The sequence below is a fragment of the Streptomyces sp. NPDC079167 genome (assembly GCF_040686735.1).
Lineage (GTDB): Bacteria > Actinomycetota > Actinomycetes > Streptomycetales > Streptomycetaceae > Streptomyces.
This window is the reverse complement of the sequence record NZ_JBFBLO010000027.1, coordinates 1-55,781: the sequence shown is the minus strand read 5'-3', so window position 1 is coordinate 55,781 and position 55,781 is coordinate 1. Positions and strand designations below refer to the sequence as shown.

The window sequence follows — 55,781 nt, the reverse complement described above, 5'->3', positions numbered from 1 at the left end:
GCGACCGACGACGACTCGGGCGTGGACAAGGCCGAGTACAGCCTCGACGGCGGTCCGTACCTCGCGTACTCCTCCCCCGTCATCGTCGACCGCGTCGGCCACCACACGTTCGCCCACCGGGCGACGGACAAGGCCGGCAACACCTCGGAGGCGAAGCAGAGCTCGTTCACCGTCGCGCAGAGCGGCGGCGTCCCGGCACCCAACTGCCCCGAGTACGACGAACGGCGCACCGTCATCGTCGGCACGGTGGACACGGGTGTGCCCAACCGGCTCACCGGGAACCGCTGCACGATCAACGAGCTGATCGAGGACGAGAAGGACTGGTCCTCGCACGCGCTCTTCCTCAAGCACGTCGACAAGGTCCTGGACAAGCTGCTCGCCGACGGGGTCGTCGACGCCCGTGAGCACAAGAAGATCTACCGGGCGGCCAAGCAGTCCGGCATCGGCAAGCCGGGCCAGGACGAGGGCTACCGCAAGCTCTTCGACGGCACCGCGGAGTCTCTCGCCAAGTGGCAGCAGGTCGGCGGCGGACAGTTCGCGCTGAACGAGGAGGAGGGCTCGATCACGAGCTCCACCACCGTGGACGGCATGGGAATGCTCTGGTTCCCGTCCCGGCAGTACGGGGACTTCTCGCTGAAGCTCCAGTGGCGGGACGACGCCCCGGAGGGCGGCAACGCCAACGGCGGGGTCTTCGTCCGCTTCCCGAACGTCCACGACCACCCGGAGGAGTCCCGTCCGGAGTGGGTCGCCATCAAGTACGGCCATGAGATCCAGGTCAACGACCGGCCGGACGGCGACATGTACAAGACCGGTTCGGTATACGGCTTCGACCGGGTCGGCCTCGGCGGCGCCGGGGTCACCCCCAAGGGCACCTGGAACGACTACGAGATCCGGGTGGTGGACCAGCACTACTCGGTCTACCGCAACGGTGTCCTGATCAACGAGTTCGACAACAACGGCGGCCAGCTCTTCGAGCCGCCGCGGGGTGACGACCCGGGCACCGACGGCCGGCGGTACGCCTCCGGTTACATCGGGCTCCAGGTCCACAGCACCACGGACGTGATCTCGTACCGCGACATCCGTATCCAGGAGTTGTAGGGGCGGGCCACGCTCAGACGGCGGCCGTGGCCGCATGCTCCGGCATGCGGCCACGGCCTCCTGGGTGCCGGTGACGCCACACCCAGAAGACCGTGCAGGAGACCAGCGACCAGGCGGCCAGCACCAGGAACGGGAAGGCCATCTGGTGGCCCTGGTAGTAGACCGCCGTGTGCTGGGCATTGACCGAGGCGCCCGGCGGCAGCCAGCGTCCGATCTCGCCGAGCACCGAGGGCAGCAGCGGCCAGGACACCGCTCCCCCGGACGAGGGATTGCCCAGCAGCACCATCAGCCCCCAGGTGGGAAGCATCGCCCAGCGTCCCATCATGGTGTTGAACATGGTGAAGACCATGCCCGACGTGAACATCGTGAACGCCAGGATCAGCCAGGACTCGACGAACGGCAGGTCCAGCGCCCCGATCAGCCAGTCCACCACCGCGGCGATCGCGAAGCCCCCGAGCAGGGAGTAGGCGATGGTGAAGCCGATCCGCTCCAGGGGGTTGAGCGCCCGGGCGTGCACACTGAGCTGGATGGCTCCGACGAAGCCGATGATGACAGCGGCCAGCGAGATGTAGAAGAGCGCCAGCCCGCGCGGGTCGCCCTTCTGGAGCGGCTTGACGTCCGTGATCGTTACCGGGACCCCGGTGGCCTTCGCGACCTTCGCCCCGGTCTCGGCGAGCAGTTGGGCGACCGTGGCCCCGGCGGCCCCGGCGATGTCCATGGCCACCCCGCGCTCGCCCGGGCGCAGGGTCACGAAGACCTTCTGCTCCTCCATGGCCTCCCGGGCCGCGGCCCGGGAGGCGTACGGGCGCAGCTGGAGGGAAGCGTCGAGGGCCTTCTCCATCCCCGCGATGAACTTCTTCCCGCCCTTGTCCTGTACGTCGCCGACCACAGCGGAGGGGATATGACGTGGCGTCGGGTCGGCCATCGTGTAGGTGTACGAGCCGGCGAAGAGCCCGGCCGCCGCGGCGAGGATGAAGAGCAGCACGAAGGCGGGGACGTACGGGGACTGCTTGTACGATGCCCACTTCTCGGCCCGGGTCGGGGGTCTGCCGTGGGCACCGTGAGCCGGGGGCCCGGCCTCCTCGTCGGCGCTCACGCGTCGCCGCCGTCGTGCCGGGCGCGGCTGGGCTGCACCCGCTTCGGCTCCCCGGGCATCTTCGGGTACTCCGGCGGGTAGGGGAGGTCGCCGAGCTTGTGCTCGTGCTCGTCCCTCCGTGCCAGCTCCAGCACGTCGTCGAGGCGGAAGGCGTGGTCGTCCATGTCGGCGTGCAGGTCGCCCACCTCCGCGTACCGCGCGGGCATGGTGCGCAGATCGAAGTCGCGGGGCTCGGCGTCGTCGATCTCCTCCCAGCGCAGGGGGGCGGAGACCGGTGCGTGCGGGAAGGGGCGTACGGAGTAGGCGGAGGCGATGGTGCGGTCGCGGGCCGTCTGGTTGTAGTCGACGAAGATCCGCTCGCCGCGCTCCTCCTTCCACCAGGCGGTCGTCACCCGGTCCGGCATCCTGCGCTCCAGTTCCCGTCCCACCGCGATGGCGGAGCGCCTGACCTGGGTGAACGTCCACTCCGGGACCAGCGGGACGAAGACGTGGATGCCGCGTCCGCCGGAGGTCTTGGGCCAGCCGCGCAGCCCGTGGTCGTCCAGGACCGAGCGCAGTTCGTGGGCGGCCCTCACCGCGTCGGCGTAGTCGGTGCCGGGCTGCGGGTCGAGGTCGATGCGCAGCTCGTCGGGGTGGTCGGTGTCCGCCCTGCGCACGGGCCAGGGGTGAAACGTGAGGGTCCCGAGGTTGACGGCCCAGAGGACCGCGCCCAGCTCGGTGGGGCACATCTCGTCGGCGTGCCGGCCGCTGGGGAATTCGATGCGGGCGGTGGGGGTCCAGTCGGGCAGGTTCTTCGGTGCCCGCTTCTGGTAGAAGAATTCGCCCTCGACCCCGTCGACGAAGCGCTGGAGGGTGGTCGGCCGCTCGCGCAGGGCACGGAGGATTCCGGGACCCACGGCCTGGAAGTAGTCCGCCACGTCCTTCTTGGTGTAGCCCTTGTCCGGGAAGTACACCTTGTTCGGATTGGACAGCCGTACGGCCCGTCCGTCCACGTCCAGCTCCACCGCTGCTCCTGCTCCCATGTCGGACACCGTAGGCCGGGCCCACATATGCCGCATATCGGAGGACGTGCTCCGTGCGGTGAGTGAGAATCGGGGCCATGGACCTGCCGGTGATGCCTCCTGTGAAACCGATGCTCGCCAAGTCCGTGTCCGCGATTCCCCCCGGTATGCAGTACGAGGCGAAGTGGGACGGATTCCGGGCGATCGTGCACCGTGACGGCGACGAGGTGGTGATCGGCAGCCGGACGGGGAAGCCCCTCACCCGCTACTTCCCCGAGGTGGTCACCGCCGTGCGGGAGAATCTGCCGCCGCGCTGTGTGATCGACGGCGAGATCGTCCTGCCGTACGAGGGGCGGCTGGACTTCGACCGGCTGAGCGAGCGCATCCATCCGGCGGATTCACGGGTGCGGATGCTGGCCGAGCAGATTCCGGCGAGTTTCGTCGCCTTCGACATCCTCGCCCTCGACGACACGTCCCTGCTGGACGCGGCGCAGACCGAACGGCGCACGGTCCTGGAACAGGCCCTGGCCGGCTCCTCGGCTCCCGTCCATCTCGCCCCGTCCACCACGGACCCGGCCCTCGCCCAGGAGTGGTTCGAGCGGTACGAGGGAGCCGGGCTCGACGGGGTGGTCGCCAAGCCGCTGGGTCTGGCGTACCGGCCGGACGCCCGGGTCATGTACAAGATCAAGCACGAGCGGACCGCCGACTGCGTGGTGGCGGGCTACCGCTTCCACAAGAGCGGCCCTGTGGTCGGCTCCCTGCTGCTCGGTCTGTACGACGCCGGGGGCGCCCTCCAGCATGTGGGGGTGTGCGCGGCCTTCTCGATGAAGCGGCGCGCGGAACTCCTGGAGGAGCTCGACCCGTTGCGCATCGACCCCGCGGAGCATCCGTGGGCGGCCTGGGCCGAGGCGGCGGCCCACGAGGGGGCAAGGCTGCCGGGCGCGCCGAGCCGCTGGTCCGGCAAGAAGGACCTCTCCTGGGTGGCGCTCGCGCCGGAGCGGGTCTGTGAGGTGGCGTACGACCACATGGAGGGCGACCGCTTCCGCCACACCACCCAGTTCCGGCGGTGGCGGCCGGACCGCACCCCTTCCGGCTGCACCTACGCGCAGCTGGAGGAAGTGGTGCGGTACGACCTGTCCGAGGTGCTCGACGGCCGCTGACCCGTCATGCGGTGGGCGTGGGGCAGGGCTCGTCCGTGGGCGCGTCCGTGGGTGCGTCGGCGCCGGGTTCCGCGGAGGGCGTGGAGCAGGCCGGGTCCGTGGTGCTCGGGCCGGGGTCGGGGGAGGTGGTCGGGTCCGGTGTCGTGGTCGGGTCGGGCGTGGACGTCGGGTCCGGCGTCGTCGTCGGATCAGGGGCCGTCGTCGGATCCGTGGGCCCGCTGCCGGTCGGGTCGGGGCCCGGTTCCGTGGGCGTCGCCGAACCGCTCGGGCCCGGGGTTCCGGAGCCCGTCGGGGCGGGGGCCGGTGAGGTGGACGGAGCCGGGGTGCGGGTGGGCTGCGGGCCGACGACGATGCCGCCGCCCTTGCCGGGAGCGCCCCCGCCGACCGGGCTCCTGGGGGCGCGGGGGCCTCCGGCGCCGGGGCTCTTCGGGATCACTCCCTTGCCGTCGGCCACCGGGTGGACGCCCTTGCGGTAGAACTCCAGCCAGGACAGGACCGTACGGAGGTACGTGTCCGAGTGGTTGTAGCTGAGGACGGCCTTGTCCAGGTCCGCCCGCAGGGACAGGTCGCGGGTCCCGGCGCAGAGGTAGTGGCCGGCGGCGAGCGCAGCGTCGGCGATGTTGCCGGGGTCCTTGCGCCCGTCACCGTTGCCGTCCTTGCCCCAGTGCGCCCAGGTGGACGGGATGAACTGCATGGGCCCGACAGCCCGGTCGTAGCGGGTGTCGCCGTCGTGGGCGCCACCGTCGGTGTCGGCGATGTGCGCGAAGCCGCTGCCATTGAGGACGGGTCCGAGAATCGGGGTGAGGGTGGTACCGGCGGCGTCCACCCGCCCTCCGCTCGCGTGGCCGGACTCGACCTTGCCGATCGCCGCGAGTAACTGCCAGGGCAGGTGGCAGCCGGGGTCGCTCCGGCCGAGCGCTCTCTGCGCGTCGCGGTAGGCCGCCAGGACCGTGGCGGGGATGCCTGCCTCGGCCCATGACTGCGTCACGGCGGGGCCGGGCCTCCCGCCGGTACGCTTCGGCGGCTCCGGTGACTCCAGGGGCGGCAGCTCGGTGTGGTAGCTGTCGTCGTTCTCCACCTCGGTCCAGACCACGTCTTCCGACGCCACGTTCTTCATGTCGTCGGCTCCGCCACCGCCGGTGAGCCCCGGGGCCTGGGACGCGGTGAGCGCCGCCATCGCGGCGACCGCGGTCGCCGTACCGGTGAGTCCGCGGCGCAAGGTTCCGTCGAACCTCATGTGTCCTCCCTCTCCTGGGTCATCGCGTGAACGTGTCGATGGCGGCGATCCGCCAGGTGTCCCCGCGACGAACGGCGTCCACGGCGAACATGGCGGCCGCGTACGTCGTCTCCTCGTCCTTGCCGGTACGGGTGTTGCTCTGGTCGGCGAAGATCAGCAGCCGGGCCCGGTCCCCGTCGAGCAGTTCGACGCCGCTCCGGGTGACGGTGGTGGTGAGGACGAGTTTCTGCTTGGGCGCCTGCGCGCGTACCTCGGCGAGCATGTCCTTGTGCTGCTGGACCGCCTTTCCGGTCAGGTGCTTCCGGGCGGCCTTGTCGGACTTGGCGGGCGAGGCGTAGTCGTAGGAGAAGACCGCGCCGACGGCCTCGGTGATCTGTCCCTTGACCTCACTGGTCCTGCCGATGTCGGTGAGGGCCGTGTTCTGCCGGCTCGGCTCGTCGCGCAGCGTGCCGGCAGACGTGAACGACCAGGCGGCGAAGGCGCCGAGGAGGACCGTCGCGGCGCAGAGGACGGCGGGCAGCCTGATGCGCAGGCGCGGCAGCCGTCTGCGTGGAGGCCCGTCACCGGCGGCCTCCTCCTCCGCCCCGGCCCCGTCCTCGGGCGCTTCGGCGACCGTGTCCGCCGCTTCCGGCGACTTCACCGCCCCGGGAGCTTCGGGCGCCGGTCCTCCCGGTGCCGTGGTCCCGCGCGGTGGCGCGGTGGTGGTGGCGGCGACGGTGGCCAGCCGGCGGCGGCGGTTGACGAGGTGACGGGTCGTCGACATCTCGGGAGTCCTCTCGAAGTGTGCGTGGCGGACGGGCGGGATCAGCCGGTGGTGTTCCCGACGGGCGCCTGGCCGAGGGCGCTGAGCTTCCACCCGCCTGGGGTGCGGGTGAGCTGACCCAGCATCCGGCTCTCCTTGACCGCGGGGTCGCCCTCGGGGGCGGTGACGGTGACGCGGAGCGCCACCATCACACCGGCCTTCCCCTCCCGGTCGTCCAGCTCCGTCACCGCGCCGGACAGGACCTCGGCGGTGCTGACCGTCCTTGCCGCCTCGATCTGTTCGACGAACGCGTCCCGTCCGTCGACGAGCTGCTTGTGCAGGTCACCGGTGGTCGAGTCCTCCCAGCTGTCGAGCCCCTGGGCGAGCCGGGCGTGGTCGAGCGTGTTCATGTTCTGCACCGCCTGCTCCCCCGCCGCCAGGGCGTCGTCGCGGGCCTGCGCGTAGGCCGCCGAGTCGTCGTGCGCGGCGTCGTAGTGGGACCAGCCTCCCCAGCCCGCGGCGACGGCGGCCGCGACCGTCAGTGCGACCGCTGCCGCCCGCAGCGGATCAATCGTCGTGCGTACCCGTGCCATCGGTGCTCTCCCCTACCTGGAGGTGATGTCGACGATCCGCCAGTGCCCGTCCCGCAGTTCCGCGGTCACGGATAGCTGGGCCGCCGCTGTGGTGGCGGGCTTCCCCTCGCGCTCGTAGATCTGGTCGAGGAAGACGAGGAGGTGGGCGCTGCTCCCGGTGAGTCTGGTGACTCCGGCGCGTACGGCCTGGCTGGTGAGGGTCAGCTTCTGGTCCGCGGCCTGCTTCTCGACCTGCCCGAACAGCGCCGCGTACTGCTGGAGGGCCCGGCCGCCGAGCAGTTGCTTCGCCGACTCCTTCGTGGCGCCGGTGGCCTGCGGGCTGTACGAGAAGACCTTGCCCAGCGCGCTGCTCACGTCGCCGGCGACCCGGGCGGTGGCGGCGGAATCGGTCAGGGCGTGGTTGGAGGTGGCGGGGGTGTCGCGCAGCCGCTGCCCCTGGACGAAGAGCGTGGCGCCCACGCCCAGCAGGGCGACCGCCAGCAGCGCCGCGGCCGGGCGGGCCCACCTCCGGTGGGCCGGGGAGACGTCCGGCGCGGGATCCGCGTCCTGTACGGGGTCGGGGTCCGGGTGGATCGTCGCTGTTCCCGTGCTCTGCTTCATGAGCCGCTCCCGACCGGTAGCGCGTCAAGTGCCTTGATCTTCCAGCCGTCCCCGGTCCGGGCGAGCGTCGCCTCGTAGCGTTTGCGCTCCGTCCCGCCCTTGCCGGTGCGCGGGGTGATCTCGACGTCGACGGTCGCGATGAGCGCCGCGGTGCCGGCCCGGTCGTCGAGTGCGGTGAGGGCGGCGTCGGTGACCTTGCCGTGGGCGGTGGCGCCGGACTCGGTGAGCTCTCCGGCGTCCTTCTTCCGGGTGCGCTCCAGCCGGTCGTGCAGCGGTCCGGTCGAGGCGTCGAGCCACGCGGTGAGCCCGGACTTCACGCCGGCGGCGTTCTTGCCGTCCATGCTGGTCAGCCGGGCGAGGTGCCGCCTGCCGTCGGCCAGGGCGGCGTCGCGGCTCTTCGCGTACGCCAGCGTGTCGTCCCCCTGGGCCTGGGCGTACGACCAGGTGCCGAGCGCGCAGACCAGCACGGCGGCGAGCAGGGCGGCCCAGCCGAGCCCCGTTCTCGTACGGTCGCTCATGAGCCTCCTCCCAGGCCGAGCAGGCCGGCCATGCCGTCGGCCCGGGGCACGGTGGTCTTCCCGGTGGTACTGCCGGGCGTGTCCGGGAGGAGGCCGGAGCCCGGTGTGAACGGTTCGGGCACGGGGCCGCCCTTCGGGGCGTTGGCGCTGCCGCGGACGTTGATGCCGCTGCCGGGCGAGGACGTACAGCGGGCCCTGGTGTTGGCCGCGGGGGCCGCCGAGACGTCGGTGCCGGGGCGGTAGGTGGTGGAGCCGTATCCGGCGGTGCAGGGCAGTGGTTCGAAGAAGGTGACCGACATGCCGAACCTGGCACCGTCCTGGTCGACGGCGCTGGCGCCGGCGGCCGCGACGGCGGGGAGCTTGACCAGGAGCTCCTCCAGTCCGCGCTGCCGTGTGACGGCGACCTCGGAGGTGGTGAGGAGGTTGGCGACGACCACGCCGAAGGCGGGGTCGAGATCGCGGAGCAGGCCGCTGATCTGTTCGGTGGCGTCGGGCGCCGCGGCGATGAGCCGGCGCAGGTCGGTGTCGGATCCCTTGAGTTCGGCGGCGAGTTCCTCGGCCCCGGAGGCGAAGCCCTTGAGTGCTTCGCCCTGTTCGTTCTGGGTGCGCAGCACGGTCTCGCCGTCGGCCATCAGCTTGGTGGTGGTCGGCAGGGCCTCGTCGGCGGCCTCGACGAACTCGCTGCCGGTGTCGAGCAGGACCTGGAGGTCGTCGCCGCGCCCGCTGAACGCCGTGCCGAATTCGTCGACGACCGTCCGCAGGGCTTCCGTGTCGACGGAGGCCGTCAGGTCGTTGACGCCGACGAGGACGTCGGTGACGGGCGCGGGGATGGTGGTGTCGGCCTGGTCGATGACCGAGCCGTTCTCCAGGAAGGGGCCGTCCGCGCGGGTGGGGCGCAGATCGATGTACTGCTCGCCGACCGCGGAGAGGCTGGCGACGACGGCCTGCAGGCTGTCCGGGATGCGCGGCGCGTCGTTCTCGATGCGCAGTTCGGCCTCGACCCCGTCGTCGGTGAGCTCGATCGGGCCGACCCGGCCCACGGACACACCCCGGTAGCTGACGTTGGAGTGGGTGAAGAGACCGCCTGTCTGCGGCAGTTGCACCGTGACGGTGTAGTAGTCGCGCAGGCCCACGTAGTGGCCGAGGTCGGCGTACCGCACCCCCAGGAAGCCGAGGACGAGTACGGCGATGACGAGGAAGGCGATGTTCTTGAGCCGGATGGCGAGGGTGATCATCAGCGGGTGCCCTCCGTTCCCGGTGCGGTGACCGAGGGGAGCGGCAGGGGCAGCGCCTCTCCCGGCGCCTTCTGCGTGCCGGACGCCGTGGGCGGGGTGAGTGCGGGGATGACCTGGGTGCCGGGCTGGGCGGTCACGTCCAGGTAGACGTTGAGGTAGTCGCCCTTCACCCCGCGGAGCACCTCGTCGGTGAACGGGTAGGTGACCAGGACCTGGAGGGAGTCCGGCAGGTCGTTGCCGGAGTCGGCGAGCGCGGTGAGCGTGGGTGCGATGGCCTTGAGGTCGGCGATCATGTCGGCCTTGCTCCTGTTGATGGTGTCGACCGCGACGGTGGAGAGCGAGTCGAGCGAGCGCAGCATGGTGAGGAGCGATCCGCGCTGCTTCTCCAGGACCTTCAGACCGGGGCTGAGACCGGTGAGGACCGTGCCGACGTCCTGTTTGCGGGTGGCGAGGGTGGCGGAGAGCCGGTTGACGCCGTCGAGTGCCTGGGTGATGTCCTCCTTGTGGCCGTCCAGGTTGGTGACGAGGGTGTCGACCCGCTTCAGCATCGAGCGGATCTGCGGTTCCCGTCCGGCGAGTGCCTTGTTGAGCTCGGTGGTGATGGTCTTCAGCTGGTCGACGCCGCCCCCGTTGAGGAGCATCGACAGGGCTCCGAAGACCTCTTCGACCTCCGGGTTGCGGTTGGTGCGGGAGAGCGGGATCCGGTCACCGTCCGAGAGGTCGCCCCGGGCGGTGCCGGAGCTCGGGGGCGAGAGCTGGACGAACTTCTCGCCGAGGAGGCTGGACTGTTCCAGGTGGGCGTAGGCGTTGGCGGGCAGGTCGATCTTCCCGTTGACGCGCATGGTGACCTTGGCGGTCCAGCTGCCGGGGGTCAGTGCGATCCCGGTGACCCTGCCGACGGCTACGTCGTTGACCTTGACGGAGGACTGCGGGGCGAGACTGAGGACGTCGCCGAACTCGGCGGTGATCTCGTACGGGTGGTCCCCGAGGTCGGCTCCCCCGGGCAGCGGCACCTGCTCGATGCCCGAGAACGACGGCAGGCCGACGGTCGTGGCGACGAGCACGAAGCCGACACCTGCGGCGACCAGGGCGCCGAGGCCCGTGACCGCACGGGTGCCGGGTCTGCGCAGGGTGCGGCTCATGGAGTCGCCTCCTTCTTCTCGTCCGTTCCGGTCTTCTTCGTCCCGGACTTCTCCGGGGTGCCGTAGACGGTGCCGACGGCGGGCAGCGGGAGTGCGGGCAACGCCTCCTGGCGGGCGGTGTCCACCGGGGCCAGCCCTTCCATGCCTGCGGCCCCTGCCTCGGTGAGCGGCCCGCCCATCGACAGTTCGTTGAGGTTCGTGCGCCCGTTGAGGGTGCGGTTCGCCGGGTCGTAGGCGTTCAGTACGTTCCCCGCCGCGAGGGGCAGGGTGTCGAGGGACTCGGCGAGCGAGGCGCGCTGGTCGACCAGGGTCTGGGTGAGCGGCAGCAGAAGGTCGACGTTCTGCTTCAGGGCGCCGCGGTTCCTCTGGATGAAGCCCTTGACCTGGCCGAGCGCCTTGCCCAGTTCCTTCAGGGCCGCGCTGAGGTTCTTCTTGTCGTCGGCGAGGAAGCCGGTGACGGTGTTCAGCTGCTGCTCGGCGGCCCGCACATCGCCGTCGTTCTCCTTCAGCATCGTGGTGAAGGTCTGCAGGTAGGACAGCGTGTCGAAGAGGTTTCCGCTGCTCTTGTCGAGTGTCTTCGTCGCCTTGCCGAACTGTTCGACGGAGTCTCCGATGGCCTTTCCGTTGCCGTCCAGGTTCTTCGCCCCGGTGTCGAGGAGTCCCGCGAGCGCGCCGTCGGTGTTGGCGCCGTCCGGGCCGAGGGCCGTGGAGAGCTCGGTGATCGACTCGTACAGCTGGTCGACCTCGATGGGGGTGGCGTTGCGGGCCGCCGGGAGTACGGCGTCGTCCTCCAGCCGCGCTCCCCCGGTGTACGCCGGCGCGAGCTGTACGTACCGGTCGGCGACCAGGCTGGGGGCCACGACGACGGCGTGCGCCTCCTTGGGGACCTTGACGCCCTTGTCGATACGGAGGGTGACCCTGACCTCCTTGCCGCTCGGTTCGACGGAATCGACGGTGCCGGCCTTCACGCCGAGTATCCGCAGATCCGATCCGGCGTACACGCCCGTGGCCTGGTCGAAGTAGGCGGTGACGGTGGTCTTCCCCTGGTCGTCCATCGCCATCACTCCCGAGGTGGCGGCGACCGCCACGACCGCGAGCCCGGCGCCGATCCCGATGACGCGTGTGCGTCTCATGTCAGCGCCCTCCCTGCTTCGGTGGCATGCAGTCGCCGTCGGCGGGGGGTGTGCCGGCGGGCAGGTAGCTCTTGGGGACGACCCCGCAGACGTAGTTGTCGAACCAGCGGCCGCTGCCGAGGGTGTTGCCGACGAGGCGGTTGTAGGAGCCGGCCAGGGAGAGGACCTTGTCGAGGCTCTTGCGGTTCTTCACCAGGACCGAGGTGACCCGTCCCAGGGAGTCCAGGGTCGGTTTCAGCTGCTTGTCGTTGTCCGTGACGAGCCCGGTGAGCTGGGTCCCGAGGTTCCTGGTGCCGGTGAGCAGCAGATGGATGGAGTCGCGGCGCGCCTGGATCTCGCCGAGGAGCAGGTTCCCGTCCTCCAGGAGGGTCTCGAAGCTGCTCTTCTTGCTCGCGAGCGTCTTGGTGAGCTGTTTGCTGCCCTTGAGGAGGGTGGCGAGCTGGGCGTCCCGCTCGGACACCGTCCTCGACAACGCCGACAGCCCGTTCGCCGCGCTGCGTACGTCGGGTGGTGAGTCCTTGAACGTCTCGGAGATCGTCTCGAAGCTCTGGGCGAGCTGGGCGGTGTCGATCTCCTCGATCGTCTCGCCCAGTCCGTTGAACGCCTGGGTGACGTCGTACGGGGACGTGGTGCGGCTCGCGGTGATACGGGAGTCCGGATCCTGCCGGGCGTCGCCGAGGGGGTCGACGGCGAGGTACTTGTCGCCGAGGAGGGTCTTGATGGCGATGCCGACGGTGGAGGAGTCGCCGATCCATGCGTCCTTGACCCGGAAGTCCACCTTCACCTTGGCGCCGTCGAGCGAGACGCCGGTGACCTCGCCCACCTTGACTCCGGCGATCCGTACCTCGTCGCCCTCGTCGAGGCCGGCGGATTCGGTGAAGTCGGCGCTGTAGGTGGTGCCCCCACCGATGAAGGGCAGTGCGTCGGCGCGGTAGGCGGCGAGGCCGACGAGTGTCAGGACGAGGAGGCCGACGATGCTGACGGCGACGGGGTTGCGTTCCCGTACGGGCTTGATTCTCATCCCTGGCACCTCGGCTGGTCGATGGTGACGCCGGTGGGCGGTGCGCTGCCGTCCTCGGTCGTCACACCGTTGATGCTGGCTTCGCAGAGGTAGAGGTTGAGCCAGGACCCGTAGGAGGTGAGGCGGGTGATCGCCTCCATCTTCGCCGGGGTCTTCCGCAGGAAGCTCTCGATCTTGGGGGCGTTCTTGTCGAGCCCGCCGGTGAGCCGGCCGAGCTGGGCGATGTCCTGCTTGAGCGGCTCCCGGCCGTCCTGGACGAGGTCCGCGGTGACGGTGGTGAGCGCGCCCATCGCGGTGACCGCCTCGCCGAGCGGCTTGCGGTCGCCGGAGAAGCCCGTGACGAGCTTCTGGAGGGTCACGACGAGGTCGTCGAAGCCCGCCTCCCGGTCGTTCACGGTCTTCAGGACCGTGTTGAGGTTCTTGATCACCTCGCCTATCACCTTGTCCTTGGCCGCGACGGTGCCGGTCAGCGATCCGACGTGGGAGAGGATGCTGTCGACGGTGCCGCCCTCGCCCTGGAGTACCTGGACGATCGAGCTGGCGAGCTGGTTGACGTCCGGGGGCGACAGCCCTTCGAAGAGCGGCTGGAAGCCGTTGAAGAGCTGGGTGAGGTCCAGCGCGGGTGTGGTGCGCGAGAGCGGGATGGTCGCTCCGGATCCGAAGCTGGCGCCGACGGGTCCGGCGCCCTGGTCGAGGTCGATGTAGCGCTGGCCGACCATGTTGAGGTATTTGATGGAGGCGGTCACCGAGGCGGGCAGCTTCCGGCCCTTGCGGACGGCGAACCCGACCTCGGCCAGCCGCTTGTCGGCGACCCGGATGGATTCGACCTGCCCCACCTTGACGCCGGCGATCCGCACGCTGTCGCCGACGACGAGTCCGGTCGCGTCGGTGAACCGCGCCTTGTACGGGGTGGTGTCGCCGACGCCCGTGTTGGCGATGGACAGACCCAGGACGGTGGTGGCCAGGGCGGTCACCACGACGAAGACGATCGACTTCACGAGGGGTCCCGCGAGGGAACGGCGCTTCACTTGAGCTTCACCTCCGCACCGCGGAAGGCCGGACCGATGAGCACGCTGCTCCAGTCCGGCAGGGTCTGGGGCCGCACTTCCAGGGAGGGGGCGACGAGTTCGTTGACGAGCCGGCTCTCCTGCGGGGAGTTGGGCATGCCGAGGGCGGTGTCGGCGGCTCCGGTGTCCGGGCCGGTCGCGTCGGGGGCGCTGTCCGTGGGCGAAGCGGTCCGGGCGTCGGCGGTCGGCACCGGCCTGCCGGTGTACGGCACCGAGTAGCAGTGCGGTCCGCCGGTCGCGTCGTAGACCGGGGTGTCCTTGCCCGCCACGTACTTGCCCTTCGACTCGACGGGCTTGAGGGTGACGTGGAGGCCCGGCCGGTCGGTGCCCTTGCCGAGTGCCTTGTCCATTGCGGGCACGAAGCCGGCCATCGTACGCAGGGTGCAGGGGAAGGCGTCCGAGTACTCCGCGAGGAGTTCCAGCGTCGGCCGGCCCGAGGCGGAGAGGTGGATGAGGTTGTCCTTGTTCTTACGCAGGAAGGAGGTGACGTCCCGTGCGGAGGCGGTGGTGGAGCCGTACAGATCCGCGAGTTCCGCCTGCTGTTCGGCGATGGTGCCGCTGGTGGTGGTGAAGTCGGTGAGGGCGTCCAGGACGTCGGGGGCGGCGTCCGCGTAGAGATGGCTGACCTTGACGAGTTCCTTGATGTCCGCGTTGAGGGTGGGGAGCTGGGGGTTGAACTCCTTGAGGTGGGCGTCGAGGGTGACCAGCGTGTCGCCGAGTTTGTCGCCGCGTCCTTCGAGCGCCTGGGACACCGCGTTGAGGGTGGCGGCGAGCTTCTGCGGCTGGACGGCGGTCAGCATCGGCAGGACGTTGTCGAGTACCTCCTCCAGCTCGATGGCGTTGGAGGAGCGGTCCTGCGGGATCACGGCACCGGCCCGCAGGGTCCGCGTGGACGGGACGGTCGGAGGTACGAGGGCGACGAACCGCTCGCCGAAGAGGGTGGTGGGCAGCATCTGCGCGGTGACGTCGGCGGGTATCCGCTCCAGCCGGCCGGGCTGGATGGCCAGGGTCAGCCGCGCCCCGTCCCCGGCCGCCTCGATGTCACGCACCTCGCCGACCACGACTCCGCGCAGCTTCACCTCGGCGTTGTCGTGCATCTCGTTGCCGACGCTTCCGGTGCGTACCGTCACGGTGGCGTCGTCCGTGAAGTCCTTCTCGTAGACGGAGACCGACAGCCATACGAGCAGGGCGGGCACGAGCACGAAGGCCACGCCCGCGAGTCTGCGGCGCACCGTCTGCGCCGTTGGGGAATGCATCAGCCGGCCACCTTCACCGTTGTCGTCGCGCCCCAGATGGCGAGCGAGAGGAAGAAGTCGGTGACGCTGATCAGCACGATCGCGTTGCGCACCGAGCGGCCCACGGCCACGCCCACGCCGGCCGGGCCGCCGGTGGCGTGGAAGCCGTAGTAGCAGTGGGCGAGGATCACCAGCACGCTGAAGATCAGCACCTTGAGCACCGACAGCAGCACGTCGTCCGGGGAGAGGAAGAGATTGAAGTAGTGGTCGTAGGTGCCCGCCGACTGCCCGTTGAACAGGACGGTGATGTAGCGGGACGCGAGGTAGGAGGAGAGCAGCCCGATCGCGTACAGCGGGATGATGGCGACGACGCCGGCGATGATCCGCGTGGTGACGAGGTAGGGCATGGAGCGCACGCCCATCGCCTCGAGGGCGTCGACCTCCTCGTTGATCCGCATCGCGCCGAGCTGGGCGGTGAAGCCGGCGCCGACGGTCGCGGAGAGGGCGAGTCCGGCGACGAGCGGGGCGATCTCCCGGGTGTTGAAGTAGGCGGAGATGAAACCGGTGAAGGCGGAGGTGCCGATCTGGTCGAGGGCGGCGTACCCCTGGAGGCCGACGACCGAGCCGGTCGCGAGGGTCATCGCGATCATCACGCCGATGGTTCCGCCGATGACGCCGAGGCCGCCGCTGCCGAAGGCGACCTCGGCAAGCAGCCGCTGCACCTCCTTGAGGTAGCGGCGCAGGGTCCGGGGAATCCAGATGAGTGCCCGTACGTAGAAGGTGAGTTGCTCCCCCGAGCGGTCGAGCCAGCCGAGCATCGACATCGGTCAGCCCCCCTTCGGGGGGACGATCTGGAGGTAGATCGCCGTGAGGACCATGTTCACCGCGAACAGGAGCATGAAGGTGATGACGACGGACTGGTTGACCGCGTCACCCACTCCCTTGGGTCCGCCGCGCGGGTTCAGTCCCCGGTAGGCGGCGACGATGCCCGCGATGAAGCCGAAGATCAGCGCCTTGAGTTCACCGACGTAGAGGTCGGGCAGCTGGGCGAGGGCGGAGAAGCTGGCGAGGTAGGCGCCCGGTGTGCCGTCCTGCATGATCACGTTGAAGAAGTAGCCGCCGAGCGTCCCGACCACGGACACGAGACCGTTGAGCAGGACGGCGACGAACATGGTGGCCAGCACGCGGGGGACGACGAGGCGCTGGATCGGCGAGACGCCCATGACCTCCATGGCGTCGAGCTCCTCGCGGATCTTGCGCGAACCGAGGTCGGCACAGATGGCGGATCCCGCGGCCCCGGCGATCAGCAGGGCCACGATGAGCGGGCTGGCCTGCTGGATGACGGCGAGGACACTGGCGCCGCCGGTGAAGGACTGGGCACCGAGCTGTTCGGTGAGGGAGCCGACCTGGAGGGCGATGACCGCGCCGAAGGGGATCGAGACGAGGGCGGCGGGCAGGATGGTGACGCTGGCGACGAACCAGAACTGCTCGATGAACTCCCGTACCTGGAACGGGCGGCGGAAGATCGCCCGGCCGACGGCCAGAGCGAGGGCGAACAGCTGCCCGGTCTGGCGCAGCGGGGCGAGGAGTCGCGAGGGCTGCCGCTGCCGCGGTGTCTCCTCCCCCGCCTCTTCGCCGGCCGGCACGGGTGGGCGTACGGGCAGTGGTGCCGTCATCGGCGCCCACCGTCCAAGGTCGGCGTGTAGCTGTTCATGATCGCCGTACGGGCCGCCTCCGGCAGCTGGCCCATCATGGAGAGAACACGCTCCCGGCGGCGCAGGGCTCCCTGCCGGACGGGCAGGCCCGGCGAGGGCTCCAGCTGCGGTACGACGGTGCGGGGCCCGGCCGTGCGGTCGAAGCCGTTGCTCTGCTCCGCCGCCAGGGTGGCCGCGTCCTTCTCCTCCGACATGCCGATGGGGCCTTCGCGGCGGCCGGCGAGGAACTGCGAGACGACGGGCATGTCGCTGGTGAGCAGGACCTCGCGCGGGCCGAAGGTGACGAGGTTGCGGCAGAACAGCATCCCCATGTTGTCGGGGACGGTGGCCGCGATGTCGAGGTTGTGGGTGACGATGAGCATCGTCGCGTCGATCTGGGCGTTGAGGTCGATCAGGAGCTGCGAGAGGTACGCCGTACGGACCGGGTCGAGCCCGGAGTCCGGCTCGTCGCAGAGGATGATCTGCGGGTCCAGGACGAGGGCGCGGGCGAGACCGGCCCGCTTGCGCATGCCGCCGGATATCTCGCCCGGCAGCTTTCCCTCGGCGCCCAGTAGGCCCACGATGTCGATCCGCTCCATGACGATGCGGCGGATCTCGGACTCCTTCTTGCGGGTGTGCTCACGCAAGGGGAAGGCGATGTTGTCGAAGAGCGACATCGAGCCGAAGAGGGCGCCGTCCTGGAACATGAGGCCGAAGAGTTTCCGGGTCTCCATGATTTCCCGCTCGGGGCTGTTCACCATGTCGACGCCGTTGATGAGGACACGGCCCTTTTCCGGCTTCAGCAGTCCGATGATGGATTTCAGGAACACCGTCTTTCCGGTACCGGAGGGTCCGAGCATGACGCTCACCTCACCGGCCGGCAGCGTAAGGCTGATGTCTCGCCAGATGTTCTGTTTGCCGAAGGACTTCGTCAGGTCTTCGACGACTACTTCGATACCCATCGGTCCTCCCTCGAAGTGGTGGTGAACGACGTCATCTGTCAGCGCTCCGGCTCCGGTGAATGCAATGGCGGCTCGTCACACATGCACCAGGAGGCGCACGTTATGTCCGTCGAAACCGCGAGGACAAGCCGTTGAACAGCGGAAATCGCCGGACGTCGATCTCTGTGTGGATCACTTGTCACCGACTGACAAAGCCGCCCGGCGGCCTTGTCGGAATCTGCGCAAGCTCTCCGGTCGCACCGGGGTCCCGCGGCCCAGGGGGGCCGGAGCCACGAGACACCGGCGGCCGGAGGAACCCCGTCCCGGGTGGGAGGGTCCGGGTCCGGAGGAACCCCCGGAGGACTCCCGGTCTTGGGGGCGCGACCAGGACTCCACGTGCGTCGAACGAGCAGGTACGGATGCCTTTCCGGGCTGCTCAAGCGGGACGCTACGGGCCGGTAACCTAAGTCCGCAATAGCACTTCACGAACTTTCTCCGAGGCAATTGCATGGAGTCGTTTTCTTATGCCCCGATGAGTAATCGGCACACGAAACCTATCGAAAAGCGAGGACCGCAAGGCCGGAGCCGCAAGCTCCGGAACGCCACTACGGACACGCCTGAGCCCGCCCCGACCAGGGGTTCGTCCGGTCGGGACGGGCTCAGGGCGGCCGGAGGCCGTGGCGCATGAAGTGACAAGGTGCACGCGCACGCTCTCGCCGGCTACTTCACCGCGGAGTGCCAGCTCTCGGAGAGCTGCTTGCCTGCGTTGGGCACCGACAGACCGGGAGCGGTGAGGCCGGCCGTGTAGGTCTTGGCGTCGTTCAGGACGAGGCTGTTCGATCCGGCCGCGGCGGGCAGGCCGACCTTGAGGTCGATCGCCCAGCTGAGAAGGCCGCCGAGCCCGCAGCCACTGGCCTTCGGCGCCGAGAACCGGCTGTCGCCCTGGGCCGCCCCGGACAGGGCGATCTGGATCATCGATCCCTCGTCCGGGTTCGCCGAGCCGTCACCGTTGAACCGGGAGGCGGAGAAGCTGGGCGCACTGAGGTTTCCGGGCTGCAGGATCACCGGATTGCTGCTGCTGCCGATGTAGCAGTTGGAGCCGAGCAGCGGATTCTCCAGGCGGATCTTCACGGGCAGCTTGACGATGGGCCCTGAGGATATGCCCGCGACCAAGCTGAATTCTGTCGGCGTGCCGGCCGACTCCACCGTGGCGGTCACCTTGTTCAGGGTGGCATCGGTGATCTGCCCGCAGACGCCCGAGATGATCGGTACGTTACTGGGGCACATGATGCCGAGGAGTCCACCGGGGATGGTCGTCTTCCCGCTGATGATGGATCCGGCCGCCGGTGGGATGACCGTATAGGTCCCCTCGGCCGGATGCTGGATGACGCCGAACTGCAGGTTCGTGGACCCGGTCGTCGCCGTGGTGTTGCCCAGTTTGATCGTCCCGTTGGGCGAGGTGGACGTCACACACAGCGGGACATCGGTGTCGCCGTCCGTCGCGAGCATGGCCGGGGCGTCCACCGGACAGCGGTCGAAGGGGGCCCAGGAACCGTTCAGCTGGGCGGCGGCCGTGGCGGCGCCGGCCGGGGTGGCGCTCAGGGGCATGACCAGCGCGGCGGACGCGGCGACGGCACCGGCGGCCTTGATCCAGGTCTTCGAGGCAGATCCCATTGTTCCCTCAATTCGTCAACGGCTGGCGGAAAATGCTGTGTTCGGTGCGATGGGTGGGTATGGCTCGGCAGGTCAGCGGATCGCTTCGGGCACGCCGACCGGCTCGTACTCGTCCGTACAGACGGCGCCTTCGGAACCCGGCACGTGCTGCTGGGCCGCGCACGGGGCTCCCTGCACCTGTTTGACGTAGCCCGGCACACCGGACAACGACGCGGTGAAGAGGTTGTCCAGGTCCTCGCCTGCGCCACACCCGCTGAACGGGGGAAGGGTCACTGATCCCGTCAGAACCCCACCCGTCGCCAAGGTGTAGCCCGTCGTGACACCGTCCTTCGCCGTCATCCTGCCCTCCAGAGACAGGGTGAAGGGCTTACTGCTCCGGCAGTTGTCCCCCACGTCCAGGGGCACGCCGTTCACCTTGACGTCGCGGAGTCGGAGTATGAGGTCGAGGTCGATGGTGGTCACGCCCTTGTTCGACATGTCGGACCAGTCCACCACCAGGTGTGACCTCACGTTGTAGTCCGGGGTCCCTTCGGAATCCACGCCCGGGGGGACCTGCGTCATCTCCAGGGTCGCGGTCGTCGGCATGAAGCCGAAGGTCAGAAACGTTCCCGTGGCGGGCGGCAGTTGCGGCTTGCCCTCGTAGTCGAGCAGGGCGGTCGAATCCTGGTAGATGTGCGTGAACCCCGGCTCGGAGAGATCGACGCGGGTCGGCCCCTGCTCGATCTGCGTACAGGCCAGAGGAAACTTGGTCGCCCCGTTCAGCTTCGCCACGTTGGCATAGCCGGTCACATAGGCGTTCAGGTTGAGACCGTTGTTCACGTCGCCGACGCACGCAGGGGCGTCAGGGGCAGCGGGCTGCTTCGCCCTGGCACCGACCTCGGGCGTGGCCTCGACCCCTGGCGTATCGCTCCCGGAAGACGCGGATGCGGGTGGGGCCGGCGCGGACGCACCATCCTCGCCCTCACCACTGATGTCCAACTCCGCCAGCTCGGTCCCCTGTTCCGGGTCCGGGGCGCAGTCCAGGGACGTGCCGGACGGTTCGGCGGGCGTGCCCTGAGCGGAATACAAGGCGAGGTCCACCGAGAGTGCTCCCGCGTCGAGGCTCAGGTCTCCGGACGCCCCGGGTTTCACGTACGGGACGGTCCCCGAGGTGGTCAACGGCAGATCGCCCTCGGCAGGGATCGGCACGGGCTCCGCTGTCGTTCCGATCCACTCGGCCCGCGCATGCCGGTCCTTCTGGGACACATCGACAGCGAGCCTTATCTCCGCGCTCACACTCGCCGCCGAGGAGCCGGCCGCTACGGGGATCACCCCCTCGGGCAGCGTCGCCTCCAGGACCACGTCCTCGGGCTGTATCGCCTGCCCGGGCTGAGCCGACTCGGGGACCTTCGCAGTGACCTTCACCCTGGCCTTCACCGACTGCTTGCCCTCGGGAAGGTCGCAGGTGTAGGCCAGCTCCGTATCGATGTCCTGGACACCGGGTGCGGCCTGCGCACCCGGAACCATGCCGCCGAGCAGCACGACGGTGGCCACTGCGGCACCACGTGCCGCGCCCCTGCGTGCTCCCGTTGTACGACTGCCTCTCACTGAGGATGTCCCCTTTCGGACCGACCGGACGTGCATCGCGTGGCGGGCGGACTCGCCCCGGCCTCCTGCTCACCGAGGAGGGTCGTGGCTGGATCAGGGGGTGAACACGATGGTCGGCCTGGTGGTGCCGCCGCTCGGTGTCGTCATGGAACAGGTGAGCATCGGTCGCACGGCGGGCGGGCCCCGCCGTGCGACCCCTGCTCATCCCTGAGTGGCTCGTGACCGGATCAGCCGGATCAGGGGGTGTAGACGATGGTCGGCTTGGTCGTGCCGCCGCTCGGTGTGACTGCGTTGTAGTTGGCGGTGTAGGTCGGGTTGTTGCCCACGGCCGCGATACCGGCGCAGCCCGAGGTGACGGTGGCGACGGTCAGCTTGTAGGTGGCGTTGTTGCTGACCGCCAGCACACCGGTGGAGTTGGTGTACTTGGCGGCGACGTTGCCCGTCACGGTGAAGGTGCAGGTGAGCACCTTCAGCGTGGCCTTCACTCCGGAGATGTACCCGTTGGTGACACCAGCGCTGTAGGTGTTCGCGTTCAGCTTCCATGGGGTGGACGTATCGGCGGTCGGGGTCACCGGGCCGAACGGACTGGTGCAGCCGCTCCAGGTCAGCGGAGCGATCGTGCCGACGGTCACGTTGGTCGTACCGGAGGCCGAGGCGAGGCTGCCCTTAGCCGCGGACGACGTACACGTCATCGGGATGCCGTTGAGGGCGAGGGTGACGGTGCCGGCCGTGGCCGAGAACGTCTCCGGCGAGTTGGGGCCGACGGTCCAGGTCGGGGCTGCGACGCCGGCGGTGGCGGTGGTGGCTCCGAGGGTGACAGCCGCCGCGGCGGCACCGGCCGCGATCGCGATCTTTCTGAGGGAGTTGCGCACAGTGAGTTCCTCCGATTCGCCAGTGCGGGTGCACTGTTGCGGGGAAGGCACTCGAATTCCTGCAAAGGCGCAGGGAGTGCCGCGAAGAATCGTGTTGCGTGGGGGCCGTGCTGCGCTTTCAGCCACTCATGCTCTGTGACAGGGCGTGACGTTACTTGCGGGAAACTTGGAGCACAATCCCGCCGGTCAAGATTGCTTGGGCAAGTTTTTTTCCTCGTCAGTACGTCACTAATTCACTTGGCGCACTTGTCACTTCCTGCGCAATATCACTGCGGAGGTGCCGCGTTGACGTCGGCCCCCGGCCCGACGCCACCGCCGACCGGAACTTCCGGAGAAGATCGGCAGACACCGATCGGGTCCGGAGACATCCCCCGGGACAGCCGCCGCGGCGGACACCGCGACCCCCGTCGACGCCCTCGGTGCGTCCACGGCCGAAAACATTGTCCGGAAGTGAGCATTTACGGCCCCACCTGCACCGGAGCGCCACAACAGGGCCAGGTTGTGTGCACCCTGCACTTCGATCCTGTCCAGGCGGTGTGCGCCCCGCCCGACTTGGTCTATCTTCGGCGCCGATGTTGGTATACACCTGTCGGTCCGTGGGAGCGCTTTCCCCCACACGTTCCACCCACTCCGGGCCCGGGAAGCAAGGGGACGGTCATGCCGAGACTTATCCAGCCGCTGGACACCGGAGACCCGCTGGGGCCCCTCCCCCAGGAGTTCGCCGCGATCATGCGACCCGAACTGCCGAGCCTGATCAAAGAGATAGGCATGGAAGTGACCCGCGCCTATCCGGAATACGCGCGTCTGCTGAACGGCCCCAACGGGACCTCCATCCGCATGGGCGTCGAGCAGAGCCTTTCCTCCTTTGTCGACCTGGTCGCCGAACCCTCGTCCCCCACGGTCCTGCGCGACGACATGTGCCGGAGATTCGGCAGGTTCGAGGCGTACGAGGGCCGCACCATGGACGCGCTCCAGGGGGCCTACCGCCTGGGCGCACGGGTCGCGCTGCGGCGGGCGAAGAAGGTGGGCCGGAGTTACAACTTCTCGCCGGCGCTCATGCTCAGCTTCGCCGACGCGCTGTTCGCCTACGTGGACGAACTCGAGTCGCTCTCCCGCGAGGGCTATCTTGAAGTGCAGGCCCAGTCCGACCAGCAGGGCGAGGCGGTGCGCCGGCGGCTGCTGCATCTGATCCTCACGGGCAGACCCGTGCCCCGCAGCGCCATCGCCGAGCTGTGCGAGCAGACCGGCTGGACCCTGCCCGAGCAGGTCACCCTCGTCGCGGTGCGTGCCCCGTCCGGGCTGGACCGGATCAGCGCCGACCACGACGTCCTGATCGACCCCGGTGACCCGCAGCCGCACCTGCTGGTCCCCGGGCCGGTGGACGACGCGCGCAGGGAGATGCTCGACCGGACGATCCCCGGCGGCGGCGCGGCGATCGGGCTGACCGTGCCGACCGCGCTGGCCGCCGACTCGATCCGCTGGGCTCGCCGTGTCCTCGAACTGGTGGACGCCGGAGTCATCGACGACGCGCCCGTCATCCTCTGCGAGGACCACCTCATCACGCTGTGGCTCCTCTCCGACACCGCTCTCCTCGACCAGCTCGCCGAGCGCGAACTGGCCGCTGTCTCCGGTATCAGCCCCACCCGGCGGGAGCGGCTGATCGAGACACTGCGGATCTGGCTCGACACCCGGGGCACCGCCGCCCAGATGGGCGAGCTGCTGGACGTGCACCCGCAGACGGTCCGCTACCGGATGCGCAGCCTGGAGGCCATCTTCGGCGACCAGCTCACCGACCCCGAGAGCCGATTCTCGACCGAAGCCGTGCTGCGCGCCGCGCGGTTACGGGCTCGCAGCGGCCAGTCTCTCGGCTGAGGGGGCATCACACACTGCGTACCGAGTCAACTTACCGCCAGGTAACGCGAAATAGACGGTCAGTCCCAAACGGTTGCGACACGGAGACGTTCTCAACAAGAAACCCGGAACTGCGTCCCGTTACATAGGGAGGAGCGGTGGCCCACCGGCCACCGCGGAGCGCCACCTCCTGGCCAACCATCCGAGAGGGAACCCCACATGACCGCCTCGCACCTCCTCGTCCCCGTGCCGATCCCCGACCGGGTCGCCGCACTGATCGGGTCCTGCACTCCGCCGCACATTTTGCGGGCGGAGTTCGACGCCGACTGCGCCGCCCGCGAGGTGCGCAGGTTCCGGGGGCCGAGGCTCGGCATCGAGGACCAGGCCGACCGCGAGCAGGCACTGTCCGAGCTCGCGTGGGCCAACAAGGTGCTGTCCGCCCATCACCCCCATCTCGCGGTGCGCCACGACGGCGTCTGGTGACGCTCGCCCGCTTGCGCGACGGCGAAGGCCGCCTTACCTTACCCAGAAGTAAGTTTACTCTGGAGTAAGGATTTGGTGTGGCCGACAACAGCAGCGGCAACCTCACCGACGAACTGTCCGGGCTCGACTTCGGTGCCGTCTCCCCGGAGGAGTTCGCACGCATCGTCAAGGGCCTGTCCGCCAAGCAGCTCGGCGAGGTCATGCACGGTGACCTGCGAGCCCGGGTGCTGAGCGAGGTCTTCGGCCGGATGCGGCAGCAGTTCCGCCCGGAGGCAGCGGGCGGGCTGAAGGCCCTGATCCGCTGGAAGATCACGGGCGAGAGCGAGGAGGTCTACGAGACCTCCATAGCCGACGGCACCTGCACGGTGAGCGCGGGCCGCTCCGACGCCGAGCCCCGCACGACGCTGGTGATGGGCGACGCCGAATTCCTCAAGCTGGTCTCCGGCAACGGCAATCCCGTGACGATGTTCATGATGCGCAAGCTGAAGGTCGCCGGTGACGTCGGCCTGGCCTCGGGCCTGACCCGCTACTTCGACATCCCGAAGGCCTGAGCCCATGAGCTACTTCTCCCTCGCCCTGACCGAGGAACAGCGGGACCTGCGCGACTGGGTGCACGGCTTCGCCGCCCAGGTGGTGCGCCCCGCGGCGGCCGAATGGGACGAACGCGAAGAGACCCCGTGGCCGGTCATCCAGGAAGCGGCCAGGATCGGTCTGTACGGATTCGAGTCGCTCGCCGACATGTACGGGGACCCGAGCGGACTCTCCCTCCAGATCGCCAACGAGGAGCTCTTCTGGGGCGATGCCGGGATCGGCATGGCGCTCTTCGGCACCTCGCTCGCGGTCGCCGGGATCTTCGCCTCCGGCACGCCCGACCAGCTCGCCGAGTGGGTCCCGCAGTGCTACGGCGACGAGGACGACCCGAAGGTGGCCGCCTTCTGCGTATCCGAGCCGCAGGCCGGGTCCGACGTCTCCGCGATGACCACGAAGGCCCGTTACGACGAGGCCAAGGACGAGTGGGTGCTCTCCGGCCAGAAGGCGTGGATCACCAACGGCGGGATCGCGGAGATCCATGTGGTGGTCGCCTCGGTCGACCCCGCGCTCGGCGCCCGCGGCCAGGCCGCGTTCATCGTGCCGCCCCGCACGAAGGGCCTGGCGGCGAGCCGCACCATCAAGAAGCTCGGCCTGCGCGCGTCGCACACCGCGGACGTGTTCCTCGACGACGTACGCGTCCCCGGGCACTGTCTGCTCGGCGGCAAGGAGAAGCTGGACGCCCGGCTGGCACGTGCCCGCGAGGGCGGAACCGCCAAGGGCCAGGCGGCGATGGCGACCTTCGAGGTCAGCCGCCCCACCGTGGGCGCCCAGGCGCTGGGTATCGCACGCGCCGCGTACGAGTACGCCCTGGAGTACGCCGGTGAACGCGAGGCCTTCGGCCGGCCGGTCATCGAGAACCAGTCGATCGCCTTCGCCCTCGCCGACATCCGTACGGAGATCGAGGCCGTACGCCTGTTGATCTGGCAGGCGGCCTGGATGGCCCGCAACGACCGGACATTCGACGCGGGCCAGGGCTCCATGTCCAAGCTCCGCGCGGGCGAACTCGCGGTCTCCGCGACGGAGAAGGCGGTCCAGATCCTCGGCGGCGCCGGATACAGCAGGGAGCACCCGGTGGAGCGGATGTACCGCGACGCCAAGATCTACACGATCTTCGAGGGTACGAGCGAGATCCAGCGGCTGGTCATCGCCCGGGCGATCTCGGGGCGTCACATCCGCTGACGCGCCTCACCCCGGCCGCGAACCCTGGCCCTGCCCCCGCCCGTCGTCCCTGGCCGGGGCAGGGTTCACCTGCCCTCGGGCGCCCCGCACCCAGCCATGCCCCAAGCCGGCAGGGGGCGGCCGTCATGCCTCGTCGAGGCGCTTCCGCTGCTCGGGTGCCAGTCGCAGGTCCACAGCGGCGAGGAGCTCGTCGAGTTGCTCGACGGAGCTGACGCCCACGATGGGAAGCACCGGAGGGGTGCCGTGCAGCAGCCAGGCCAGCACCACCTGGCTGGGCGTGGCGCCCAGCTCGGACGCCACCTCGCGCAGCGCCGCCAGCCGGGGTGCGGTGCCCGGGTGGTCGTAGGCCGTCGGCAGGGGTTTGTCCTCGCGGGCGTAGGCGCCGGACAGGAGGGTGGAATAGGCCATGAGCGTCAGGTCCGGCTCGCTGCCCACGTAATCCAGCATCTCCGGCGTCACATGGACGTGGCCCGATTCGGGCAGGGCGACGTCGAACCGCGGCTGGAGGTAGGAGTACCGCTGCTGGACGCAGCTGTAGCTCGCCCAACCGTTGCCCTGGGCCACGGCGCGGGCCCGCTCGACGCGCCAGGCCGGGTGGTTGGAGGCGCCCAGCGCGCCCACATCACCTACGGAGACCAGTGCGTTCAGGGCACCCAGGGTCTCCTCCAGCGGGACGGTCCGGTCCTCGACGTGCGACCAGTACAGATCGATACGGTCCGTGCCCAGTCGGCGCAGGCTCTCCTGAGCCGCCTTGCGCACTACGGGAGCGGACAGACCCTCGGCTGTCTCCAGCCCGGTCCCGGGAACAGTGGGGCGCCCGCCGAACTTGGTGGAGATCACCACTTCCTCGCGCAGGCCCCGGGCGGCCAGCCACCGGCCGACCGTGGTCTCGCTCTCGTCCCCCGTGCTTCCCGGAAGCCAGAAGACGTAGTTGTTCGCGGTGTCGACGAAGTTCCCTCCCGCCTCTACGAAACGGTCGAGAACGGCGAAGGACGTGCGCTCGTCCACGGTGCTGCCGAAGGGCAGTGCCCCCAGGCAGAGTGCGCTGACCTCAGGTCCGCCCGGGCCTCCGATGCGGCGTCGCAGCATATCGATTCTCCTTCGGGGTCATGCGGGGCATTCGGCCTGCGGGCCCCCGCGCTGACAAACCTAGGCGCCACCGGTACGGAGATCCGGTCCGATCCCACGCCCGAGTCCCGGACCAATTCCTGGCGCCTTCCCCCCTCCTGGGTCGCCTGCCGTCGGGGCCGCCGGCGACGTGTGCGCGCGGATCAGCCGAGTCCGGACCTCCGGTTCAGTCACCCGTCACCCCGTCGGTCCGCTCCCGCAGGAGATCGGCGTGGCCGTTGTGGCGGGCGTACTCCTGGATCATCAGTACGTAGACCGCGCGAAGGCTGAGGCCGGCGGCGGGGGTGGACATGAAGGTCTCGTCGAGAGCGCGCCCGGCCACCGCCGCGTCGCATGCCGTGATCTCGGCCCGGTATCTCCCGAAGTCCCTCTCCGCGTCGGCCGGGTCCACGCCGTCGAAGCCCTCGTCCCCGTCCGACGCCCCGGTGAAGACATCTCCGACGGGCTCGCCCGCGAAGCTGCGCCGGAACCACCACCGCTCGATCTCCGCCATGTGACGGATCAGACCGAGGAGGGTGAGGTTCGACGGCTCCACGGCCGCCGTCGCCAGTCGCGCGGCATCGAGACCCGCGCACTTGGCCAGCAGGGTCTCCCGATGCCAGTTCAGCCATCCCTCCAGCAGTTGGCGCTCAGGCAGCATGCCCAGGGTGCTCAGTGACGTGGTCCGCTCGGTCCGCGGTGCCGTCCACGTCATGCGCCCACCCCTCCGACCGGCGTGAAGCGGACCGGGAGCGACGCCGGGCCCCGGGTGAAGACGCCCTCCTCGGCCGGGGTGAAGCCCTCGGCGAGCCGGAGGTCCGGCATCGCGTCGAGCAGCTGGTTCACCCCGGTCTCGACCTCGGCCCTGGCCAGCAGGGCGCCCACGCAGAAGTGCCGGCCCAGCGCGAAGGCCAGGTGGTCGGCGGCCGCCGAGAACGCCGTGGTGCTGGTCAGGTCGTCACGGAACAGGTCGAAGCGGTCCGGTTCGGTGTAGCGGGCCCCGTCCCGGTTGGCCGAGCCGATCAGACAGGTGACGGTGGCACCGGCCGGGACGGTGCCACCGGACAGCTCCACGTCCCCCGCCGTCTGGCGCATGATCATGTGGACCGGCGGGGTGTAGCGCAGCGTCTCGGCGAAGGCCCGGTCGATCAGGGACCGGTCCCGCTGTACGGCGGCGAGCTGCTCGGGGTGGGCCAGGAGGTTGGCGAAGACCGAGGCGATGGCCTTGTCGGTCGTCTCCCCGCCGGCCGCGAGCAGCAGGCTGCAGAACGCCTTGATGTCCTCGTCGCTCATCCGTACCCCGTCGACCTCGGCGGCGCAGAGCGCGGAGAGCAGGTCGTCCCCCGGTTCCTCCCTGCGCCGCTGGATGACGGGGATCATGTACTCGGCGAACTCCTGGCGGGTCCGCTCCCCCGCCGCCGTGACCGCGGGGTCGCCGGCGAGGTTGCCGAGGAAGGCGATGACATTGGTGTACCAGCCGTGGAAGCGCTGGTGGTCCGCCCTGTCCAGGCCCAGCATGTCGGCGATGACCAGGACGGGGAAGCGTGTCGCGAACGCCTCGACGAGGTCGGCCTCCCCCTTGTGCCGGAAGGTGTCGATGAGCTCGCGGGCGTCGCGCTCGATGACGGGCAGGAACTTCTCCTGGAGGTCGGCGCCGCGGAAGGCCGGGGCGACCAGGGCCCGGCGCACGGCGTGTTCCCTGCCGCTGAGCTGGAGGATGGTGCGGCCGTGTACGGGCTCCAGCTGCCAGTCGTAGTTCTCGGTGGTGAACTCCTGCGCCCGGTCCTTGAAGACGCGCTCGACGTCCTCGTACCGCGAGACGAGGTAACTCCCCGTGGCCTCGTGGTGGATCGGCGGGGCGCTCTCGCGCATCGTCCGGTAGGCCCCGTAGGGGTCGGCGGCGAAGGCGGGCGAGAGAATATCGGGCGGTGAGGACGCCTGGGACACGTATGACTCCTATGGGGCAGAGACCAGGGGATGCGACGTGGTGAACGGGCAGCACCAGCAAGGCTATTGACCGTGGGCCGGATAACGAACACCCTGGGAGAACTTCTTGATCGCCGCGTCGGAGACACCACGTCCGTCCGTCCTGTTCGTCACCGACCTCGCCTACGAGGCGCGCGGGCGGCGCTACTGCGACGAGGACATCTTCCTGACGTCCCGGCTGCGCGAGACCTTCGACGTCGCGCTCTGCCACCCCCGTGACGCGGCGGCGCTGCTGGACGGGTTCGACGCGGTCGTCGTCCGCAACAGCGGGCCGGTCCTGCACTACCAGGAGGCGTACGACGCGTTCCGTACCCACGCGCGGAAGTCGGGGACGCGGGTGTACAACACGCTCGACGGGCGTGGGGACATGGCCGGCAAGCAGTATCTGGTCGACCTGAGCCGGGCCGGCTTCCCGGTGATCCCGACCGTGGACCGTGCGGCGGATCTCGGGCTGCTCCCCCGCTCGGCCGGTTATGTGGTCAAGCCCAAGCTCGGCGCGGATTCGGTGGGGCTGCGTTTCACCGAGCGGCCGGAGTACCCGGGGGGCGCCGACGGCACACTGCTCGTCCAGCCCAGGATCGACTTCCGCTACGAGGTGTCCTTCTACTTCGTCGACGACGACTTCCAGTACGCCCTGCACGCACCGCGTCCGGACAGGCGCTGGGCGCTCGAACCGTACGTCCCGAGCCCTGAGGACCTGGACTTCGCACGCCGCTTCGTCACGTGGAACACCCTCACGCACGGCATCACACGGGTGGACGCCTGCCGGACTCCGGAGGGCGGTCTGCTGCTCGTCGAGCTGGAGGACCTCAATCCGTATCTGTCGCTCGGCCTGGTGCCGGAGGAGGTCCGCGAGGCGTTCGTCGCCCGGATGAGGGACTCCGTACGGGAGCTGCTGGCCTGACCCGTCCGGCCTGCCCCCGCGTGCACGGGGGCGGGCCGGGGGCGAGGGTGCGAGGGTGACCACTGCCAGCGAGAGAGCCCCCGCCACGCAGAGCGCCGCAGCGCCACCCGTCCTCGACCCCAGACGCCGGAACATCGTGTTCGCCACGATCGTCCTGGGGATTCTGCTCGCGGCGCTGGACCAGACGATCGTCGGGACGGCACTCCCCACGATCGTCTCGGACCTCGGCGGCGCGGAGCACATGTCGTGGGTCGTCACTGCGTATCTGCTTGCGGAGACCGTGGCAACGGTCCTGGTCGGCAAGTTCGGCGATCTCTTCGGCCGGAAGTTGATCTTCCAGATCTCGGCTGTCATCTTCATCCTCGGCTCGTTCCTCTGCGGCCTCGCATCGAACATGCTGCTGCTGATCGTCTGGCGGGGTCTGCAGGGCATCGGCGCGGGCGGGCTCATGGTCACCGCCATGGCGCTGATCGCCGATGTCATCCCGCTGCGCGACCGGGGCAAGTACCAGGGGGCGATCGGCGCGGTCTTCGGAGTCGCCACGGTGGTCGGACCTCTGCTGGGCGGGCTGTTCACGGACCATCTGACCTGGCGGTGGGCGTTCTACGTCAATGTGCCGATCGCGATCGTGGTGGTCATCGCCGCCGCCCGGACCATCCCTTCCGTGCGCGCGCCCGGACGCCCGGTCATCGACTACCTGGGCATCGCGCTGGTCGCCGTCGGTGCCAGCGCGCTGATCCTCGGCACGAGCTGGGGCGGCAACGAGTACGCCTGGGGCTCACCGGTCATCATCGGCCTCTTCATCGGAGGTCTCGTCGCCCTGGCGCTCTTCTGCGTCGTGGAGACACGCGCGAAGGAGCCGATGCTGCCGATGCGGCTGTTCCGCAACCCGGTGTTCGCGGTCTGCTCCATCCTCAGCTTCATCGTGGGCTTCGCCATGCTCGGCGCGATGATCTATCTGCCGACCTATCTGCAGTACGTCGACGGGGACTCGGCGACCCTGTCCGGGGTGCGGACCCTGCCCCTGGTGGTGGGGCTGCTGGCGGCCTCGATCTTCAGCGGCAACGTGGTGAGCAAGACCGGCCACTACCGCGTCTTCCCCGTCATCGGTTCGCTCGTGATGGCCGTCGGCCTCTTCCTCCTGTCCCGGATGGGCCCGGGCAGCGGCGTCTGGATGGAGTCGCTGTACATGCTGGTACTGGGCATCGGGATCGGCCTGTCGATGCAGGTGCTGACGATCGCCGTGCAGAACACCGTCGACTACTCGGACCTCGGTACCGCCACGTCCGGTGTGACGTTCTTCCGTACGCTCGGCAGCTCGTTCGGCACGGCGGTGTTCGGCACGATCTACGCCAACTCCCTCCGCCCGAATCTGACGCAGGGCGTCGAGCAGGCGGCGCGGGCCGGCGGTGACCCGGCCTCGCTCGCGCGGGTCGCGGAGAATCCGAAGGCCGTGCACGCCCTGCCCGCCGACCAGACCGCACCCCTCGCCCAGGCGTACGCGGACACCCTGCACACGGTGTTCCTCTGGACGGTGCCGGTGGCCCTGCTGGGGTTCGTGGTCTCCCTCTTCCTGAAGCAGGTGAAGCTGCGCGACAGCGCCCGTGCGGGCTCGACCGACATGGGCGAGGGCTTCGCCCAGCCGAGCACCGGGGACGCGGCGAAGGTTCTGGAATCCTCCGTGGCCAGGATCCTGCACCAGGCCGGTCCCGACACCGCCCGGCGGATCGTCGCGGACTCCGACACCCGGCTCGACATGGCGGGGGCCTGGGCGGTTATGCAGGTCGACCTCTTCACCCGGATGGTGGGCCACGCGGGACTCACGCTGATCGCCGCCCGGCACCGGGTCCCGCCGGAGGTGCTGGTGCCCGTCTTCGACCGGATGATCGAGGAGGGCTATCTCACCGGGGACGGCCGGCTCTTCACCCACACGGCCGCGGGCAGCCGTGAGGCGGCGACGATCTCGGCGGCCTGGGGCCGCTGGCTCAACGACCGGCTGGCCGAGGACGGCGCCCGGCCCGACGACGGGCAGCTGCGCGCGGCGGTCGACGTGATCGCGAAGCGGCTGCTCGCGGAGGACCTGCAGCAGCAGCTGGCCGCGCCCGAGCGGGCGCGGGTCCCGGCCTGACCCGGGCGGACGTCTACTCGACGAAGACGGCGGTCTCGTACACCCAGGCACCCTGCTCGCGGACGAAGCGGCTCTGCTCGTGGAGCGAGTCGGGCCTGCCGTCGTCGGTGTAGTGGGCGCGGAAGGTGACCGTACCGGTGGTGTGGAAGGCGCTGCCCTCGGTGGTGGCCAGGATCTCCAGCCGCTCCCAGCGCAGGGCCGGGTCGAAGTCGACGGCCGGCGGGCGGGTCGCCGGGTGCCAGGTGCGCAGCAGGTATCCGGCGTCCCGGACGACGAAGGCGGCGTACCGCGAGCGCATCAGCGCCTCGCACGTCGGGGCGGCGACGGCGCCCGCGTGCAGCCGGCCGCAGCACTCCCCGTAGACGGCCGGCAGACCGCACGGGCACGGTGTCTCGGGGGTGATCCGCGGGGGTCCTGCCTGCGGGGCTTCCGGCCGGCGGGGGCGTGAGGTGCGTCGTGACATATGTCCATTGTGGCCTGCCGACCGGGGCGCCCGGGAACGGGGCGGTGGCCGGCGGTCCCCCGCCGTGCGCGGTCAGCGCTTGCGCGCCACGCCCGCGTAACCGGGGATCGGCTCGACGCCGGGTACGTCGATGACCTCGCCGAGCTCCGGACGCCAGTCCGCGGAGAGCGAGACGCCCGGCGCGACGATTTCGAGGCCGTGGAAGAACGCGGTGAGTTCGGCGCGCGAGCGGGGCCGCAGGGTCATCCCCCGCGCCTTGTACATGGCGCGGGCCTGGGCCGCGCCCTCGGGGTCGAAGTCACCCGTGGTGTGCGAGAGCACCAGATAGCTGCCGGAGGGCAGCCGCTCCACGAGGCGGTCGACGAGCTCGGCGGCCCCGTCCTCGTCGTCGACGAAGTGCAGCAGGGCGAGGAGGGAGAGCGCGATCGGCCGGTCGAAGTCGAGGATCTTGCCCGCCGCCTCCAGGATGGCGTCGGGCTTGCGGGCGTCGGCCTGGATGTATTCGGTGGCGCCCTCGGGGGTGGAGCGCAGCAGCGCCGCCGCGTGGGCGAGGACGATCGGGTCGTTGTCGCAGTAGACGACGCGTGCGTCCGGGGCGGTCCGCTGGGCGATCTGGTGCAGATTCGGCTCTGTGGGTATGCCCGAGCCGATGTCGAGGAACTGCCGCACACCGTTCTCCGCGAGCCATCGGGTGGCCCGGTGCATGAAGGCACGGTTGACCCGGGCCATGTCACGGCCGCGGGCGTCCAGGGCGAGCAGCTGCTGGGCCATCTGTTCGTCGACCGGGTAGTTGTCCTTGCCGCCGAGGAACCAGTCGTACATCCGCGCCGGATGCGGCTTGCTCGTGTCGATCTCGACGGCCTGGGGGTCCTGCCCGGTCATGACGCACTCCGTTGGTCGGGGACTTCGGCGAACAGCGTGTGGTGTGACAATAGGCGGCCCGTGCGTCAGGTGAGAAGGAAATCGGCCTGCCCGGACTTGGCGCCCTGGATGAAGGCGGCGATCTCGCCGTTGGAGTAGATGAGTGCGGGGCCGTCCGGGTCCGCGGACTGCCGGACCGCCACCCTGCCGTCGGCCAGCTTCATGGCCTCGATGCAATTGCCGCCGTTACCACCGCTCCACGGCTTGTACCAGCCTTCGGTGCCGAGGTCGGCGGCCGGCATGCCGTTGTATATGTGGTTCATCACAGCTCCTTGCGGAAGTCCCTGAGGATTTCCTTCGTGCGTTGTGCAGTCGCGGCCTGCGCCGCCATTCGGTCCATGACCTCGAGGTAGGAGGCCACCTCGGGGCGCGCGTCGAAGTACACGGCGCCCGTCAGGTACTCGCTGTAGACCATGTCGGGCAGCTCGGGGACCGCGAAGCGGAAGAGGACGAACGGGCCGTACGTGCCCGGGTGGTGGCCGGTCGCGAACTCCGCGATCTGCAGCGTCACGTTGGGCAGGTCGGTCGCTTCGAGCAGGCGGTCGACCTGGGCCCGCATGGCGTCGGGGCTGCCGACGGGGCGGCGCAGGACCGTCTCGTCCATGACCACCCAGAGCTTCGGCGCCTCCGCCTTGGTGAGCAGTGCCTGCCGTTCCATCCGCAGTGCCACATGGCGCTCGATGTCGGCGGGCCGGGTCTGGCCGACGGCGCCGGTGCGCAGGACGGAGCGCGCGTAGTCCTCGGTCTGCAGCAGCCCGGGGACGAAGTGCGGTTCGTACGTGCGCAGGAGGCTGGCGGCGCCCTCCAGGCTGACGTACATGCTGAACCAGTCGGGCAGCACATCGTGGAAGCGCTGCCACCAACCGGGCTTGTTGGCCTCTTCCGCCAGTTCGACGAAGGCGTCGGTCTCGGCGTCCGTGATGCCGTAGGCCTTGAGGAGGAGCTGGACGTACGGGATCTTCAGCCCGACCTCGGCGGTCTCCATCCTGCGTATGGTCCCGGGGGCGACGCGGAGCACCTTCGCCGCCTGGTCCCGGCTCAGGCCCACGCGTTCCCGCAGGTCCTGCAGACGCTTACCGAGAACGACCTGGCCCACGGTCGGGGCCGACCGCGGTTCGCTCACTTCAGACCTCCCGATGCGCTGTGTGCGAGCAGTGTGCCACGAGCAGGGCTCCAGGGACACAGTCACTCTGAATTTTTCAGAGTGCCTCTTGCCAAGTGTTCATGTCAGGGGGAGAGTTGGTAACCGAACCAAGTTCGCTTCGTCGCGTCCGCCCGTTCCGGGACGGTGCGAAGCGTGACACAGCCCCCACTGTGAGGAATCGGTCGTGGCACCTGGCAGTGCGCTCATCCCCCGGCTCATGGACCTCAGCCCCGGGGCGGAAGCGCTCCGTTACTGCTTCGCGCTGCCGGCGCACCCCGAGTCGGTGGCCGGCGCCCGACGTCTCACGCGGGCCCGGCTGGCGGACTGGCGGCTGGCGGGGGACGCCCACGACGCGGCGGTGCTGATCGTCTCCGAGCTGGTGACCAACGCGGTGGTGCACACCGTGAGCGCCCGGGTCGTCTGCGAACTCAGCTGCGAGGGCGGCCGTTTGCGCATAGCCGTACAGGACCAGGGGCATCAGCCCGGCGGCCCCCGGCTGTCTCTCACCGCCGACGGGGAGCACGGGCGCGGTCTGCTGCTCGTCGACTCCATGAGCAGTGCGTGGGGGTCCCACGACGCGGGGAACCACTCCGGGCGCATCGTATGGGCCGAACTGCCGTACGGCCCGGGGCCGGCATGCTGAGGAACGCCCTGTCCCAGCTGCTCGGCGCGCGTCGCACCCGGCTCCCGGAGGAGGACGGCGCACCGGGCCGGGTCCGGCTTCCGCTGCCGCCCGCCCTGTCGGCGAGCCTCGGCTGCGACGCGGTGGGCGTGCCCGCGCGGTACGGATTCAGGCTGATGTCTCATCTGCCGCGTGCGGGATGCGTCTTCGCCGACGCCGACCGGTGGTGGTGGATCGTCCCGTCGGGTTCGGATCTCGACCTGGACTGGCCGGAGCAGGCGTCGTACGCCGCCGGGGCCTACGTCCCCTCCGGCCGCCCCAGGCTGATCCACGCGCCCGACAGCCGTACGCCCTACACGCCGCCCATTCCGCTCTTCCTCATGGTCTGTCAGGTCACCGGTGTCGTGCCGTCCTGGGACCCGTCCGGCCGGCCGAAGGCCGTGCCCGCTCCCTGACAGGTCACGGTGTGAGGTAGCCGAGACCGGGGTGGACCTTCGTGTACCCGTCGACCAGCCGGCGGGCCACGGAGACGGAGTCGACCAGCGGGTGCAGGGCGAAGGCCTTGACGGCCGCGGCACGCGAGCCGGTCTCCGCCGCTTCGAGCACCGCGCGTTCGACGGCCTTCACCGCGGTGACCAGGCCGACCGCGTGGTACGGGAGCGGGTCGACGGCCACGGGGTGGGCGCCGTTGGCGTCGACCAGGCAGGGCACCTCGATGACGGCGTCCTCGTCAAGCACCGAGAGGGTGCCCCGGTTGCGTACGTCGAGGATCAGGGAGGTCCGTTCGTTGCGGGCGACGGCCCGCATCAGGGCGAGTGCCACCTGTTCGTAGCCCCCGGAGTCCAGGTCGCTCTCCTCACGTTCGCCGGCCCCGGCCACGTCGCGGTTCTCCGCCATGTACGTGGCCTCCCGTTCGGCCCGCGTACGGTCCCAGGTGGTGAGCGCCGGGGCCGCCGGATCCTTCATCCGGGCGTAGAAGCCCTCCTGCTGGTCGCGGAGGAAGGCGCCGCGGGTCCGCTCCGCCTCCTGGTAGGCGCGGACCGCTTCCCGGTTGAAGTAGTAGTAGTGCAGGTACTCGTTGGGGATCGAGCCGAGGGAGCGCAGCCAGTCCGCCCCGAAGAGCCGGCCCTCCTCGAAGGAGCCGAGCAGGTCGGGATCGGCGAGCAGGCGCGGGAGTTCGTCACGGCCGTCGATCTCCAGGCCACGCACCCAGCCGAGGTGGTTGAGCCCCACGTAGTCGACCCGGGCACGGTCCGGGTCGGCGCCCAGGACCCGGGCGATGCGACGGCCGAGCCCCACCGGGGAGTCACAGATCCCGATGACCCTGTCGCCGAGGTGCCGGGACATGGCCTCGGTGACCAGCCCGGCGGGATTGGTGAAGTTGATGACCCACGCGTCGGGGGCGAGCCGCGCGATGCGCCGGGCGAGTGCGACCGCGACGGGCACGGTGCGCAGCCCGTACGCGATACCGCCCGCGCCGACCGTCTCCTGACCCAGGACGCCTTCGTCGAGTGCGACGCGCTCGTCCGCGGCGCGGCCTTCGAGGCCGCCGACGCGGATCGCGGAGAAGACGAAGTCCGCGCCGCGCAGTGCCTCGTCGAGATCGTCGGTGGCGACGACCGCGGGCGCGTCGTGGATACCCCGCGCCTGTTCGTCGAGGACCCGGGCGACGGCGGTGAGCCGTTCCGCGTCCGTGTCGTACAGGGTCACCCGCGAGACGCGGCCCTCGGCGTGATCGCCGAGCAGTGCCCCGTACACCAGAGGGACCCGGAATCCGCCGCCGCCAAGAATTGTCAGCTTCACGCTGCTCGATGGTACGGGCCCGGCAGCCGGTTGCCCCGGACCCGCGGGTCCGGGGTGCCGGGAACGGCGGGCGGTGCCGGTGTCAGTGGCCGTTCCACCACCGCACGACGGCGCGCCAGATCTTCGTCGGCCCGCTGCGCTGCGCCGGGATGAGAGCGCCTTCACCCGGTTCCGCGTGCTGCGGTCCGGCTGTGCGCACTCCGGCCGGGACCTGGCCCGCCGGGGCTGCCATGGGGCCACGGGGGGTGACGGGGGACGACACCTCCCAGTCGGCGCGCGAACGGGACCGGGACACCGCGGGCAGCGGTTCGGCGTCGATCTCCTGCTCCGGGGTGGGGGCGAAGCCCGCCGGCAGGTCCACCAGGTGCCGTGACATGAAGTTCCCGGCCCAGGTCAGCTTCTCCTCGTCGACACCGAGTTCCAGGTCGGGCAGGCGCATCAGCAGGGCGTCGACGCCGACGTCGGCGATGGCGCGCCCGATGTCCTGACCGGGGCACTCGTGGGGACCGCTGCTGAACGCCAGGTGGGCGCGGTTGCCCTCCATGCTGACGGTGAGGTCGGGCCGCACCGCGGGGTCCGTGTTGGCCGGCGCGATGCCGACGATCAGGGCGTCCCCCGCCTTGATCTGCTGTCCGCCCAGCTCGGTGTCGCCCACCGCCCAGCGGCCGAGAACGGAGGTGAAGGGCGGCTCGTCCCACAGCGTCTGCTCGACCGCCTCGGGCACGGTCATGTGCCCGCCGCTGAGCCTGGCCCGGAACCTGGGGTCCGTGAGGACCATGCGCAGGACGTTGGCGATCAGGTTGGTGGTCGTCTCGTAGGCGACGATCAGTACCACCCGCAGGTGCTCGCTGACCTCCTTGTCGGTGAGGCCGGAGGGGTGTTCGACCAGCCAGGTGGCGAAGTCCTCGGCGGGGACCGCCCGGCGGCGCTGGACGAGCCGGTCGAGTGCGCCGATGACGTAGGCGTTGCTCTGGACCGCGGTCTCCGAGCCCCGCGTCATGTCGCGGGCGGCCTGGACCAGACGGTCGTTGTACTCCTCCGGCATTCCGATGATCGCGCACATCACCATCATCGGGAGGCGCTCGGCGAACTGGCTGACCAGCTCGACCCGGCCTTCCCGGCAGAAGTCGTTGACGAGCCGGTTGCTGTACCGGTTGATGTGCCGGCGCACGCCACGGGTGTCGATGCGCGCCATGCTGTCGGTGACCGCGCCGCGCAGCCGCTCGTGTTCGGCGCCTTCGGCGAAGGAGCACACCGGCTGCCAGGTGAAGAGCGGGGCGAGCGGGTGGTCCGGGGCCACGCTGCCGTCCTGCAGTCCGCGCCACCGCCGCGAGTCGCGGGAGAACTGCGAAGGGGTCCGGGTCATGTGGAGGTTCTCGCTGTGTCCGAGCACCAGCCAGGCGGGCACGTCCTCGTGCAGCAGGACGGGCGCCACCGTGCCGTGTTCGGCGCGCAGTTTCTCGTACAGGCCCGTGGGGTCCGCCTCGGCCTCCGGACCGTACAGCCGGCGCAGTCCGCCGGGCCCGATGCCGCCCATGCCGTGCGCGGGGCATTGCGGGGGCGGCACCGGGCCGGTGGCCGATCCGGGTTCGTGCTGGAAGGGGGTTGTCACAGTGGCTCCAGGTAAGACGTGACCGGGCGAGTGGGGACAGGGCCCGTTTCAGAGACAGAGGTGTGTGCCGCCGTCAGGCGAGCGGCACGGCAAGGCGGTGCAGATAACGCATCAGGGTCATCAGCACATCGCGGCTGGAGGTGCGCAGCCGGGCGTCGCAGTCGATCATCGGGACCTCGTCCGGCAGGTCCAGGGCGCTGCGCAGGGCCTCGACGGGATGACGCGGCGCTCCGGGGAAGGTGTTGACGGCCACGACGAACGGGACGCCACGCTCCTCCAGCCTGCCGATGACGTCGAAACTGACCTGGAGCCGACGGGTGTCGATGAGGACGACGGCCCCGAGCGCTCCTTCGAAGAGTCCGTTCCAGAGGAACCAGAAGCGCTCCTGGCCGGGTGTGCCGAAGAGGTAGAGGATCAGTTCGTCGCTGAGGCTGATCCGCCCGAAGTCCATGGCGACGGTGGTGGCGGTCTTCGTCTCCACACCCACGTTGTCGTCCACGCCGACACCGGCCTGGGTCATGGTCTCTTCGGTGGTCAGGGGCCGGATCTCGCTGACCGAGCCGACCATGGTCGTCTTGCCGACCCCGAACCCGCCGACGACGACGACCTTCACCGCGGCCGTGGCCGTGTCGGGAAGGACGTCCTCACTGCGGGGGCCCGTGATCGTGTCAGAGCTTCTGAAGTCCATGCATCACCGCTTCGAGGAGGGACCGGTCCGGGAGCGCGGCGCGGACGATGGGCGCGCGCGACTCGATCAGTTCGGTCGCCAGGAGTTCTGTCAGGAGCGAAGTGACCACACTGAAGGGGAGGCTCAGATAGGCCGAGATCTCGGCGACGGACAACGGCGCCTTGCAGAGCCGCAGGATCGCGGCCTGCTCGGGCTGGACCGTCGGCGACGGCTCGGCCTGCGCCACCACCATCGTGACGAGGTCGAGTTCCGCTCTTTCACCGTCGGGGGCGCCGGTGATCACGTACAGCCGTTCCGGGTCGCTCACCGCCGGGTCGGCCTTACGGCGTTCTCGCCGGGGAGGACTCATCCGGCCTGCCCGTCGTGGCGCGGGGGACTCGTCAGGTGTGCGCCGATACGGACGACCATGTCGCGCATGCGGGCACCCACCAGTCCGGCGTCGACCGTCTCGCCGGCGAGGACCGCGAGGTAGGCGCCGGTGCCCGCGGCCATCAGGTAGAAGAACCCTCCGGTGACCTCGATGACGACGAGCTTCATCAGGCCGTCGCTGTAGGGGATCTCGGTGGCGACGGCCGCGGCCAGGCTCTGCAGCCCTGCACAGGCGGCGGCGAGACGGTCGGCGACGTCGGGGTCGCCGCCGTGCCGGGCGATGCGGAGGCCGTCGGCGGAGAGCACCACGATCTGGTGGATGCTCGGTACGTCGTCGGCCAGTTCCTTGAGCATCCAGTCCATGTTTCCCCGCTGCTGGATCACTTCTCGTCTCCCTTGTCCCACACGTCGTCAGATTCTGTGTCGTGCTTCGGCTCCTTGGGCACACCGTTGACGGCCTGGGTGAAGGCCTCCAGCCAGAGACCGGGCGGTGCCGTGGAGCCGCCGCCCTGTCCGTTGTGCCCGTTGCGGGCGGCCGGCTCAGGGGCCGGTGCCGACTGCTGCGGGAGGTTGTGCGAACCGAGGGGTGCGCGCCCTCGGCTCCGGCGCTGCGGGAGTCCGCCCTCGGTCCACTCGGTCACGACGATCTCGTCGTCGCCCATGGCCGAGGCGGTGGGCGCGGACCGTGCGGCGGACGCCGCCGGTGCGGGGGCCGGCGCCGGGGACGCGAGCGACGGGACGGGCCCTGTCGCGGCGGGGCGCGCCTTGTGCTTGCCGCGCGGCGGGACGACGTGCTTCATCTGCGACATGTCGAGCGAGCTCTGGGGCCGCGAGGTGGCGCCGATGCCGTGCGCGATGCCGGGGGCGGGGCCGGTGGTGATCATGTCGCGCGGCACGATGAGTACGGCGCGGACCCCTCCGTACGCGGACTGCCGCAAGGAGACCTGGAGTTGGTACATGCGGGCGAGGCGGCCGACGACTGCCATGCCGAGTCGCGGGGACTCCCCCAGGTCGTTCATGTTGATGCCGGCCTGGGCCTGGGCGAGCATGTTCTCGGCCCGCGCGCGGGCCTCCTCGCTGAGGCTGACGCCGCCGTCCTCGATCTCGATGGCGATGCCGGTCTGCACCTCGACCGCGGTGACGTGCACCCGCGTCTGGGGCGGCGAGTAACGCGTCGCGTTGTCCAGGAGTTCGGCGCAGGCGTGGATGAGCGGCTCGACCGCGGTGCCGACGATGGCGACCTTGGCGATCGAGTGCAGATCGACGCGCTGGTACTCCAGGATCCGGGACATGGCGCCGCGCAGCACGCTGAACAGCGGTACGGCCTTGGGCCACTGGCGGCTGGGGCGGGCGCCGCCGAGTACGGCGATGGAGTCGGCGAGCCGGCCGATCAGCGCGGTGCCGTGGTCGATGCGGAGCAGGTCGTCGAACACATCCGGGTTACGCCCGTGGTGGTCCTCCATCTCCCGGAGTTCGCTGGCCTGTCGGTGGACGATGGCCTGGACCCGGCGGGCGACGCTGACGAAGGCGCGCTGCGCGGAGTCACGCATCGCCTCTTCGTTGTCGATGATGTCGAGAACCTGGAGGACCAGGGCGCGTTGCGCCTTGGGGAGGTTCCGGTACGACGCGTCCGCGTCGACGATGTCGCGCATCACCTCCTGCGGCGAGTTGCTGGCACGCAGCCTGCGGATCGCGGCCGGCAGGAGTTCCTTGCTGAGCCTCTCGGTCTCCTGGTCGTAGGTGGCGACGCGGTGTTCCAGGGCGGCGATGCGCTGTTCGTACTCGGCGCGCTGGACGCGCATCGCCCGGCGCCGGCGGTTCAGCACGACGGTGAGCGTGGCGACCACGACTGTGGCGATCGCACCGCACCAGACGACTGCCGCCCGTGTGGCCCCGGTGACCGGCACGGCGCCTGCGGCTGTCGCGCCGGCCATCATCACGACGGGCAGGAGCGCCGCACGCACTACGGGGATGTCTCTTTTGGTCGGCGGTGATTCAACACGGACCATCTAAACCCTCTGGCGGTTGATTCGGGAAGGTATTCGGGACGCACGGCACGAGTACACACATTGGTGAACAAGTGCTCGAATGCATATCAACTCGACTTCACTGCGCGTGAGCCTAGCCAGATCAGAACAGTGCTTCGGCATATTCGCCCAACCGCCTGCGCGAGGACGCGGGCGGTAATACACTCGCCAGTTTTTGCACTCAACGCCGTCGGGCGTGTACGGGGAGTGATGCCTTGCAGGAATCGGGAGAAAGCAGACGCGTCTGTCCCACCCTGCGGGACAGTGCGAATCCGAGATGTTCGCACCGATGCGCGAGTTCCCAGCGCAAACAAGAAATAAAACGCACACACGAGCAACAGCCGTCAGCGTGTACGTACAGAAGTGCACCGCAGAGAGAGACGAGGGCACAGGTGATCGAATCGGACCGAAAGGAGCAGATCCCTGAGCGACGAACGAATGCACGAAGCTTCAGGCGGAGTTCCCGGGGAGGGTGCCGCCCGGTCACCGGGCCTCGACCCGGGGGCGGCGTGGCCGTTGCCGGCCCTCACCGTCGGTGAGGATGCCCCACCGCCCGCAGGGACGGGCTCGCTCGCCCGTTGCCGGTCCGCGCCGGGGCGGCGCGGCCTCAGCGGCGGCCGCCGAGCCGGCCCTCCAGTTGCACCAGCAGCTCGCCGAGCTGTCCGCTGAGGCCGCTGCGGGTCTCCTCGTCGAGTCCGGAGAGCACCGACCGCTCGTACGCGAGCTGTTCCGGCAGCAGACGGTCGACCAGGTCCCGTCCCGCCTCGGTCAGCCCGACGTGGGCGACCCTGCGGTCCCTGGCATCGCTCCGGCGGCCGATCAGACCGGACTCCTGCAGGGCGCGCAGCCGTTTGGTGACGGCGGCTCCGGACGAGAAGGTCTCCCTGGCCAGCTCGCCCGGCGTGAGCTCCCGGTCGGTGCGCCGCATGGCGCCGAGCAGATCGAATTCGGCACGGGTGAGCCCCGCGGCCCGCAGGGGGGCGTCCTCGGCCTGCTGGAGCAGGGCCGCGCAGCGGTTGATGCGGCCGATGAGTTCCATCGGTCCCGTGTCGAGCCCCGGGTTGACGGCCTGCCACTGCCGTACCACCGAGGCCACGATGTCGTCGGTCACACCGCTCCGTTCGCCGGGGGCAGGGTGATCAACCCCTGCCGTTGTGCTGTCGCCGCGAGCGTACGGTGTCCCGCCTGCTCGGCCGCCAGCAGCTCTTCCTCGGGCAGGGCGCGCTGCCACCACTCGCCCGAGGCGATGTCACTCGCGTCGCGCAGCTCGACGAGGGAGGCGGTCAGCCTCCTGCGCGCCGTTTCGAGTGCGAGGGCGTCGGCTGCCGGGTCGGCGACCGCCCGTTCGGCGCGGTCCCGGGCATCCGCTGCCGCGGCGAGGGCCCGTTCCACGCGTCCGGACGCCCGGCGGTTGGTGACGGCGATCGCGGCGAGGAAGCCGACCGCGACACCCACGAGGGTGTCCAGGGCACGGTCGGCGATGAGCTCACCGGCCGGCTGGAACCCGCCGAATTCGAGGATCAGCAGGGCCATCGGGGTGACGGCGATGGAACCGAGCCAGTAGTTACGGGTGATCAGGGCCTCGGCCGCGAAGTTGAAGAACAGGACGCACAGGACGAGGACGAGCGGGCTGATCCGGGCGAGCGGGATGACGGCAGCGAAGACCAGCACGCCGAGAAGGTTGCCGACGGTCCGCTGCAGGGCCCTGCTCCACGAGAGGGTGAGGTTGGGCTGGTAGACGGAGGCCGCGGTCACGATGGCCCAGTACGGGTGCCCGACGCCGAGCGCCGAGGACACGTAACCGGCCAGGGCGCAGCCCACGAGCGTACGGAAGGCGACGGGCAGCACCGGGGAGCCGGGGCCCAGTGCGCGGAGCAGCCTGTGCCGGGCCTCGCGCCGGCCGCGCCGCATCCGCTGTCCGGCCCGCTCGGCGTCGATCCCGAAGAGGTGTTCCACCGTGCCGGGCGCGGGGGGCGGGCTGGGCACGGGGCCGCGGGCCCGGGTCCCCACCGCCCACCGGCGGAGCTCGTCGGGGCCGGCGCCGGGGACCCGCCCACCGGACGCGGTGGTGGCGAGGGCCCGCTCGGCGTGGACGACCAGCCGTTCGAGCCCCTGGCGTACGGGGGTGGGGCGTCCGGCGGCGAGCAGCGACTGCCAGGCGGCCTGGACCGCCGTGGCCGCGGCGTGCCGGGTCCGGGCGTCGGGGCTCGCCGCGTGCGCCGCGGCGGCGTCGAGTGCGCGGGCGGTGGCGAGACGCTCGGGGCCCTCCCTGTGCCACAGTGCCGGGCCGGCGGTGACCAGCCAGGAGAAGGCGCCGGCGGCCAGCATCAGGGCCATGTGCCCCGGCACCTGGCCGAGCTCCTGGGGGGCGAAGAGCGCGGCGGACGTGACGAAGGCGAAGATCACGTTGCCGGGCGGGCCGATGCGCGTCGCGTCGCAGAAGGTCTTCTGCACGGCCGCGAGCAGCGCGCCGACACCGATCAGCAGGGCGGTCGAGTCGGTGAGCGAGGCGGTCACCAGCGCGACGGCGAGACCGGCCGCCATCCCGAGGATGACGCGGAGGACGGTGTGGGCCCTTCGGGCGTACGGCAGGTTGTGTCCGTAGAGCGCGCAGAGCGACCCCGCCATCGTGTACATGACGAGGTCGAGGCGGTCGAGGGAGTACAGCAGCAGGTTCGGGACGGCCGAGGCGACCACCACGCTCAGCGCGGGCTTGTACCAGATCTCCGCGGGGCTGTTCAGCCTCAGGACACCGGCGAGCGGCAGTTTGTGGACGGATGGCTTCCGGGTTCGCACGGCTGTATCACTCACCCATTTACTTTAGCAGGTGTTACACACGTAAAAGACCTGTCGGCCGCACCCGGCCGTCTCCGGTAGCCGCCCTCTGCGCGCGGCCCTAGCGTGCTGCACAACAGCGTAGGAACGCGACGGTCGGCGCGCCTCGGGAGGAAACCGCATGAAGCCCAGTGAACCGGTGCCCGGTGGACCCTGCTGGGTCGAGCTGGGCACCTCGGACGTGCAGGCCTCCCAGACGTTCTACGCGGGACTCTTCGGCTGGCGCTCCGAGACCGATCCGCGGCCGGAGGCGGGCGGCTACACGACGGCACGACTCGGTGAGGACGCCGTCGCGGCCTTCAGCCCTCTCTACCGGCCGGGGCAGCGGCCCGGCTGGACCGTCTCCTTCGCCGTCGAGGACGCGGACGCCACGGCCGACGCCGTGCGCTCGGCCGGCGGCACGGTACTGCTGGGACCGATGGACGTCTTCGACCAGGGCAGATTCGCCGTGGCCGCCGACCCGTCGGGCGCGGTCTTCTCGCTCTGGCAGGCCCGTGCCTTCCGGGGCGCGGGGCGCCTGAACGATCCGGGGACCCTGGGCTGGGCCGAGCTCCGCACCCCCGATCCGGGGAGCGCCCTCGCCTTCTACCCGTCGGTGTTCGACTGGACGGTCAGCAGCTCCGCGCACTTCACCCACTGGGGCGCGGACGGGGCCGACTTCGGCGGCATGAAGGTGCAGGACGACGACGAACGGGCCGATGCGCCACCGCACTGGCTGCCCTACTTCACCGTGTCCGACACCGAGGCCACCGCCGCCCGGGCCCTGACCGCGGGCGGCGAGCCGCTCGCGCCCCCGACGCACATCCCCGGCGGGCCCTGGGTCGCGGTGCTCCTCGACCCGCAAGGGGCGCGGTTCGGCATCCACACGCCCTGAGGTGCCCCGCCGTCACCGCCGGGCGGGGTGCGCGGCCTCCTCCGGGGTCCGGAAGGCCTCGGCCGCGTCCGCCACCCGGCGCATGAGACCGAAGAGCGTCTCCTGCTCCTCCGCGGAGAGCGGACCGAGGAAGACCTGGTTCATCCCGACCGTGCGCAGGGCGAGCCGCCGGTGGATCCGCACACCCTCGTCGGTGAGCCGGAGCAGGAAGCGCCGCCCGTCGCCGGGGTCCCGCACCTTGTCCAGCAGCTCCCGGCGCAGCAGCCGCGTGATCACCTCGGCGACGGTGGACCGGTCGAGGCCGACCCGTTCCCCCACCGTCCGCTGGTCCAGGCCGGGTTCCGCGGTCAGGGCGTTGAGGACGGCGAACTGGGGCGAGGTGATCTCCTGGGAGACCATGCTGTTCCAGAGCAGGTGATGCGCCTGCTGAAGACGCCGGGCCAGATGCCCGGGGTGGGTGCTCAGGTCGACCGCCTGCACGGCACCGCCCCTCTCTCTGACGGCCGTCGGCCGTCGGCTCCGTCGGCTGGGATGCCGAGATGGACAGTGTACTGAGGGTCTTGACCTCAACAGTGAGCCCTGGGTAGCTTCATGGCCATCGCTTTTTACTCAGTGCACTGAGCATTTCAGCAATCACGGAGCCGTGACATGACCGCACGTGACCTTCCCGCATATCCGCTGCCCGACGGGATGAGCCAGCAGGAGATCGACTCCGAGGTGGCCAGGGCCCAGGCGGCCGCCGAGCCGGGCGCTCATCACCCGCCGCGCGACTATCCCCCGTACCGCAGCAGCCACTTCCGCCACCCGCACCGCTCGCTCATCCCCGTACGCGACCCGGAGGCGGTGGAGCTGTCCGGTCCGGCCTTCGGTGTCAGCGATGTGACCGCGCTGGACCGCGATCTCACCGCCCAGCACCACGGGGAGCCGCTCGGCGAGCGCATCACCGTCAGCGGGCGGGTGCTGGACCGGGCGGGCCGGCCGGTGCGGGGCCAGCTCGTCGAGGTGTGGCAGGCCAACGCCTCCGGGCGCTACGCCCACCAGCTCGACCGGCACCCGGCTCCGCTCGACCCGAACTTCACCGGCTTCGGACGCTGCCTGACCGACGAGGACGGCGGCTACTCCTTCACGACCGTCAAGCCGGGCGCCTACCCGTGGCGCAACCACACCAACGCCTGGCGCCCCGCGCACATCCACTTCTCGCTGTTCGGCACCTCGTTCAGCCAGCGGCTCATCACCCAGATGTACTTCCCGGGCGATCCGCTCCTCCCCTACGACCCGGTGATCAGGTCCGTCACCGACCGGGCCGCGCGCGAGCGGCTCATATCGACGTACGACCACGGCCTCTCCGTTCCCGAGCTGTCCCTCGGCTACCGCTGGGACATCGTCCTCGACGGACCGTGCGCCACCTGGACCGAGGAAGAAGGCGACGCCTGATGTCCCACCTCCCGACCCCCTCCCAGACCGTGGGGCCGTTCTACGGCTACGCGCTGCCCTTCCCCGGCGGCAGTGAGGTCGCCCCCGCCGGCCACCCCGGCACGGTCACGGTCCACGGCCGCGTGCTCGACGGCCGGGGCGATCCCGTACCCGACGCGATCGTGGAGACCTGGCAGCCCGCGCCCGACGGCTCGCGCGCGGGTCTGCCGGGGTCACTGCGCCGCGACCCCGCGACGGGCAAGGTGATCGGACGCGACGGGGTGGGCTTCACCGGGTTCGGCCGGGCGCCGACGGACGCGGCCGGGCACTGGTTCGTGCGTACGCTCCCGCCCGGCGGCGTCCCGTACCTCTGTGCGGCCGTGTTCGCCCGCGGCCTGGTCCACCACCTCTACACCCGTGTGTACCTTCCCGATCTGCTCGACGGGCTCACGGAGGCCGATCCGCTCCTGGAGTCGCTGGACGCGGAGCGGCGCGCCACACTGATCGCGACACGCACGGACCCCCGCACCTACCGCTTCGACATCCGTCTCCAGGGTGACGACGAGACGGTCTTCCTGGAGTTCAGCTGATGCACGAGAGCGACGCCGGTCTCCTCGCACCCGGACGGGCCGGCTCCGCCGCCGAGACCGCCACCGGCGACCACGCCTTCCTGCGGGCGCTGCTGGACGCCGAGGCGGCGCTCACCCGCGCGCAGGCCGCCTCCGGGCTCGCCCCCGCCGAGGCGGGACGGGCCGTCACCGCGGCGGCCGTTCACGGCGGGTTCGACGTACGGGAGCTGGCGCTGCGGGCGCGGTCCGGCGGCAATCCGGTGATCCCGCTCGTCGCCGCCCTCACCGCGGCCGTCGACGAGGACGCGCGCCCGTTCGTGCACCGGGGTGCGACCAGCCAGGACATCCTCGACACGGCGGCGATGCTGGTGGCGTCGCGGGCCCTGGCGCTCGTCCTCGACGACCTGGGGCGGACCGCCGACGCGCTGGGGCTGCTCGCCGCCGCGCATCGCGACACGCCGATGCCCGGCCGCACCCTGACCCAGCACGCCGTGCCGACGACCTTCGGTCTGAAGGCCGCCGGCTGGCGGTCGCTGGTGCTCGACGCCCGGGACCGGGTGCGAGCTGTCCGCGGCACGCTCCCCGTGCAGCTCGGTGGCGCGGCGGGGACGCTGGCGGCCTTCACCACCGACGGAGCGGGCCTGGAACTCGTCGACGCCTACGCACGGGAACTGGGCCTGGCCGAGCCGCTGTTGCCGTGGCACACCCTGCGTACCCCGGTCGCGGACCTGGCCGGTGCGCTCGCTTTCACGGCGGGTGCGCTCGGCAAGGCGGCGGCCGATGTGCTGACCCTGTCGCGTACCGAGATCACCGAGGTGGCGGAGGGATCCGGCGGCGGCTCCTCCGCGATGCCGCACAAGGCCAACCCGGTCCGTGCCACCCTGATCGCCGCCGCGGCGCGACGCGCGCCGGGGCTCGCGGCCACGCTGTACGGCTCGCTCACCGCCGAGGACGAACGGCCCGCCGGGGCCTGGCACGCCGAATGGGAGCCGCTGCGCGACCTGCTGCGCCTGGTCGGCGGGGCCGCGCGGGACGCGGCGGAACTCGCCGAGGGGCTCCAGGTGTTCCCGTCGGCCATGTGGAGCCACCTGGAACTGACCGGCGGGCTGATCGTCTCGGAGCGGCTGGCCGCCGTCGCCGCCGCACGGGTGGGACCCGCCCGCGCCAAGGAGATCCTCACCGAGGCCGCCGGCCGTGCCCGTGAGGGGGGCGGACCGCTGGCCGAGATCCTCGCCGGGGAGCCGGCCTTCGAAGGGCTGGACCTCGCGGAACTGACCGACCCCGCCCGTTACACCGGCTGCGCCGGCCCCCTCACCGACCGCGCTCTGGAGCGCCGATGACCATGACACCCGACCGCCTCCTCCACCACAGCGCCGAAGGACCGGCGAGCGCTCCCCCGCTGCTGCTCGGCCCGTCGCTCGGCACCTCCACCGCGCTCTGGGACGGGGTCGCCCCCGAACTCTCCGCCGCGCACCGGGTCGTACGGTGGGACCTGCCGGGCCACGGCGGCTCGCCGGCCGGTCTGATCGGCCCCGGGGCGAGGATCGCCGATCTGGGCGCCCTGGTCCTGGATCTGGCCGACTCGCTGTCCCTGGACCGTTTCTCGTACGCCGGGGTGTCGCTGGGCGGAGCCGTGGGCCTCTGGCTCGCAGTCCATCACCCGGAGCGCGTCGACCGTCTGGCCGTCGTCTGCTCCTCCGCGCACTTCGGCGACCCGGGGGCATGGCGGGAGCGTGCGGCTCTCGTACGCACCGAGGGCCTCGGCAAGGTGGCGGAGAGCGCGGCGGCCCGCTGGTTCACGCCCGGCTTCACCGAACCCCGGCTGCTCGACGATCTGCTGGGCACGGACCCCGGGGCGTACGCCGCGTGCTGCGACGCGCTCGCCGACTGCGATCTGCGGCCCGGACTGTCGGACGTACGGGCGCCGACGCTGGTCGTCGCGGGCCGCGAGGACCCCGCGACGCCGCCCGCGCACGCCCGGGAGCTCGCCGACAACATCCCCGGCGCCGCGCTGACCGAACTGCCGGGCGCCTCCCACCTGGCTCCCGCCGAACGTCCGGCGGCCGTACGGGAGGCGCTGCGCGCCCATTTCGCGTCCCGGGAGCCCGGGAGCGGGACGGCGGTGCGCCGCGAGGTCCTCGGCGACGCGCACGTGGACCGGGCACAGGCTGCGACCACGGAGTTCACCGCGCCCTTCCAGGACTTCATCTCCCGCTACGCCTGGGGCGAGATCTGGACCGACCCCACGCTGTCCCGGCGCGAACGCAGCCTGATCACGCTCACCGCCCTGGTCGCCCACGGCCACCACGGCGAGCTGGCGATGCATGTCCGCGCGGCGGTGCGCAACGGGCTCAGCCCTCGCGAGATCGGGGCCGCGCTCCTGCAGACGGGGGTCTACTGCGGGGTCCCGGCGGCGAATTCGGCGTTCGCCGTGGCTGAGCGGGTGCTGGCGGAGCTGGCGGAGGAGGAGCGGAAGGGGACGGCGCAGGCCTGAGACCGGGGCGGCGGCCCCCGCGCGGATCAGCCGAGACCGCGGGAGTCCTGCTTGAGCGCGGTGTCCACGGTCAGCGCCGTCGCCACGACGAGGCTCAGCAGCGGTTCGGGGAGCTGGTAGTGGATCTGCAGCACGTAGTTGTCCGCCGTGGTGAACATCGTCTTCGCCAGGCCTTCCCAGGTCTTGGTGATCCTGGCGATCTCGGCGTCGTTGTGGTCGACGATGGCGAAGTTCCACGCGCGCCAGTTCTCGGCCTTGATCGCACCGATCTGCCGGCCGTCGGCCATGACGGCGAAGTTGATCTTGCCGATGGCGTTCTGCTGGACGATCTCACCCACGGGCTGCCCGTCCGGGCGCTGGACGACGACCCGGGACTTGATGAACTTCGCCGGGCGGGTCAGGAGCAGCTGCGGCTGCCCGTAGGCGTCGCGGATCTCCAGGCGGTGCGTGAGGTACTGGTCGACGCTGGAGACGAACCTGAGCACCTTGCGCACGGAGCTCTGGCCGACCTGGACGACCGAACCGAGGGTGTTGCCCTGCTGGTCGAAGACGCTGTACTCGTTGGTGAGCTCGATCAGCTTGGCCTTCTGGTTCACGACCAGGACCTGCTGGTCGAAGAGCGTGCCGCCGCCGGGCCCGGCCTGCTGGGGAGCGGCCTGCTGCGGGCTTGCCGCCTGCTGGGGAGCGGCCTGCTGCGGGCTTGCCGCCTGCTGGGGGGCGAACTGCTGGGCGGGGACCTGCTGCTGCGGCGCCGCGGGGTTCGGCTGAGCGGCGTACGGGTTGGCGACCGGGGACTGCGCGGCCTGCGGCTGAGCGGGGGCCTGGGCCGGGTGCGTGTGCTCGGTCCACCGGGAGCCGTCCCAGTAGCGCAGCAACTGGGGCGCGCCGTGGGGATCCGGATGCCAACCAGCAGGTACGTTCGATTGCGTCGTCACCGGGGCACACTATCCTGCCAATCTGTGGGCCGACTCATTGAAGTTTCACACACCATCTACGATGGCGGCGATGACCAGAGCGAGCGTGTGGACCGAAGGGCGACGGAGCGGCAGAGGCCTGCCCGCCGCCCCGGTCTGGGCGCTGATGCTCGTGGCGGTGTTCTTCTGCTGCTCACCGGCGGCCACGGCCTCGCCCCGTGCCGAGGCACCTTCCGCGACGGCCACGAGGGCCTTCACCCCCGTGCCCTCGGCTGCCGCGTCGGTCGTGGTGGCCGACGCCCCTGACGAGCGCGGGATCGGCAGTTCCTGTCACGGGACGGCGGACCACTCGACGGCCGTCGTGCTGCCCGGTCACCCCGCTCCCGTCGCCCTGCCCTGCCCGTCGGCGGCGCTCCGTACCGCCCCGCTCACCGGTGCCGCGGCCATCCGTGGCCCCGCCAACGACAGCGTGGGCGCTGTCGACCATCTGCGTCTTCAGGTCCAGCGGATCTAGGCCTCCCGTTCCGATCCACCCTCCGCGCCGTCCCCGGCGCGCGGGAGGTGGCTCGTCCGTGTGCCCGTTCCCCCGCGTGACGCGCCGTCCGCGCCACGCGATCCGCCGAACCCGAGGACCAGACATGGCTTCCCCCAAGAACCAGAACACCGCCGCCGCCGCACGCCGCGCCAAGCTCGACGAGGCGCGTCGCAAGGAGCGGGCCCGCGAGCGCCGCAGCCGCATCATCACCATCACCGCGGCCGTCGTCGTGGTCGCCGGCCTCGTCGCCGGCGGCGGCTACCTGATGTCGGCCGCCGACGAGCAGGACAAGGCCGAGGAACAGGCCAGGACGTCACCCGTCACCGGCGAGAAGTCCTGGGACGACCTGACCCAGGAGCATGTCCAGACGCCCGTCGACTACCCGATGAACCCGCCCGTCGGCGGTGATCACAACCCGGTCTGGATGAACTGCGACGCCGACGTCTACACCGAGGCGATACCGAACGAGAACGCCGTCCACTCCCTGGAGCACGGCGCCGTCTGGGTCACGTACAACGACAAGGCGAAGGAGGCGGACGTGAAGGCGCTCTCCGAGCGGGTCGCCAGGACGCCCTACTCCCTGATGAGCCCCGTGAAGGACCAGAAGGACCCGCTGATGCTCAGCGCGTGGGGCAAGCAGCTCACCGTGAAGAGCGCCACCGACGCCCGCGTGGCGCAGTTCTTCACCAAGTACGTCCAGGGCGCGCAGACCCCCGAGCCGGGCGCCGCCTGCTCCGGCGGGGTCGCCAAGTGACCTCGTCCGCGCGTGTTCCGCGTTCGCTGGCGTGGTCGGGAGCCGCGGTGTTCGTCGTGGCCGTCGGGCTCGTACTGCTGATGGTCGTACGGCCGTCGGCGGCCTCCCCGTCGGGCTCCGGGGCGCCCGGTGGCGTCCCCGCGGAGAGCTCGGCCGATGTGGGGTTCGCCCGGGACATGTCGGTCCACCATCAGCAGGCGGTGGAGATGGCGTTCGTCGTCCGGGACCGCACCGAGGACGAGGACGTGCGCCGTCTCGCGTACGACATCATCAACACGCAGGCCAACCAGCGGGGCATGATGCTGGGCTGGCTGGAGTCCTGGGACCGGCCCAAGAGTTCGGACCGGCCGCCGATGGAGTGGATGGGCCACCCGGTCACCCCGTCCGACGGGTCCCTGATGCCGGGCATGGCGACGGACACCCAGCTGGAGGCGTTGCGCGCGGCCCGGGGCAGGGACGCGGAGGTGCGCTTCCTGCGGCTGATGACCGTCCACCACCGTGCGGGGGCCGACATGGCGCGGGCGGCCGCCGGTTCGGCGGGCACGGACGAGATCAGGGACCTGGCTGCCGGGATGGCCCGTGCCCAGGAGTCGGAGATCTCGCTGATGGCGGACATGCTGGAGGCCCGGGGCGCGCGGCCCTGAGCCCCCGGGGCGGGTGACGGGCGGGTCCGGTGGCACACGTCGCCGGCCCCGCCCGCCCCCGCGAATTCACCTGGCGCCCATGTCCCCCTCATGGACACGACACCGGGGCAGCGCTCACCCGCCCGACACTTCCTGACGAGTCATGGACATGTCCCTCTCACGACAGGAAGCATCCGTGCGCATGCACCGCTCCCCCTGGCCGGCGGCAACCGCCCTCCTCGGCACGGCACTGATCACTCTGGTCCCGCTGTCCCCGGCGCACGCACAGTCGCTGCCGTCCGTCGGCGCGACGGCCGAGACGGCCCCGCTGTACGACGACGAGGCGGGCGGCAACGCCGACGCCGACGACCCCGCGATCTGGCGCAACGACGCCGACCCCGGGCGCAGCCTGGTCGTCGCGACCGCCAAGGAGGGCGGGCTCCGGGTCTACGGTCTCGACGCGTCCCTGGTCCAGTCGGTCCCGGCGCCGGCACCCGCCACGGAGGACGACGCCCCCGGCAGGTTCAACAACGTCGACCTCGTGACCGGGCTCCGCACCCCGTCCGGTCGCGCCGACGTGGCCGTGGTGAGCGACCGGGGCAACGACCGCCTCCGTATCTACCGCGTCGACCCGTCGCAGCCGGGCGGCCCGCTGAAGGACGTGACGGCCCCTGACGCCGCCCCTGTCTTCTCGTCGGACCAGGCCGAGATCAACGAACAGCGGACGGCCTACGGCCTCGCGACCTGGCAGGACCGCTCCTCCGGGCGGTCGTACGCACTGGTCAGCCGCCGCAACACCACGGACCTCGCGCTGCTGGAGCTGCGGCCGACGGCGACGGGCACAGTGGGCTACCGCAAGGTACGCACCTTCTCGCTCCCCTCGTCCTTCCGGCTCCCGGACGGCACCGCGTGGACGCCGTGCGGCGAGCCGGGCGAGCTGCCCCAGGTCGAGGGCATGGTCGTCGACCCGGACGACGGCACGCTCTACGCCGGACAGGAGGACGTCGGTGTCTGGCGGCTGCCGGCCGCGCTGAACGGGCGCCCGGTCCTGGTGGACAAGGTGAAGGAGTACGGCGTGCCGGGGACGTACGACCCGGAGACCGAGGAGTGCGCCCCCGGTACCGACCCGGGCTTCGGCGGCAAGCGGCTGGCGGCCGACGTGGAGGGCCTGACCCTCTTCCGGGAGTCCGGCGGCGACGGCTACCTCATGGCGTCCGGCCAGGGTGACAACAGCTTCGCGCTGTACGACCGCGAGGTCTCCGAGGACAACGAGTACGAGGGCGGCTTCCGCGTCACCGCCGTGTCTGCGGACCTCGACGGCAGCGAGGAGTGCGACGGCGCCGCGGTACTCAACGCACCGCTCGGCTCCCGCTACCCGCACGGGCTGCTCGTGGTCCAGGACGGGCACGAGACGTCCGCGTCGGGCGATGAGGAGGGCCGGGAGGCGACCGGCTTCAAGTTCGTCGACCTGGGCGCGGTGACGGACGCGGCGGACATGTAGCGCCCTCGTACCGCGAGCGGGGTCCCGAGGGGCATCACATAGGCTCGTCGACGATATGAAGAGCTACCTCACGCCCCTGGGGTCCAAGGCCGACAAGGACACCGTGCGGCGCCACAACCTGAGCCTCGTGCTGCGCGCCGTGCGGGACGAGGGCGAGGCCGGCGAGGCGACCCGGGCCGGAGTGTCGGCCCGGGTCGGGCTCACCCGCGCCGCGGTGTCCTCCCTGGTCGAGCAGCTGCTGGACAGCGGCTTCGTGACCGAGTCGGGCAAGACGTTCAGCGGTCAGGCCGGGCGCCCCGGCACGGCCCTGAAGGTGGCGCGCACCGGGCCGGCCGGGCTCGGCGTGGAGATCAACATCGACTACGTGTCGGTGTGCGTCGTGGACCTGGCGGGCACCGGCCGGGTGCGGCAGACCGAGCACCTCGACAACCGCGGGGCCCCGCCGGAAGAGGTGCTGGCCCGGGCGGCGGCGATCGCGGCCCGCACCCTGGACTCGGCGCGGGAGCAGGATCTGTACCCGGTCGGCACGGCGCTGGCGCTGCCGGGGCTCGTCTCCGGCGGTTCGGTGCGCCAGGCGCCGAACCTCGGCTGGAACGAGGTCGCCGCCGAGGAGCTGTTCGCCGAGGCCCTCGCCGGACTGCGTCCCGGCACGGCACCGCTGCCCGTGCGCTCGGAGAACGAGGCGAATCTCGCGGCGCTGGCCGAGCTGTGGTTCGGCGGACTCGACGCGGTCCGCAGCTTCCTCTATCTGACCGGCGAGATCGGTGTCGGCGGAGCCCTCGTACTCGACGGCGAACTGCTGCGCGGCGCCCACGGTTTCGCCGGGGAGATCGGGCACGTGGTGGTGGACCCCGCGGGCCCGGAGTGCCGCTGCGGCTCGCGCGGCTGCCTGGAGCAGTACGCCGGCCAGTCGGCCCTGCTGCGCGCGGCCGGCATCGACGGGGCCGCGGGCGGGGCGGCCGGAGTGATGGAGCTGGAGCGGCGGGCGGGGGCCGGTGACCCCGTGGCACTGGCCGCCGTGGCCGACGCCGGCCGGATGCTGGGTCAGGTGCTGTCCGGCGCGGTCAATCTGTTCGACCCGGACGCGGTGGTGCTCGGCGGGATATACCGCGGGCTGATGCCGTGGCTCTCGCCCCCTGCCGACGACGAGCTGACCGGCCGTGTGGTGTCCGGCCTCTGGTCCCGGGGCGGCGGCCGGCTGCGCGCGTCGTCCGTCGCCGGTGACGCGGCGCGGGGCGCGGCGGCGCTGGTGGTGCAGGACGTGCTGGCGGACCCGGTGGCGTACGCCCTGTCCGCGCCCTTGGACGCCTGACACCGGGTCCTGCCGCGACCCCGGGACCCGGCGGTGGTGCGTCACCGCCGGGCGCCGGGGGGTGGGGTCAGCGGACGCCGATGAGGTGTTCCATGGCGAGCTGGTCGAGGGCTTCGAAGGCCATGGAGCGTTCGGCGGCGGCGGTGGCGTCGAAGTCCTCGTAGGCGGTCCTGTCGGCGAGGAGGGCCTTGAGGCCGTCGTCGGCGGTGGGGCGGGCGAGTTCGTCGAGGCGGGAGGCGGTGAGGGCTTCCTGGACGGCGGGGTCGGCGCGGAAGGCGGCGGTGCGCTCCTTGAGGATGAGGTAGTTGCGCATGCAGTTCTTCGCGGATTCCCAGACGCCGTCGATGCCGTCGGTGCGTACCGGCTTGAAGTCGAAGTGGAGGGAGCCGTCGTAGCCGGCGCTCTCCAGGAGGTCGACGAGCCAGAAGGCCTG

General features: G+C 70.7%; 56 protein-coding genes and 1 pseudogene (1 of these 57 running past the window's edge). 20 read left to right on the top strand and 37 right to left on the bottom strand.

What is annotated here, in order from left to right:
* Window positions 1-1,098, top strand: the 3' end of a protein-coding gene (locus AB0P41_RS34425; RefSeq protein WP_365936027.1) for a family 16 glycoside hydrolase. It extends 1,140 nt beyond the left edge of the window; only the last 1,098 of its 2,238 coding nucleotides appear in the window; its start codon lies beyond the left edge, outside the window; it ends in the stop codon at window positions 1,096-1,098.
* Between the two features lie 13 nt (window positions 1,099-1,111).
* On the opposite strand, the gene AB0P41_RS34420 is transcribed toward AB0P41_RS34425, so the two are convergent.
* Together AB0P41_RS34420 and ligD are read right to left on the bottom strand one after the other, a co-directional pair.
* Window positions 1,112-2,194 (bottom strand): ABC transporter permease, encoded by a 1,083-nt coding sequence (locus tag AB0P41_RS34420; protein ID WP_365936026.1) that lies wholly within the window; start codon window positions 2,192-2,194, stop codon window positions 1,112-1,114.
* On the bottom strand, window positions 2,191-3,198 hold the full coding sequence (gene ligD / locus AB0P41_RS34415) for a non-homologous end-joining DNA ligase (RefSeq protein WP_356715970.1): 1,008 nt from the start codon (window positions 3,196-3,198) through the stop codon (window positions 2,191-2,193). The genes AB0P41_RS34420 and ligD overlap by 4 nt, the downstream gene beginning before the upstream one ends.
* Before the next feature lie 95 nt (window positions 3,199-3,293).
* Between ligD and AB0P41_RS34410 the strand changes: the two genes are divergently transcribed.
* Window positions 3,294-4,355 (top strand): ATP-dependent DNA ligase, encoded by a 1,062-nt coding sequence (locus AB0P41_RS34410; RefSeq protein WP_356715936.1) that lies wholly within the window; start codon window positions 3,294-3,296, stop codon window positions 4,353-4,355.
* A 4-nt stretch (window positions 4,356-4,359) separates the two neighbouring features.
* On the opposite strand, the gene AB0P41_RS34405 is transcribed toward AB0P41_RS34410, so the two are convergent.
* The 17 genes from AB0P41_RS34405 to AB0P41_RS34325 form a co-directional block, all read right to left on the bottom strand.
* A complete protein-coding gene (locus AB0P41_RS34405; RefSeq protein ID WP_365936025.1) occupies window positions 4,360-5,592 on the bottom strand; it encodes a lytic murein transglycosylase in 1,233 nt (410 codons plus the stop codon).
* Between the two features lie 19 nt (window positions 5,593-5,611).
* Window positions 5,612-6,355: a hypothetical protein gene (locus AB0P41_RS34400; protein ID WP_356715939.1), complete on the bottom strand. Its 744-nt coding sequence runs from the start codon at window positions 6,353-6,355 to the stop codon at window positions 5,612-5,614.
* Between the two features lie 41 nt (window positions 6,356-6,396).
* On the bottom strand, window positions 6,397-6,927 hold the full coding sequence (locus AB0P41_RS34395) for a nuclear transport factor 2 family protein (RefSeq protein WP_356715941.1): 531 nt from the start codon (window positions 6,925-6,927) through the stop codon (window positions 6,397-6,399).
* A 12-nt stretch (window positions 6,928-6,939) separates the two neighbouring features.
* Window positions 6,940-7,527, bottom strand: coding sequence for a hypothetical protein (locus tag AB0P41_RS34390; protein WP_356715943.1), 588 nt, complete (start codon window positions 7,525-7,527; stop codon window positions 6,940-6,942).
* Window positions 7,524-8,045 (bottom strand): hypothetical protein, encoded by a 522-nt coding sequence (locus AB0P41_RS34385; RefSeq protein WP_356715945.1) that lies wholly within the window; start codon window positions 8,043-8,045, stop codon window positions 7,524-7,526. Before AB0P41_RS34385 ends, AB0P41_RS34390 begins: the two co-directional genes overlap by 4 nt.
* The gene (locus AB0P41_RS34380; RefSeq protein ID WP_365936024.1) at window positions 8,042-9,280 is read right to left on the bottom strand and encodes an MlaD family protein; all 1,239 of its coding nucleotides are present in this window, start codon (window positions 9,278-9,280) and stop codon (window positions 8,042-8,044) included. The genes AB0P41_RS34385 and AB0P41_RS34380 overlap by 4 nt, the downstream gene beginning before the upstream one ends.
* Entirely contained in the window at window positions 9,280-10,422 is a 1,143-nt protein-coding gene (locus AB0P41_RS34375) for an MCE family protein (protein ID WP_365936023.1), read from the bottom strand. Before AB0P41_RS34375 ends, AB0P41_RS34380 begins: the two co-directional genes overlap by 1 nt.
* Window positions 10,419-11,555: an MCE family protein gene (locus tag AB0P41_RS34370; protein WP_365936022.1), complete on the bottom strand. Its 1,137-nt coding sequence runs from the start codon at window positions 11,553-11,555 to the stop codon at window positions 10,419-10,421. The genes AB0P41_RS34375 and AB0P41_RS34370 overlap by 4 nt, the downstream gene beginning before the upstream one ends.
* 1 nt (window position 11,556) lies before the next feature.
* Window positions 11,557-12,576: an MCE family protein gene (locus AB0P41_RS34365; protein ID WP_365936021.1), complete on the bottom strand. Its 1,020-nt coding sequence runs from the start codon at window positions 12,574-12,576 to the stop codon at window positions 11,557-11,559.
* Complete coding sequence (locus AB0P41_RS34360; protein WP_365936020.1) at window positions 12,573-13,604, bottom strand: MCE family protein; 1,032 nt, start codon at window positions 13,602-13,604, stop codon at window positions 12,573-12,575. The genes AB0P41_RS34365 and AB0P41_RS34360 overlap by 4 nt, the downstream gene beginning before the upstream one ends.
* A complete protein-coding gene (locus AB0P41_RS34355; RefSeq protein ID WP_365936019.1) occupies window positions 13,601-14,899 on the bottom strand; it encodes an MCE family protein in 1,299 nt (432 codons plus the stop codon). Before AB0P41_RS34355 ends, AB0P41_RS34360 begins: the two co-directional genes overlap by 4 nt.
* Window positions 14,899-15,702, bottom strand: coding sequence for an ABC transporter permease (locus tag AB0P41_RS34350; RefSeq protein WP_031094766.1), 804 nt, complete (start codon window positions 15,700-15,702; stop codon window positions 14,899-14,901). Before AB0P41_RS34350 ends, AB0P41_RS34355 begins: the two co-directional genes overlap by 1 nt.
* A 3-nt stretch (window positions 15,703-15,705) precedes the next feature.
* Window positions 15,706-16,554 carry an ABC transporter permease gene (locus AB0P41_RS34345; RefSeq protein WP_356715958.1) on the bottom strand — a complete coding sequence of 283 codons (849 nt, stop codon included), beginning with the start codon at window positions 16,552-16,554 and terminating at the stop codon, window positions 15,706-15,708.
* Window positions 16,551-17,534, bottom strand: a complete 984-nt coding sequence (locus tag AB0P41_RS34340; RefSeq protein ID WP_365936018.1) for an ATP-binding cassette domain-containing protein — start codon at window positions 17,532-17,534, stop codon at window positions 16,551-16,553. The genes AB0P41_RS34345 and AB0P41_RS34340 overlap by 4 nt, the downstream gene beginning before the upstream one ends.
* A 699-nt stretch (window positions 17,535-18,233) precedes the next feature.
* Window positions 18,234-19,187, bottom strand: a complete 954-nt coding sequence (locus tag AB0P41_RS34335; RefSeq protein ID WP_365936017.1) for a hypothetical protein — start codon at window positions 19,185-19,187, stop codon at window positions 18,234-18,236.
* Between the two features lie 72 nt (window positions 19,188-19,259).
* Entirely contained in the window at window positions 19,260-20,720 is a 1,461-nt protein-coding gene (locus AB0P41_RS34330; RefSeq protein WP_365936016.1) for a DUF6801 domain-containing protein, read from the bottom strand.
* A gap of 290 nt (window positions 20,721-21,010) precedes the next feature.
* On the bottom strand, window positions 21,011-21,646 hold the full coding sequence (locus AB0P41_RS34325; RefSeq protein WP_356716783.1) for a hypothetical protein: 636 nt from the start codon (window positions 21,644-21,646) through the stop codon (window positions 21,011-21,013).
* A 657-nt stretch (window positions 21,647-22,303) separates the two neighbouring features.
* On the opposite strand from AB0P41_RS34325, the gene AB0P41_RS34320 reads away from it, so the two are divergent.
* The 4 genes from AB0P41_RS34320 to AB0P41_RS34305 all read left to right on the top strand — a co-directional run bounded on the left by AB0P41_RS34320 (window position 22,304) and on the right by AB0P41_RS34305 (window position 25,750).
* On the top strand, window positions 22,304-23,518 hold the full coding sequence (locus tag AB0P41_RS34320; RefSeq protein ID WP_356716781.1) for a helix-turn-helix domain-containing protein: 1,215 nt from the start codon (window positions 22,304-22,306) through the stop codon (window positions 23,516-23,518).
* Between the two features lie 198 nt (window positions 23,519-23,716).
* Window positions 23,717-23,980 (top strand): hypothetical protein, encoded by a 264-nt coding sequence (locus AB0P41_RS34315; protein ID WP_356716779.1) that lies wholly within the window; start codon window positions 23,717-23,719, stop codon window positions 23,978-23,980.
* A 77-nt stretch (window positions 23,981-24,057) separates the two neighbouring features.
* Complete coding sequence (locus tag AB0P41_RS34310; RefSeq protein ID WP_356716777.1) at window positions 24,058-24,531, top strand: SCP2 sterol-binding domain-containing protein; 474 nt, start codon at window positions 24,058-24,060, stop codon at window positions 24,529-24,531.
* 4 nt (window positions 24,532-24,535) lie between these two features.
* Entirely contained in the window at window positions 24,536-25,750 is a 1,215-nt protein-coding gene (locus AB0P41_RS34305) for an acyl-CoA dehydrogenase family protein (RefSeq protein ID WP_356716776.1), read from the top strand.
* 123 nt (window positions 25,751-25,873) lie between these two features.
* Here AB0P41_RS34305 and AB0P41_RS34300 read toward each other — a convergent pair whose 3' ends face one another.
* From AB0P41_RS34300 to AB0P41_RS34290, 3 genes are all read right to left on the bottom strand, one after another.
* Window positions 25,874-26,839, bottom strand: coding sequence for an aldo/keto reductase (locus AB0P41_RS34300; RefSeq protein WP_365936015.1), 966 nt, complete (start codon window positions 26,837-26,839; stop codon window positions 25,874-25,876).
* Window positions 26,840-27,044: 205 nt separating this feature from the next.
* Entirely contained in the window at window positions 27,045-27,572 is a 528-nt protein-coding gene (locus AB0P41_RS34295; protein WP_365936014.1) for a DinB family protein, read from the bottom strand.
* Window positions 27,569-28,804 (bottom strand): cytochrome P450, encoded by a 1,236-nt coding sequence (locus tag AB0P41_RS34290; RefSeq protein WP_365936013.1) that lies wholly within the window; start codon window positions 28,802-28,804, stop codon window positions 27,569-27,571. Before AB0P41_RS34290 ends, AB0P41_RS34295 begins: the two co-directional genes overlap by 4 nt.
* Window positions 28,805-28,910: 106 nt before the next feature.
* Here AB0P41_RS34290 and AB0P41_RS34285 point away from each other — a divergent pair, with 106 nt between their 5' ends.
* Together AB0P41_RS34285 and AB0P41_RS34280 are read left to right on the top strand one after the other, a co-directional pair.
* On the top strand, window positions 28,911-29,747 hold the full coding sequence (locus tag AB0P41_RS34285) for a hypothetical protein (RefSeq protein WP_365936012.1): 837 nt from the start codon (window positions 28,911-28,913) through the stop codon (window positions 29,745-29,747).
* Window positions 29,748-29,802: 55 nt separating this feature from the next.
* Window positions 29,803-31,875, top strand: a complete 2,073-nt coding sequence (locus tag AB0P41_RS34280; RefSeq protein WP_365936011.1) for an MDR family MFS transporter — start codon at window positions 29,803-29,805, stop codon at window positions 31,873-31,875.
* A 13-nt stretch (window positions 31,876-31,888) separates the two neighbouring features.
* Here the strand turns inward: AB0P41_RS34280 and AB0P41_RS34275 are convergent, their stop codons facing one another.
* From AB0P41_RS34275 to AB0P41_RS34260, 4 genes are all read right to left on the bottom strand, one after another.
* On the bottom strand, window positions 31,889-32,338 hold the full coding sequence (locus tag AB0P41_RS34275) for a YchJ family metal-binding protein (RefSeq protein WP_365936010.1): 450 nt from the start codon (window positions 32,336-32,338) through the stop codon (window positions 31,889-31,891).
* 72 nt (window positions 32,339-32,410) lie between these two features.
* Window positions 32,411-33,220, bottom strand: a complete 810-nt coding sequence (locus AB0P41_RS34270) for an SAM-dependent methyltransferase (RefSeq protein WP_356716763.1) — start codon at window positions 33,218-33,220, stop codon at window positions 32,411-32,413.
* Between the two features lie 65 nt (window positions 33,221-33,285).
* Window positions 33,286-33,522 carry a DUF397 domain-containing protein gene (locus AB0P41_RS34265; RefSeq protein ID WP_014152862.1) on the bottom strand — a complete coding sequence of 79 codons (237 nt, stop codon included), beginning with the start codon at window positions 33,520-33,522 and terminating at the stop codon, window positions 33,286-33,288.
* Complete coding sequence (locus tag AB0P41_RS34260) at window positions 33,522-34,382, bottom strand: helix-turn-helix transcriptional regulator (RefSeq protein ID WP_356716761.1); 861 nt, start codon at window positions 34,380-34,382, stop codon at window positions 33,522-33,524. The genes AB0P41_RS34265 and AB0P41_RS34260 overlap by 1 nt, the downstream gene beginning before the upstream one ends.
* A 205-nt stretch (window positions 34,383-34,587) precedes the next feature.
* Between AB0P41_RS34260 and AB0P41_RS34255 the strand changes: the two genes are divergently transcribed.
* Both AB0P41_RS34255 and AB0P41_RS34250 read left to right on the top strand, forming a co-directional pair.
* Entirely contained in the window at window positions 34,588-35,046 is a 459-nt protein-coding gene (locus AB0P41_RS34255) for an ATP-binding protein (RefSeq protein WP_356716759.1), read from the top strand.
* Window positions 35,040-35,480 (top strand): hypothetical protein, encoded by a 441-nt coding sequence (locus AB0P41_RS34250; RefSeq protein ID WP_356716757.1) that lies wholly within the window; start codon window positions 35,040-35,042, stop codon window positions 35,478-35,480. Before AB0P41_RS34255 ends, AB0P41_RS34250 begins: the two co-directional genes overlap by 7 nt.
* 4 nt (window positions 35,481-35,484) lie before the next feature.
* Here AB0P41_RS34250 and AB0P41_RS34245 read toward each other — a convergent pair whose 3' ends face one another.
* The 8 genes from AB0P41_RS34245 to AB0P41_RS34210 form a co-directional block, all read right to left on the bottom strand.
* Window positions 35,485-36,828, bottom strand: coding sequence for a 6-phospho-beta-glucosidase (locus AB0P41_RS34245; RefSeq protein WP_365936009.1), 1,344 nt, complete (start codon window positions 36,826-36,828; stop codon window positions 35,485-35,487).
* 82 nt (window positions 36,829-36,910) lie between these two features.
* On the bottom strand, window positions 36,911-38,440 hold the full coding sequence (locus AB0P41_RS34240) for a cytochrome P450 (protein ID WP_365936008.1): 1,530 nt from the start codon (window positions 38,438-38,440) through the stop codon (window positions 36,911-36,913).
* 73 nt (window positions 38,441-38,513) lie between these two features.
* Window positions 38,514-39,128, bottom strand: a complete 615-nt coding sequence (locus tag AB0P41_RS34235) for an ATP/GTP-binding protein (RefSeq protein ID WP_356716751.1) — start codon at window positions 39,126-39,128, stop codon at window positions 38,514-38,516.
* Entirely contained in the window at window positions 39,109-39,477 is a 369-nt protein-coding gene (locus tag AB0P41_RS34230) for a DUF742 domain-containing protein (RefSeq protein ID WP_033302786.1), read from the bottom strand. Before AB0P41_RS34230 ends, AB0P41_RS34235 begins: the two co-directional genes overlap by 20 nt.
* Window positions 39,474-39,881 (bottom strand): roadblock/LC7 domain-containing protein, encoded by a 408-nt coding sequence (locus tag AB0P41_RS34225; RefSeq protein ID WP_014049573.1) that lies wholly within the window; start codon window positions 39,879-39,881, stop codon window positions 39,474-39,476. The genes AB0P41_RS34230 and AB0P41_RS34225 overlap by 4 nt, the downstream gene beginning before the upstream one ends.
* A complete protein-coding gene (locus AB0P41_RS34220) occupies window positions 39,878-41,506 on the bottom strand; it encodes an ATP-binding protein (protein WP_365936007.1) in 1,629 nt (542 codons plus the stop codon). The genes AB0P41_RS34225 and AB0P41_RS34220 overlap by 4 nt, the downstream gene beginning before the upstream one ends.
* A gap of 625 nt (window positions 41,507-42,131) precedes the next feature.
* The gene (locus AB0P41_RS34215) at window positions 42,132-42,635 is read right to left on the bottom strand and encodes a MarR family transcriptional regulator (RefSeq protein ID WP_356716747.1); all 504 of its coding nucleotides are present in this window, start codon (window positions 42,633-42,635) and stop codon (window positions 42,132-42,134) included.
* Window positions 42,632-44,335 carry an FUSC family protein gene (locus tag AB0P41_RS34210; RefSeq protein ID WP_356716745.1) on the bottom strand — a complete coding sequence of 568 codons (1,704 nt, stop codon included), beginning with the start codon at window positions 44,333-44,335 and terminating at the stop codon, window positions 42,632-42,634. Before AB0P41_RS34210 ends, AB0P41_RS34215 begins: the two co-directional genes overlap by 4 nt.
* A gap of 145 nt (window positions 44,336-44,480) precedes the next feature.
* Here AB0P41_RS34210 and AB0P41_RS34205 point away from each other — a divergent pair, with 145 nt between their 5' ends.
* Window positions 44,481-45,233, top strand: a complete 753-nt coding sequence (locus AB0P41_RS34205) for a VOC family protein (protein WP_365936006.1) — start codon at window positions 44,481-44,483, stop codon at window positions 45,231-45,233.
* A 12-nt stretch (window positions 45,234-45,245) separates the two neighbouring features.
* Here the strand turns inward: AB0P41_RS34205 and AB0P41_RS34200 are convergent, their stop codons facing one another.
* Entirely contained in the window at window positions 45,246-45,713 is a 468-nt protein-coding gene (locus AB0P41_RS34200) for a MarR family transcriptional regulator (protein WP_356716741.1), read from the bottom strand.
* Between the two features lie 210 nt (window positions 45,714-45,923).
* On the opposite strand from AB0P41_RS34200, the gene pcaH reads away from it, so the two are divergent.
* From pcaH to pcaD, 4 genes are read left to right on the top strand one after another with little or no spacing between them, the layout of a single operon-like run.
* The gene (gene pcaH / locus AB0P41_RS34195) at window positions 45,924-46,667 is read left to right on the top strand and encodes a protocatechuate 3,4-dioxygenase subunit beta (RefSeq protein ID WP_356716789.1); all 744 of its coding nucleotides are present in this window, start codon (window positions 45,924-45,926) and stop codon (window positions 46,665-46,667) included.
* Window positions 46,667-47,236 (top strand): protocatechuate 3,4-dioxygenase subunit alpha, encoded by a 570-nt coding sequence (gene pcaG, locus AB0P41_RS34190; RefSeq protein WP_365936005.1) that lies wholly within the window; start codon window positions 46,667-46,669, stop codon window positions 47,234-47,236. The genes pcaH and pcaG overlap by 1 nt, the downstream gene beginning before the upstream one ends.
* On the top strand, window positions 47,236-48,555 hold the full coding sequence (pcaB, locus tag AB0P41_RS34185; RefSeq protein ID WP_365936004.1) for a 3-carboxy-cis,cis-muconate cycloisomerase: 1,320 nt from the start codon (window positions 47,236-47,238) through the stop codon (window positions 48,553-48,555). Before pcaG ends, pcaB begins: the two co-directional genes overlap by 1 nt.
* Window positions 48,556-48,557: 2 nt before the next feature.
* Window positions 48,558-49,709 carry a 3-oxoadipate enol-lactonase gene (gene pcaD / locus AB0P41_RS34180; protein WP_365936032.1) on the top strand — a complete coding sequence of 384 codons (1,152 nt, stop codon included), beginning with the start codon at window positions 48,558-48,560 and terminating at the stop codon, window positions 49,707-49,709.
* A gap of 26 nt (window positions 49,710-49,735) precedes the next feature.
* Here pcaD and AB0P41_RS34175 read toward each other — a convergent pair whose 3' ends face one another.
* Window positions 49,736-50,644, bottom strand: coding sequence for a phospholipid scramblase-related protein (locus AB0P41_RS34175; protein ID WP_365936003.1), 909 nt, complete (start codon window positions 50,642-50,644; stop codon window positions 49,736-49,738).
* 61 nt (window positions 50,645-50,705) lie between these two features.
* On the opposite strand from AB0P41_RS34175, the gene AB0P41_RS34170 reads away from it, so the two are divergent.
* The 5 genes from AB0P41_RS34170 to AB0P41_RS34150 all read left to right on the top strand — a co-directional run bounded on the left by AB0P41_RS34170 (window position 50,706) and on the right by AB0P41_RS34150 (window position 55,348).
* The gene (locus AB0P41_RS34170) at window positions 50,706-51,137 is read left to right on the top strand and encodes a hypothetical protein (protein ID WP_365936002.1); all 432 of its coding nucleotides are present in this window, start codon (window positions 50,706-50,708) and stop codon (window positions 51,135-51,137) included.
* 124 nt (window positions 51,138-51,261) lie between these two features.
* On the top strand, window positions 51,262-51,912 hold the full coding sequence (locus AB0P41_RS34165) for a DUF3105 domain-containing protein (protein ID WP_365936001.1): 651 nt from the start codon (window positions 51,262-51,264) through the stop codon (window positions 51,910-51,912).
* Window positions 51,909-52,556 carry a DUF305 domain-containing protein gene (locus AB0P41_RS34160; protein ID WP_365936000.1) on the top strand — a complete coding sequence of 216 codons (648 nt, stop codon included), beginning with the start codon at window positions 51,909-51,911 and terminating at the stop codon, window positions 52,554-52,556. Before AB0P41_RS34165 ends, AB0P41_RS34160 begins: the two co-directional genes overlap by 4 nt.
* A 175-nt stretch (window positions 52,557-52,731) precedes the next feature.
* The gene (locus AB0P41_RS34155; RefSeq protein WP_365936031.1) at window positions 52,732-54,036 is read left to right on the top strand and encodes a phytase; all 1,305 of its coding nucleotides are present in this window, start codon (window positions 52,732-52,734) and stop codon (window positions 54,034-54,036) included.
* 55 nt (window positions 54,037-54,091) lie between these two features.
* A complete protein-coding gene (locus AB0P41_RS34150; protein ID WP_365935999.1) occupies window positions 54,092-55,348 on the top strand; it encodes an ROK family protein in 1,257 nt (418 codons plus the stop codon).
* Window positions 55,349-55,415: 67 nt separating this feature from the next.
* On the opposite strand, the pseudogene AB0P41_RS34145 reads toward AB0P41_RS34150, so the two are convergent.
* Window positions 55,416-55,781 (bottom strand): annotated as a pseudogene (locus AB0P41_RS34145) (xylose isomerase); the annotation flags it as partial.

Bases quoted from the DNA above. Each gene is read 5' to 3' on its own strand.
- AB0P41_RS34410 (WP_356715936.1), top strand. From the start codon at position 3,294: ATGGACCTGCCGGTGATGCCTCCTGTGAAACCGATGCTCGCCAAGTCC.
- AB0P41_RS34405 (WP_365936025.1), bottom strand. From the start codon at position 5,592: ATGAGGTTCGACGGAACCTTGCGCCGCGGACTCACCGGTACGGCGACC.
- AB0P41_RS34400 (WP_356715939.1), bottom strand. From the start codon at position 6,355: ATGTCGACGACCCGTCACCTCGTCAACCGCCGCCGCCGGCTGGCCACC.
- AB0P41_RS34395 (WP_356715941.1), bottom strand. From the start codon at position 6,927: ATGGCACGGGTACGCACGACGATTGATCCGCTGCGGGCGGCAGCGGTC.
- AB0P41_RS34390 (WP_356715943.1), bottom strand. From the start codon at position 7,527: ATGAAGCAGAGCACGGGAACAGCGACGATCCACCCGGACCCCGACCCC.
- AB0P41_RS34385 (WP_356715945.1), bottom strand. From the start codon at position 8,045: ATGAGCGACCGTACGAGAACGGGGCTCGGCTGGGCCGCCCTGCTCGCC.
- AB0P41_RS34380 (WP_365936024.1), bottom strand. From the start codon at position 9,280: ATGATCACCCTCGCCATCCGGCTCAAGAACATCGCCTTCCTCGTCATC.
- AB0P41_RS34375 (WP_365936023.1), bottom strand. From the start codon at position 10,422: ATGAGCCGCACCCTGCGCAGACCCGGCACCCGTGCGGTCACGGGCCTC.
- AB0P41_RS34370 (WP_365936022.1), bottom strand. From the start codon at position 11,555: ATGAGACGCACACGCGTCATCGGGATCGGCGCCGGGCTCGCGGTCGTG.
- AB0P41_RS34365 (WP_365936021.1), bottom strand. From the start codon at position 12,576: ATGAGAATCAAGCCCGTACGGGAACGCAACCCCGTCGCCGTCAGCATC.
- AB0P41_RS34355 (WP_365936019.1), bottom strand. From the start codon at position 14,899: ATGCATTCCCCAACGGCGCAGACGGTGCGCCGCAGACTCGCGGGCGTG.
- AB0P41_RS34350 (WP_031094766.1), bottom strand. From the start codon at position 15,702: ATGTCGATGCTCGGCTGGCTCGACCGCTCGGGGGAGCAACTCACCTTC.
- AB0P41_RS34345 (WP_356715958.1), bottom strand. From the start codon at position 16,554: ATGACGGCACCACTGCCCGTACGCCCACCCGTGCCGGCCGGCGAAGAG.
- AB0P41_RS34340 (WP_365936018.1), bottom strand. From the start codon at position 17,534: ATGGGTATCGAAGTAGTCGTCGAAGACCTGACGAAGTCCTTCGGCAAA.
- AB0P41_RS34335 (WP_365936017.1), bottom strand. From the start codon at position 19,187: ATGGGATCTGCCTCGAAGACCTGGATCAAGGCCGCCGGTGCCGTCGCC.
- AB0P41_RS34320 (WP_356716781.1), top strand. From the start codon at position 22,304: ATGCCGAGACTTATCCAGCCGCTGGACACCGGAGACCCGCTGGGGCCC.
- AB0P41_RS34315 (WP_356716779.1), top strand. From the start codon at position 23,717: ATGACCGCCTCGCACCTCCTCGTCCCCGTGCCGATCCCCGACCGGGTC.
- AB0P41_RS34305 (WP_356716776.1), top strand. From the start codon at position 24,536: ATGAGCTACTTCTCCCTCGCCCTGACCGAGGAACAGCGGGACCTGCGC.
- AB0P41_RS34300 (WP_365936015.1), bottom strand. From the start codon at position 26,839: ATGCTGCGACGCCGCATCGGAGGCCCGGGCGGACCTGAGGTCAGCGCA.
- AB0P41_RS34295 (WP_365936014.1), bottom strand. From the start codon at position 27,572: ATGACGTGGACGGCACCGCGGACCGAGCGGACCACGTCACTGAGCACC.
- AB0P41_RS34275 (WP_365936010.1), bottom strand. From the start codon at position 32,338: ATGTCACGACGCACCTCACGCCCCCGCCGGCCGGAAGCCCCGCAGGCA.
- AB0P41_RS34270 (WP_356716763.1), bottom strand. From the start codon at position 33,220: ATGACCGGGCAGGACCCCCAGGCCGTCGAGATCGACACGAGCAAGCCG.
- AB0P41_RS34265 (WP_014152862.1), bottom strand. From the start codon at position 33,522: ATGAACCACATATACAACGGCATGCCGGCCGCCGACCTCGGCACCGAA.
- AB0P41_RS34250 (WP_356716757.1), top strand. From the start codon at position 35,040: ATGCTGAGGAACGCCCTGTCCCAGCTGCTCGGCGCGCGTCGCACCCGG.
- AB0P41_RS34235 (WP_356716751.1), bottom strand. From the start codon at position 39,128: ATGGACTTCAGAAGCTCTGACACGATCACGGGCCCCCGCAGTGAGGAC.
- AB0P41_RS34230 (WP_033302786.1), bottom strand. From the start codon at position 39,477: ATGAGTCCTCCCCGGCGAGAACGCCGTAAGGCCGACCCGGCGGTGAGC.
- AB0P41_RS34220 (WP_365936007.1), bottom strand. From the start codon at position 41,506: ATGGTCCGTGTTGAATCACCGCCGACCAAAAGAGACATCCCCGTAGTG.
- AB0P41_RS34205 (WP_365936006.1), top strand. From the start codon at position 44,481: ATGAAGCCCAGTGAACCGGTGCCCGGTGGACCCTGCTGGGTCGAGCTG.
- pcaH (WP_356716789.1), top strand. From the start codon at position 45,924: ATGAGCCAGCAGGAGATCGACTCCGAGGTGGCCAGGGCCCAGGCGGCC.
- pcaG (WP_365936005.1), top strand. From the start codon at position 46,667: ATGTCCCACCTCCCGACCCCCTCCCAGACCGTGGGGCCGTTCTACGGC.
- pcaB (WP_365936004.1), top strand. From the start codon at position 47,236: ATGCACGAGAGCGACGCCGGTCTCCTCGCACCCGGACGGGCCGGCTCC.
- pcaD (WP_365936032.1), top strand. From the start codon at position 48,558: ATGACACCCGACCGCCTCCTCCACCACAGCGCCGAAGGACCGGCGAGC.
- AB0P41_RS34170 (WP_365936002.1), top strand. From the start codon at position 50,706: ATGGCGGCGATGACCAGAGCGAGCGTGTGGACCGAAGGGCGACGGAGC.
- AB0P41_RS34165 (WP_365936001.1), top strand. From the start codon at position 51,262: ATGGCTTCCCCCAAGAACCAGAACACCGCCGCCGCCGCACGCCGCGCC.
- AB0P41_RS34150 (WP_365935999.1), top strand. From the start codon at position 54,092: ATGAAGAGCTACCTCACGCCCCTGGGGTCCAAGGCCGACAAGGACACC.